At 66.6% G+C, this 55,288-nt stretch carries 42 protein-coding genes; 15 read left to right on the forward strand and 27 right to left on the reverse strand.

Going from position 1 to position 55,288, the window contains the following annotated elements:
* Positions 1 to 122: 122 nt before the first annotated feature.
* The 10 genes from ACCD07_RS26060 to ACCD07_RS26105 form a co-directional block, all read right to left on the reverse strand.
* Positions 123 to 329 (reverse strand): hypothetical protein, encoded by a 207-nt coding sequence (locus ACCD07_RS26060; RefSeq protein ID WP_176652961.1) that lies wholly within the window; start codon positions 327 to 329, stop codon positions 123 to 125.
* A 25-nt stretch (positions 330 to 354) separates the two neighbouring features.
* A complete protein-coding gene (hslU, locus tag ACCD07_RS26065; protein WP_353403919.1) occupies positions 355 to 1,704 on the reverse strand; it encodes an ATP-dependent protease ATPase subunit HslU in 1,350 nt (449 codons plus the stop codon).
* Complete coding sequence (hslV, locus tag ACCD07_RS26070) at positions 1,701 to 2,243, reverse strand: ATP-dependent protease subunit HslV (protein WP_413449009.1); 543 nt, start codon at positions 2,241 to 2,243, stop codon at positions 1,701 to 1,703. The genes hslU and hslV overlap by 4 nt, the downstream gene beginning before the upstream one ends.
* 70 nt (positions 2,244 to 2,313) lie before the next feature.
* A complete protein-coding gene (locus ACCD07_RS26075; protein ID WP_176652958.1) occupies positions 2,314 to 3,642 on the reverse strand; it encodes an STAS domain-containing protein in 1,329 nt (442 codons plus the stop codon).
* A gap of 68 nt (positions 3,643 to 3,710) precedes the next feature.
* Positions 3,711 to 4,157, reverse strand: coding sequence for an RNA polymerase-binding protein DksA (gene dksA, locus ACCD07_RS26080; RefSeq protein ID WP_008443997.1), 447 nt, complete (start codon positions 4,155 to 4,157; stop codon positions 3,711 to 3,713).
* Between the two features lie 90 nt (positions 4,158 to 4,247).
* A complete protein-coding gene (locus tag ACCD07_RS26085; protein ID WP_176652957.1) occupies positions 4,248 to 5,309 on the reverse strand; it encodes a CobW family GTP-binding protein in 1,062 nt (353 codons plus the stop codon).
* A gap of 126 nt (positions 5,310 to 5,435) precedes the next feature.
* Positions 5,436 to 6,371: a tyrosine recombinase XerC gene (xerC, locus tag ACCD07_RS26090; protein ID WP_176652956.1), complete on the reverse strand. Its 936-nt coding sequence runs from the start codon at positions 6,369 to 6,371 to the stop codon at positions 5,436 to 5,438.
* Positions 6,372 to 6,379: 8 nt separating this feature from the next.
* On the reverse strand, positions 6,380 to 7,048 hold the full coding sequence (locus tag ACCD07_RS26095; RefSeq protein WP_176652955.1) for a DUF484 family protein: 669 nt from the start codon (positions 7,046 to 7,048) through the stop codon (positions 6,380 to 6,382).
* A gap of 122 nt (positions 7,049 to 7,170) precedes the next feature.
* The gene (locus tag ACCD07_RS26100; protein WP_176652954.1) at positions 7,171 to 8,226 is read right to left on the reverse strand and encodes a porin; all 1,056 of its coding nucleotides are present in this window, start codon (positions 8,224 to 8,226) and stop codon (positions 7,171 to 7,173) included.
* A gap of 235 nt (positions 8,227 to 8,461) precedes the next feature.
* Positions 8,462 to 10,039, reverse strand: a complete 1,578-nt coding sequence (locus ACCD07_RS26105) for a hypothetical protein (protein ID WP_413449010.1) — start codon at positions 10,037 to 10,039, stop codon at positions 8,462 to 8,464.
* Between the two features lie 186 nt (positions 10,040 to 10,225).
* Between ACCD07_RS26105 and ACCD07_RS26110 the strand changes: the two genes are divergently transcribed.
* The 7 genes from ACCD07_RS26110 to ACCD07_RS26140 all read left to right on the forward strand — a co-directional run bounded on the left by ACCD07_RS26110 (position 10,226) and on the right by ACCD07_RS26140 (position 22,881).
* The gene (locus tag ACCD07_RS26110) at positions 10,226 to 10,579 is read left to right on the forward strand and encodes a hypothetical protein (RefSeq protein ID WP_176652708.1); all 354 of its coding nucleotides are present in this window, start codon (positions 10,226 to 10,228) and stop codon (positions 10,577 to 10,579) included.
* 72 nt (positions 10,580 to 10,651) lie between these two features.
* Positions 10,652 to 13,072, forward strand: coding sequence for a catalase (locus ACCD07_RS26115; protein WP_413449011.1), 2,421 nt, complete (start codon positions 10,652 to 10,654; stop codon positions 13,070 to 13,072).
* Positions 13,073 to 13,233: 161 nt separating this feature from the next.
* Entirely contained in the window at positions 13,234 to 14,850 is a 1,617-nt protein-coding gene (locus ACCD07_RS26120; protein WP_413449012.1) for an MFS transporter, read from the forward strand.
* 5 nt (positions 14,851 to 14,855) lie between these two features.
* On the forward strand, positions 14,856 to 16,070 hold the full coding sequence (locus tag ACCD07_RS26125; RefSeq protein ID WP_413449013.1) for an HlyD family secretion protein: 1,215 nt from the start codon (positions 14,856 to 14,858) through the stop codon (positions 16,068 to 16,070).
* Entirely contained in the window at positions 16,067 to 17,449 is a 1,383-nt protein-coding gene (locus ACCD07_RS26130) for an efflux transporter outer membrane subunit (protein WP_413449014.1), read from the forward strand. The genes ACCD07_RS26125 and ACCD07_RS26130 overlap by 4 nt, the downstream gene beginning before the upstream one ends.
* Positions 17,450 to 17,596: 147 nt before the next feature.
* A complete protein-coding gene (locus tag ACCD07_RS26135) occupies positions 17,597 to 22,537 on the forward strand; it encodes a response regulator (protein ID WP_413449015.1) in 4,941 nt (1,646 codons plus the stop codon).
* Positions 22,538 to 22,620: 83 nt separating this feature from the next.
* Entirely contained in the window at positions 22,621 to 22,881 is a 261-nt protein-coding gene (locus tag ACCD07_RS26140; protein ID WP_413449016.1) for an NHLP-related RiPP peptide, read from the forward strand.
* Positions 22,882 to 22,906: 25 nt separating this feature from the next.
* On the opposite strand, the gene ACCD07_RS26145 is transcribed toward ACCD07_RS26140, so the two are convergent.
* The 8 genes from ACCD07_RS26145 to ACCD07_RS26180 form a co-directional block, all read right to left on the reverse strand.
* Positions 22,907 to 24,070, reverse strand: a complete 1,164-nt coding sequence (locus ACCD07_RS26145; protein ID WP_413449017.1) for a putative peptide maturation dehydrogenase — start codon at positions 24,068 to 24,070, stop codon at positions 22,907 to 22,909.
* Positions 24,071 to 24,074: 4 nt separating this feature from the next.
* The gene (locus ACCD07_RS26150; RefSeq protein WP_413449018.1) at positions 24,075 to 24,461 is read right to left on the reverse strand and encodes a VOC family protein; all 387 of its coding nucleotides are present in this window, start codon (positions 24,459 to 24,461) and stop codon (positions 24,075 to 24,077) included.
* Between the two features lie 28 nt (positions 24,462 to 24,489).
* Positions 24,490 to 25,542 (reverse strand): glycosyltransferase family 9 protein, encoded by a 1,053-nt coding sequence (locus ACCD07_RS26155; RefSeq protein WP_413449019.1) that lies wholly within the window; start codon positions 25,540 to 25,542, stop codon positions 24,490 to 24,492.
* Between the two features lie 189 nt (positions 25,543 to 25,731).
* Positions 25,732 to 26,190, reverse strand: a complete 459-nt coding sequence (locus ACCD07_RS26160; RefSeq protein WP_353403378.1) for an AraC family transcriptional regulator — start codon at positions 26,188 to 26,190, stop codon at positions 25,732 to 25,734.
* 25 nt (positions 26,191 to 26,215) lie between these two features.
* Positions 26,216 to 29,353 (reverse strand): efflux RND transporter permease subunit, encoded by a 3,138-nt coding sequence (locus ACCD07_RS26165; RefSeq protein ID WP_353403376.1) that lies wholly within the window; start codon positions 29,351 to 29,353, stop codon positions 26,216 to 26,218.
* Positions 29,354 to 29,362: 9 nt separating this feature from the next.
* Positions 29,363 to 30,523: an efflux RND transporter periplasmic adaptor subunit gene (locus tag ACCD07_RS26170; RefSeq protein ID WP_353403374.1), complete on the reverse strand. Its 1,161-nt coding sequence runs from the start codon at positions 30,521 to 30,523 to the stop codon at positions 29,363 to 29,365.
* Positions 30,524 to 30,535: 12 nt separating this feature from the next.
* Entirely contained in the window at positions 30,536 to 31,960 is a 1,425-nt protein-coding gene (locus ACCD07_RS26175) for an efflux transporter outer membrane subunit (RefSeq protein WP_176652720.1), read from the reverse strand.
* Positions 31,957 to 32,655, reverse strand: a complete 699-nt coding sequence (locus ACCD07_RS26180; RefSeq protein WP_176652721.1) for a CerR family C-terminal domain-containing protein — start codon at positions 32,653 to 32,655, stop codon at positions 31,957 to 31,959. The genes ACCD07_RS26175 and ACCD07_RS26180 overlap by 4 nt, the downstream gene beginning before the upstream one ends.
* Before the next feature lie 164 nt (positions 32,656 to 32,819).
* On the opposite strand from ACCD07_RS26180, the gene ACCD07_RS26185 reads away from it, so the two are divergent.
* Positions 32,820 to 34,280, forward strand: coding sequence for a DUF1800 domain-containing protein (locus ACCD07_RS26185; protein WP_413449020.1), 1,461 nt, complete (start codon positions 32,820 to 32,822; stop codon positions 34,278 to 34,280).
* A gap of 17 nt (positions 34,281 to 34,297) precedes the next feature.
* Complete coding sequence (locus ACCD07_RS26190; RefSeq protein ID WP_413449021.1) at positions 34,298 to 35,581, forward strand: DUF1501 domain-containing protein; 1,284 nt, start codon at positions 34,298 to 34,300, stop codon at positions 35,579 to 35,581.
* Positions 35,582 to 35,761: 180 nt separating this feature from the next.
* On the opposite strand, the gene ACCD07_RS26195 is transcribed toward ACCD07_RS26190, so the two are convergent.
* The 3 genes from ACCD07_RS26195 to ACCD07_RS26205 are packed head-to-tail and all read right to left on the reverse strand — an operon-like array spanning position 35,762 to position 38,395.
* Positions 35,762 to 37,117, reverse strand: a complete 1,356-nt coding sequence (locus ACCD07_RS26195; protein ID WP_176652724.1) for a hybrid sensor histidine kinase/response regulator — start codon at positions 37,115 to 37,117, stop codon at positions 35,762 to 35,764.
* 58 nt (positions 37,118 to 37,175) lie between these two features.
* The gene (locus tag ACCD07_RS26200; RefSeq protein ID WP_176652725.1) at positions 37,176 to 37,922 is read right to left on the reverse strand and encodes a 2OG-Fe dioxygenase family protein; all 747 of its coding nucleotides are present in this window, start codon (positions 37,920 to 37,922) and stop codon (positions 37,176 to 37,178) included.
* A gap of 8 nt (positions 37,923 to 37,930) precedes the next feature.
* Positions 37,931 to 38,395, reverse strand: coding sequence for a MarR family winged helix-turn-helix transcriptional regulator (locus ACCD07_RS26205; protein ID WP_176652726.1), 465 nt, complete (start codon positions 38,393 to 38,395; stop codon positions 37,931 to 37,933).
* Positions 38,396 to 38,511: 116 nt separating this feature from the next.
* Here ACCD07_RS26205 and ACCD07_RS26210 point away from each other — a divergent pair, with 116 nt between their 5' ends.
* A complete protein-coding gene (locus ACCD07_RS26210) occupies positions 38,512 to 39,594 on the forward strand; it encodes an HD-GYP domain-containing protein (RefSeq protein ID WP_413449022.1) in 1,083 nt (360 codons plus the stop codon).
* A gap of 14 nt (positions 39,595 to 39,608) precedes the next feature.
* Positions 39,609 to 41,552, forward strand: a complete 1,944-nt coding sequence (locus ACCD07_RS26215; protein ID WP_176652728.1) for a CHASE domain-containing protein — start codon at positions 39,609 to 39,611, stop codon at positions 41,550 to 41,552.
* 802 nt (positions 41,553 to 42,354) lie between these two features.
* On the opposite strand, the gene ACCD07_RS26220 is transcribed toward ACCD07_RS26215, so the two are convergent.
* Positions 42,355 to 43,191, reverse strand: coding sequence for a phytanoyl-CoA dioxygenase family protein (locus ACCD07_RS26220; RefSeq protein ID WP_413449023.1), 837 nt, complete (start codon positions 43,189 to 43,191; stop codon positions 42,355 to 42,357).
* A gap of 109 nt (positions 43,192 to 43,300) precedes the next feature.
* On the opposite strand from ACCD07_RS26220, the gene ACCD07_RS26225 reads away from it, so the two are divergent.
* Entirely contained in the window at positions 43,301 to 44,245 is a 945-nt protein-coding gene (locus tag ACCD07_RS26225; RefSeq protein ID WP_413449024.1) for a LysR family transcriptional regulator, read from the forward strand.
* Here ACCD07_RS26225 and ACCD07_RS26230 read toward each other — a convergent pair.
* On the reverse strand, positions 44,242 to 45,294 hold the full coding sequence (locus ACCD07_RS26230) for a hypothetical protein (RefSeq protein WP_413449025.1): 1,053 nt from the start codon (positions 45,292 to 45,294) through the stop codon (positions 44,242 to 44,244). The two genes, ACCD07_RS26225 and ACCD07_RS26230, sit on opposite strands and share 4 nt — an antisense overlap.
* Before the next feature lie 164 nt (positions 45,295 to 45,458).
* On the opposite strand from ACCD07_RS26230, the gene ACCD07_RS26235 reads away from it, so the two are divergent.
* From ACCD07_RS26235 to ACCD07_RS26245, 3 genes are all read left to right on the forward strand, one after another.
* On the forward strand, positions 45,459 to 45,905 hold the full coding sequence (locus tag ACCD07_RS26235) for a hypothetical protein (RefSeq protein WP_176652731.1): 447 nt from the start codon (positions 45,459 to 45,461) through the stop codon (positions 45,903 to 45,905).
* A 53-nt stretch (positions 45,906 to 45,958) separates the two neighbouring features.
* The gene (locus ACCD07_RS26240) at positions 45,959 to 46,426 is read left to right on the forward strand and encodes a cache domain-containing protein (RefSeq protein WP_176652732.1); all 468 of its coding nucleotides are present in this window, start codon (positions 45,959 to 45,961) and stop codon (positions 46,424 to 46,426) included.
* Positions 46,427 to 46,497: 71 nt separating this feature from the next.
* The gene (locus ACCD07_RS26245; RefSeq protein ID WP_176652733.1) at positions 46,498 to 46,851 is read left to right on the forward strand and encodes an apolipophorin; all 354 of its coding nucleotides are present in this window, start codon (positions 46,498 to 46,500) and stop codon (positions 46,849 to 46,851) included.
* Between the two features lie 21 nt (positions 46,852 to 46,872).
* Here ACCD07_RS26245 and ACCD07_RS26250 read toward each other — a convergent pair whose 3' ends face one another.
* The 4 genes from ACCD07_RS26250 to ACCD07_RS26265 all read right to left on the reverse strand — a co-directional run.
* Positions 46,873 to 48,978 (reverse strand): diguanylate cyclase, encoded by a 2,106-nt coding sequence (locus ACCD07_RS26250; protein ID WP_413449026.1) that lies wholly within the window; start codon positions 48,976 to 48,978, stop codon positions 46,873 to 46,875.
* Positions 48,978 to 51,071 (reverse strand): GGDEF domain-containing protein, encoded by a 2,094-nt coding sequence (locus tag ACCD07_RS26255; RefSeq protein WP_353403361.1) that lies wholly within the window; start codon positions 51,069 to 51,071, stop codon positions 48,978 to 48,980. Before ACCD07_RS26255 ends, ACCD07_RS26250 begins: the two co-directional genes overlap by 1 nt.
* Before the next feature lie 65 nt (positions 51,072 to 51,136).
* The gene (locus tag ACCD07_RS26260; RefSeq protein WP_413449027.1) at positions 51,137 to 53,311 is read right to left on the reverse strand and encodes a diguanylate cyclase; all 2,175 of its coding nucleotides are present in this window, start codon (positions 53,309 to 53,311) and stop codon (positions 51,137 to 51,139) included.
* A gap of 186 nt (positions 53,312 to 53,497) precedes the next feature.
* A partial coding sequence (locus ACCD07_RS26265; protein WP_413449028.1) for an ABC transporter ATP-binding protein occupies positions 53,498 to 55,288 on the reverse strand: 1,791 nt, incomplete at its 5' end.

Here is a 55,288-nt window from a genome sequence, read left to right on the forward strand (position 1 = left end):
TTCGGGGCGGCTTTTTTTTTTTTTTAAACCCCCCCCCCTTCTTTTTGGTCTGGTGGGGGGTGTAAAAAATTTTCTCAATAAAACCCCCGCGGGGGCCCCCCCCCCCCGCCCCCCGCTGACGGTTACCGCTCTTCCGGATCCGGCTTCAGGTTGATCCTGGCCAGCAGGCGCTTGGCCGCCTGCCGGTCCGTCGATTGCGGCTTGGCGTGCGGGCCGGCGCCGCCGGCGCGCGCCTTGGCCGCCACCGCGACCGGATTGCGCGGCGGCTTCTGCGACGGTTCCACCCGTATCGTCATCTTCTGGCGGGTCGACAGTGCCTTGTTTGCCATCGCCAAACTCCTTTACAACACCGGGTTACAGCACATAGCGCGACAGGTCTTCGTTGACCGCCAGCGCATCGAGCCGCGCGTTCACATACGCCGCGTCGATGGCGATGACCTTGCCGCTGTCTTCGCTGGCCGTGAACGACAGTTCCTCCAGCAGCTTTTCCATCACCGTGTACAGGCGGCGCGCGCCGATGTTCTCGGTGCGCTCGTTGACCGAGTAGGCGATTTCCGCCAGCCGCGTGATGCCTTCCGGCGTGAACTCGATCTTGACGTTCTCGGTCGCCAGCAGCGCCTCGTACTGCTTGGTCAGGCAGGCGTCGGTGCTGGTCAGGATACGCTCGAAATCGGCGATCGACAGCGATTCCAGTTCAACGCGGATGGGGAAGCGGCCCTGCAGCTCCGGGATCAGGTCCGACGGCTTGGCCAGGTGGAAGGCGCCGGACGCGATGAACAGGATGTGGTCGGTCTTGATCATGCCGTACTTGGTGTTGACGGTGGTGCCTTCGACCAGCGGCAGCAGGTCGCGCTGCACGCCGGCGCGCGAGACGTCGGCCCCGCCCACTTCCGAGCGCGAGGCGATCTTGTCGATCTCGTCGAGGAACACGATGCCGTTCTGCTCGACGTTCTGGATCGCCTTCTGCTTCATCTCGTCGTCGTTGACCAGCTTGGCGGCCTCCTCGTCGAGCAGCACCTTCATCGCTTCCTTGATCTTGACCTTGCGCGCCTTCCTGCGGTTGCCGCCGATGCCGGAGAACATGGACTTGATCTGCTCGGTCATTTCCTCCATGCCGGGCGGCGCCATGATTTCCATCTGCGGGCCGCTCTCGGCCAGCTCGATCTCGATTTCCTTGTCGTCCAGCTCGCCCTGGCGCAGGCGCTTGCGGAAGGTCTGGCGCGTGCTGTCGCCATCCTTGCCTTCCTTCGGCGCGTCCGCCGCGGTGCCCTGGTGGAAGCCGAAGTCGCGCGCCGGCGGCAGCAGGATGTCGAGCACGCGGTCTTCGGCGGCGTCCTCGGCGCGCGCGCGCACCTTGGCCATCTCGGCCGAGCGGGTCTGCTTGACGCCGATGTCGATCAGGTCGCGGATGATGGTGTCGACGTCGCGGCCGACATAGCCGACCTCGGTGAACTTGGTGGCCTCGATCTTGATGAAGGGCGCGTCGGCCAGCTTGGCCAGGCGGCGCGCGATCTCGGTCTTGCCGACGCCGGTCGGGCCTATCATCAAGATGTTCTTCGGCGTGATTTCATGGCGCAGCGGCTCTTCCACTTGCTGACGCCGCCAGCGGTTGCGCAGCGCGATGGCGACCGCCTTCTTGGCCTTGCCCTGGCCGACCACGTGTTTGTCGAGCTCGCCGACGATTTCCTGCGGAGTCATGTTCATGCTGGATCCAGAGTTTCAATGATGTGATTCAGATTGGTGTAGATGCACAATTGGCCGGCGATGGTCAGTGATTTTTTGACGATTTCCGCCGGCGACAGTTCCGTGTTTTCCACCAGCGCCTTGGCCGCCGATTGCGCGTAGATGCCACCCGAGCCGATCGCGCCGATGCCGTCTTCCGGCTCCAGCACGTCGCCGTTGCCGGTGATCACCAGCGTCGATTCGGTGTCGGCCACCAGCAGCATCGCCTCCAGCCGGCGCAGCACGCGGTCGGTGCGCCAGTCCTTGGCCAGCTCGACCGAGGCGCGCAGCAGGTTGCCCTGGTGTTTTTCCAGCTTGCCTTCGAAACGGTCGAGCAGGGTGAAGGCGTCGGCGGTGCCGCCGGCGAAGCCGACCAGCACCTTGCCCTGGTACACCTTGCGCACCTTGCGGGCCGTGCCCTTCATGACGATGTTGCCCAGCGTGACCTGGCCGTCGCCGCCCAGCGCGACTTCCTTGCCGCGACGCACGCACAGGATGGTGGTGCCGTGAAATTGTTCCATAGTTACCTCAAAGTAATGACGCGGACTGCTTCAAGACTGAAAAGTGGGGCTGGAAACTAGGATTGCAAGTTCAGTACTTATGCGGATAAATCCGGGCGATGTCGGCGTAGCCCAGCAACCTCAGCAAAGCGGTGACCAGGTGGTTGACGTCGCGGAATTCGATTTTCTTGCCCTGCTGGTGCAGCGCCAGCAGGCAGGCGTGGGCCTGGTTGGCGCAGGCATAGTCGATGCGCGTCAGCCGCGAGCAGTCGAACACCAGCGTCTGGTACTGATCAGCATAGTGCTGTATCGCCGGGAGTAAAGGGCCGAGCTGGTGTTCCACCTGCGGCGGCAGCATGAAGCGGTCCGGCGAGGCGGAAACGTGCTGGACCGGGGCCGTCGCCACCTTGTGCGGCGCCACGAACGACGGCGGCGACACTTCGAAGGTGACGCAGTAGTCCATGCCGATCTGCTCGAATTCCTTTTCTCGGTTCAGCAGCTGCAGCAGCTCCAGCAACAGCAGCCACGGCGCCTCGGTGTCGTCGCGGCGGCCGACGGCGATGCTGGCGCGCAGCAGGCCGACCAGCGCCGGCGCCGCCACCAGGATCAGCTCGCGCTGCCTGGCCTGCAGCTGGCGTAAGGTGTCGAGCAGCAGCGCGCAGCCGCCCGGCTCGATCGCGGTGACGCGGCCGAATTCCAGCCGCAGCACCGGGTTGTCGGCGGACAGCTGGCGCAGCCGCTCCAGCTGCGGGTCGATGTGAGCGTCCAGCACGCCGGCAAACGATTCGGTCGGCGTCACGCCGGCCCATTCCGGCGAGGCGGCGGCCAGCACGGCCGGCGCGTTCCACGACGGCGGCGAGGTTTCGAAGGTGCTGGCGTAGTCGATCGACAGGTTGTCGAAGCGCTCCTGCTGGCCCTGCACCTGGTACAGGTCGAACAGCATCCACCAGACGGTGCGGTCGCCGCCGGCCTCGCTCACCGCCGCGCTCAGCAGCTGCTCGGCCACGGCGCCCTGGCCGTTGGCGTACAGGATGGCGATTTCCTCGACCACCGGCGCGGTCTCGGCGGCCACCGCCAGTTGCGGCAAGTCTTCGTCGCGCAGCAGCAGCGTGGTGGGGATGTCGGCCAGGGCCTGGGTGTCGGGGCCGCCGGCGGTGGCGGCGCGTTGTCTGGGCGGGCGGTTGCGCTGGCTGCCCCAGGCCGGTTCCGGTTCGTTGAAGATGTCGAAGGTCATCGCCGATTCAATGGCGTCGATCTTCATCGCGGTGGCGCGGGCGATCTCGCGCTGGCGCGCCTGCTGCAGCTGGCGCTCGGTTTCGCTGTTGGCGGCCAGGCGCGCGGCCTCGTCGTCGTCGGACGGCTGCACCGTCGCCGCGGCGCTTGCGGCGTCGGTCTTCTTGAAGATGGAGAACAGTCCCACGCTGATCCTCGTTAGCTGCCGTAAAAAAAAGCACGCGGCCGGCGTGCTTTTTTTAAAGTCGAGGCGAATTAATCGCCGTACAGTTTCTGCTTCAGTTCGCGGCGCTGCTGCGCTTCCAGCGACAGCGTCGCGGTAGGGCGGGCGATCAGGCGTGGAATGCCGATCGGTTCGCCGGTTTCCTCGCACCAGCCGTAGTCGCCGCCGTCGATGGCGACGATCGATTGCTGGACCTTCTTGAGCAGCTTGCGCTCGCGGTCGCGGGTGCGCAGTTCCAGCGCGTGTTCCTCTTCGATGGTTGCGCGGTCGGCCGGGTCCGGCACGAGCACGGTTTCGCGCAGGTGTTCGGTAGTTTCGCCTGCGTTTTTCAACAGCTCTTTCTCCAGCGCTTGCAGCTTCGCTTTGAAAAAGGCCATTTGCGCCGGATTCATATAATCCTTTTCATCCATCTTCAGAATTTCTTCTTCGGTCAGGATGCGGTCGGCGGCGGCGGGGGTCGATTTATTAGTTTTGGTCATAACTTCGCTTACCTTCGATACGACAGAGTTTTCACATTAATCAGCCCGGGTTTTGTAGCTTTTTAGCTATCCCCACAAAACCCGGATAGTTTATACCAGACATTGTTCCAAACCACTAATAAAGATATCTTTCGGCAGATTTTTGCCGATAAACACCATTTTGCTGCCACGAACGTCGTTTTCTCCCCATTTGGCACCCAGGTCGCTGCCCATAATCTGGTGCACGCCCTGGAACACCACCTTGCGGTCGGCGTCTTTCATCAACAATACGCCTTTGTAGCGCAGCATGCGAGGACCATAGACATTCACCAAGCCGCCGAGGAACTCGTCCAGCTTGGCGGTATCGAACGGGCGTGTGCTTTTGAACACAAAAGCCGCGATATCGTCGCTGTGGTGGGCATGGTGGTGGTTATGGCCGTGCGCATGATCGTGCCCATGGGCGTGATCGTGGCCGCAGTGCTCATCATGCACGTGATCGTCGTCATGGGCCTGTTCTGTTTCCAGGAAGTCCGGATCGAGCTCCAGTTTGTCGTTCAGGTTGAAGCCCTTCAGGTCCAGCACCTCGGACAGCGGCGCGCGGCCGAAATCGGCCTTGCTGATCGGCGCGCGCGGGTTGATGCGCTTGAGGCGGGCGGTCAGGGTCGCGACGTCTTCGGCGCTGACCAGGTCGGTCTTGGACAGCAGCATCTTGTCGGCGAAACCGACCTGGCGCTGGGCTTCCTCGTGCTGGTCCAGCTGGTCCATCGCATGGCGGGCGTCGACCACGGTGACCACGGCGTCCAGCATGTAGTGAGTGCCCACTTCTTCGTCGACGAAGAAGGTCTGCGCCACCGGGCCGGGATTGGCGAGGCCGGTGGTCTCGATGACGACGCGGTCGAACTGCAGTTCGCCGGCCGCGCGCTTCTGCGCCAGGCCGCTCAGGGCGACGATCAGGTCGCCGCGCACGGTGCAGCAGATGCAGCCGTTGTTCATTTCCACGATCTGTTCGCCGCTGTCCTGGACCAGGATTTCGTTGTCGATGTTTTCCTGCCCGAACTCGTTCTCGATGACGGCGATGCGCATGCCGTGCTGCTCCTGCAGGATGCGGTTCAGCAGCGTGGTCTTGCCGGCGCCGAGGAAGCCGGTGAGGATGGTGGTCGGTATCAGTGCCATGGTACGTGCCAGTCTGGTCTATGGGGATACCCTAGATGGGGATCAAATGCAAAAATGCAATCGGCCGATTATGCCGGAATTTGGCGGATGCTAGCAAATCGCCCGTTTGAGGCGTATCAGTACCGCCTATTTGATTTTGGCCCGGGGGTGCGCCTTGTCGTACACCTCGGCCAGGTGCTGGAAATCCAGCGCCGTATAGACCTGGGTCGAGCTGATGCTGGAATGGCCCAGCATTTCCTGCACCGCCCGCAAGTCGCCCGACGACTGCAGCACGTGCGAGGCGAACGAATGGCGCAGCATGTGCGGGTGCACGTGCACCGGGGCGCCGCTGGCCACGCCGTGGGCCTGCAGGCGCTGCTGTATCACCCGCGGCGAGACCCGGGTGCCGCGGCTGCTGAGGAATAGCGCGTTGCCGCCGTCGGCCGGCGCCGGCCGCACGGCGATCCAGGCCGCCAGCGCGTCCATCGCCGCCTGGCCGACCGGCACGATGCGCTGCTTGTTGCCCTTGCCGGTGACGACGACTTCGTGGTTTTCCAGCGCCACCCAGCCCAGCGCGCCCTTGCCGGCGGTCAAGTCCAGTCCGGCCAGCTCGGATACCCGCAGGCCGCTGGAATACAACAGTTCGAACATGGCGCGGTTGCACAGCCCGGCGGCCTCGGGGGCGGCGCCGGCGTGCGGCGTGGACGGCGCCACCAGCCGCACGGCGTCGTCGACCGACAGCGCGCGCGGCAGCGTCCTGGCCTGCTTGGGGGCGCGCACGCCCTGCACCGGGTTGGAGGATAGGGTGATCTGGGCGCTCAGCCATTCGAAAAAGCCGCGCCAGCTGGACAGCTTGCGGGCGATCGAACGGGGATCGAGCTGGCGCGAGTGCAGTTTGGCGGTCAGCCGGCGGATGGCGAAATGGTCGAGCTGCGGCCAATCCTGGCCGGCCGACAACTCGGCCAATTCCTGCAGATCGCGCGCATAGGCGGCCACGGTGTGCGGCGACAGCTGGCGCTGGTCGCGCAGCTGGGCCAGGTAAGCGTCGATCCAGGTCAGCTTGCTGTCTGGTTCGGCGCTCATGGTGTCGTTCAGGCCAGCAACCAGGCCAGCGCGGTGCTGGTGGTTTCGCCGATGTGGACCAGGAAGTCGGTGGCCATCAGCGAGGTGAAGCGGGCCGGATCGGCCGAGCCCAGGATCAGCAGGCCGAAGGCGCTCTTGTTGCCCGGTTTGCGCAGCGGAATGATGACGGTGGACGTGATGCCGGACGCGTCTTCCAGCCAGCGCACCGCTTCGAAATCCTTGTTGGTGCCGCAGTACGGCGCCATCAGGCTGTTGGCGAAGATGCGGGCGTCTTCCGACACGCCGTTGACGAACCATTCGCCGGCATAGTCGGGCGCGGTTTCCCAGATGCGCAGCGTGACCTGCGGCACGTCGAAGCTGGACTTCAGGCCGCTGACCACGGCGTGCGGCATGGAGCCGACATCTTCCGCTTCCAGCAGGATCTTGGTCCAGCGGTGAAATTTGTTGGCGATGGCTTCGTTCTCGGCCGCCAGGCGCATCAGGTTGCTCATGCGCAGTTCCAGCGCCTTGTACTTGTCGCGCATCACTTCCATCTGGCGCTCCTGCAGCGACACGGCGCGTCCCGTCAGCGGGCTGGCCAGTTTGATTTCGCCCAGCAAATCGGCATGCTCTTCGAAGAAATGCGGGTGATCGGTCAGGTATTGTGCGACGAGGGTGGAATCCAGGGGGGCAGTCATTGAGTTACTTTATCTACGTGTGTTGAGAGGCAAGGTCATTCTAAACGAAAAAAAACGGACATGGTTGCCCATGTCCGTCATTCCCCAACACTATCGCCGGCAGTTCTTGCCGACTGCGCGACTTAGAAGTTGTGGTGGATACCGACGCTGTAGAAATTCAGCGTGGTTGCTGCCTTCTTGTTCGAGGCATCAACATACAGATAGGTGCGGGCCGACAGGTTGTAGTCGTAGCCGATCGACGCCTGCTTGGTCTTGGCGATGGCTGGATTCGCCAGGACGTTGTCCGGGGTCTTCTGGCCGTAGCCGGCGCGGATCAGGCCAGCACCAACGGTGTAGTTGGCGCCGATCAGCCAGGCCTTGGTCTTAGGATTGATCAGCACGCTGTTGGACTGGTCTTGTGCCTGGTAGGAAGCCATCAGCTTCAGATCGTTGATAGGCTTCAGCGAAGCGCCGATCGACCACAGCTTGGTTTCCACCGCGTTCTTTTCATAGGCGATGTAGGCGGCGAACGGACCGTTGTTGGCGGTGGCGGTCAGCGAGTACGGCGCGGTGTTCAGCGTGGTGTTGGCCGGGTATTGCGGCGCGGCGGCGGTGCCCTTGCCGACGATCGCGGCGTTGCCCAGTGCATCCTTGGTGGCAACGGTGGCGTTGATCTGGAAGATGCCGGCGATGACCGGGGTGTTATAGAAGATGGCGTTCGAGAAGCGGTTGGCCGAGTTGCCGACCGGGCTCAGCGGATCGCTGGTGTAGCCGGCCACTTGCAGGTCGGTCTGGTAGCCGGCGACGGCTGGCATGCCGCTCCATGGTTCGAAGGCGGTGCTGGTTTCCTGGAAGGCGGTCAGGCCGCGGCCCAGGCGGACGGTACCGAAGTCGCCCTGCAGGCCGACGCGGCTCTGGCCCTGGAACAGCGGACGGCTGTTGGCGCCCGACGTGTTTTCAATGGTGCCGGTGTCCGGCTCGTAGCGGATCTCCAGTTGGAAGATGGCTTTCAGGCCGCTGCCCAGGTCTTCGACGCCGCGGAAACCCAGTTTGTTGTTGTCACGTTTGCCAACGGCGACGGTGGTGCCGGTGCGCTTGGACAGACCTGCATCTACAGTGCCATAGATGGTCACGGACGATTGCGCGTATGCGCCAGCAAATACGCCCATGAGTGCCAAAGCCACTAAAGATTTTTTCATTTGAGTTATTCCTTTATGAGTGAACGTGCAAATTTCTGAAGCTGTCAGGCCGCATGACGACCCTTGGTTGGTAAGAACCTTAATGTCTCGCCGGGTCAAAAGCGCTGGAATGGTTGATTATGACCGCTTGTTTTGGTCGAAAGCCAAAGAAATCCACCTTCTTGTTGTATTTTTGAAACGCTTAATTCGTAGGCCATTGGCCCCTGTTTGACCATTATTTCCTTTCATTCGGGCATCAAATTAGCTCTAGCCTACAGGCGGAAACGGGTGGCCGCCGTTGTGCCAAATCAAACCGATCCGCATATTGTCTAGGGTGTGGCGCGGATCGCACGCTACACTCATAGCTATAACCGGTCGTCACCAGCTTGCGCGGGGGGGGGGGGGCGGGGCCCCCCCCCCCCCCCCCCCCCGCGGCTTGTTGCGCGGCGGCTGCCGCAGCGGCGTTGGCTGCGGCCAGGCTGGCGGCGGTGGCCTGGGCCGCACCGGCTTGCTGGGCGGCGACGGCCGCCGCAGCGTTGGCGGCTTCCGGCGTCGTGGCGGCGGCTTGCGCCGCGCGCGCGTCCGCTACCGCGGCGGTGGCCGCGGCGTTCTGCGCGGCCAGCGCGTCGGCCGCACTTTGCGCGGCCTGCGCCTGGGCCGCCGCCGAGGCGGCGGCGGCATTGGCGGCAGCCACGTTCGCAGCGGCGTTTTGCGCAGCCGTGGCCTGTTGCGCCGGCGTGGCGTTGGCGGTGTTGAGCGCGGCAGCCGATGCCGCCGCGTTCTGCGCAAGCCCGGCCTGCGCCGCGGCCTGCGTGCCGGCCGCCGTCGCCGCGCCCAGGTCCGCCGTCGATTGCTGCCGCGCCGTCTGCGCCGCCGCGGCGGCGCGTGCCGCGTCCGCAGTGGCTTGCGCGGTGTTCGACGTGGTCTGCGTGGTATCCGTGCCGGCCGGTGCCGCCGCCGTATCCGCCGCAGCCTGGGTTGCCTGGGTTGTCTGCGGCGCCTGCGCATTTTGCGCGGCGATCACCTCGGCCGTCGATGCCTGCAGCGGATTGACGATCGGTGAAGGCGGCGCCAGCGATTGCGCGGCCGGCGGCTGCTCCTGCGCCGCCCGCTGCGCGGCCAGCCGGTCGGCGGCGGTTTCCTGGAACGGACTCCGTGCCAGCTGACCCAGGTCGGCACGGGCCAGGTCCAGCTGCGCGTTGGCCACCGCATCGGCCAGTGTCAACGGCGCCTGGCTGGCGAACGGCAGCGCCTGGGTTGCGCTGGTGCCGGCCGCGCTGAGCTGCTCGGCGAACCGCGTGGCCAGGTTGCTGAAGGTGTCCAGCGTGTTTTGCAAGGTCGACGTGGTGGCCTGGCTGTCCGTGTTGAACGCCGCGCGCAGCACCTCGTTGTCCAGCGACAGGCCGCCGGTCGCATCCGACAGCAGCGGCGGCTGCAAGGTCACGCCCACGCGCGCCAGCTGCTGCGCGGTATTCTGCTCGCTGATGCTCTGCACCAGATTGTTCAGCAGGGAATTGCCTTGTGACTGAGCTTGGTTGAAATCCACCGACGGCAACAAGTTGAACGCATTCACCACATTTTGCGTTGCGTCATTCAAGAGGCCGGCACGCAGGTCGGCGTCCCGTGTTTGCAGGCCAGTAAGTTGCTCCCGAGATTGCGATACGGCCAGCAGGAAATTCGCCACCGGCGACAGCTCGACGGAGACCGATGCCGCCCTGGGCGCATCGGTGGCGGACCCGACGGCGGTGACGCCTTCCTGGCCGACCTGCGTAACGGCGCTGCTTTCCACCACTGCCGGCACGAAGCCTGGCGCTGCGGATGAGATGGGAAACATGGCGCTCTCCTGGACTCGATCGTAACGCCCCAGCATCCTCCTTTTTGCCGGTCCCGTCCGTGTGCCAGTTCACATATAAGAACGCATTGGTGCGATGCACCCGTTTGTTAGTTTCCGCACGGTCAAGCATCGGCAAGGGGCCTATCGTGTCCCTTGCAGTCCAACATACAACGAGAGGAAAGCATCATGGAAAACAGTATTGAAAACAAACTCAACAGCACCCGCGACGGCGTCACCCAAATCGGCAAGGATTTGCGCGCCGACGCGCACGCCGCCATCGACAAGGTGGCCGATAAGGTGCCCGCAACCACCGACCGCCTGGCAGCCAGCGCCCATGGCGGCGTAGACAAGGTTGCCGACACGGTGGAAAGCACCTCGGACCGCCTGATCGCGCGCAGCAAGCAAGTGAAAGAGAGCTACAAGGCGCTGGCCGAATCGGGCCGCAGCCACGTACGCGCCAGCCCGGCGATTTCGGTGCTGATCGCCGCCGCCGCCGGCTACGGCATCTCCAAACTGCTGAGCTCGCGCAGCGCCAAATAACATCTGGCTGTCCGGCCGGTGCTGCCGGCATGACCGGCTGCCCGTCCGGGCGCCGTTCATCAAGGGACATCCATGAATCAAGGTAAAAAAGTACCGGCCGCCATCATGGGGGCCGGTTCCGTTTTGAGCACGGTGGCAGGGCCGTCGTCGGCGCCTCCGCCGGACAGCCTGGGGAACGATTCCCCGCAACAGCAAGCCTTGCTGGACAAGGCGGCAGGCGGCCAGCAACTGGCCGGCGAAATGCCTTACAACGCCAACAAGGAAGGCGAACATGGCGAGGCCGCGCGCACGCCGCAGGCGGGCCTGACCTGCCCGGTGCCGCATCCGGTCGCCACCGCCAGCACCGCCGGCGAGACCACCGAGTCGCCGAAGACCGGCGGCGGCGTGCCGCCGCACGGCGTCAATCCCGCCAACGCATCGTTGGACCGGGCCCGCGTCGATTCCGGCGGCCAGCGCCTGACCACCAACCAGGGCGTGCCGGTGGCGGACAACCAGAATTCGCTGAAGGTCGGCCTGCGCGGACCGACCGCGATGGAAGACTTCATCCTGCGCGAAAAAATCACCCACTTCGACCACGAGCGCATTCCCGAGCGCGTGGTGCATGCGCGCGGTTCGGCCGCACACGGCTACTTCGAAAGCTATGGCGACTTGAGCGACGTCACCCGCGCCGCGCCGTTCGCCAAGGCGGGCAAGCGCACGCCGGTGTTCGTGCGCTTCTCCACCGTGGCCGGCGAGCGCGGCTCGGCCGACACGGTGCGCGATGTGCGCGGCTTCGCCGTCAAGTTCTACACCGACGAAGGCAACTGGGATCTGGTCGGCAACAACATTCCGGTGTTCTTCATCCAGGACGCGATGAAGTTCCCGGACCTGGTGCACGCCGTCAAACCGGAGCCGCACAACGGCATGCCGCAGGCGGCGAGCGCGCACGACACCTTCTGGGACTTCGTCACGCTGATGCCGGAATCGACCCACATGCTGATGTGGCACCTGTCGGACCGCGCGATCCCGCGCAGCTACCGCACCATGCAGGGCTTCGGCGTGCACACCTTCCGTCTGGTGAACGCCGAGGGCAAGTCGGTGTTCTGCAAATTCCACTGGAATCCGCTGGCCGGCACGCATTCGCTGATGTGGGACGAGGCGGCCAAGATCTGCGGCGCCGATGCCGACTTCCACCGCCGCGACCTGTGGGAAGCGATCGAAGCGGGCGCCTATCCGGAATGGGAGCTGGGCCTGCAGATCTTCACCGAGGAGCAGGCCGCGCAATTCCCGTTCGACGTGCTGGACGCCACCAAGATCGTGCCGGAGGAACTGGTGCCGGTGCGGGTGGTCGGCAAGATGACGCTGAACCGCAATCCGGACAATTTCTTCGCCGAGACCGAGCAGGTGGCCTTCTGCACCGCGCACATCGTGCCGGGCATAGACTTCAGCAACGACCCGCTGCTGCAGGGGCGCATCCACTCCTACCTGGACACGCAGATCAGCCGCCTGGGCGGAGCCAATTTCCACGAGATCCCGGTCAATGCGCCGCTGGCGCAGGTGCACAACAACCAGCGCGACGGCATGCATCGCCAGGCCATCCCGCGCGGGCGGGTGGCGTACGAGCCCAATTCGCTGGGCGGCGGCTGTCCGTTCCAGGCCGGCATGGCCGGCTTCACGACCGCCTTCGGCATGCCGCAGCCGCCGGAAGACAAGGTGCGCGGCAAGCCCGAGCTGTTCGCCGACCACTATTCGCAGGCGCGCCTGTTCTGGATCAGCCAGAGTCCCGCCGAGCAGGCCCACATCGTCGATGCCTACCGCTTCGAGTTGAGCCGCGTGCAGACGCAAGCCATCCGCGTGCGCCTGCTGTCGATGCTGGCCAATGTCGACCCGATATTGGCCGACGGCGTGGCGCAGGGCCTGGGCCTGGAGGTGCCGCCGCCGATGCCGCTGGCGACCAGCCTGCCGCCGCCGCACTACGAGCCGTCACCCGCGCTTTCGCTGCTGGCGCGGCCGGGCGCCACCGGCATCGCCACCCGCCGGGTCGCCATCCTGGCCGGCCATGGCGTCGATGCGGACAGCGTGAAGGCGATCTACGCGGACCTGCTGGCGGCCGGCGCGGTGCCGCGCCTGGTCGCGCCGCAGCTTGGGCAGCTGATGGCGGCCGACGGCAGCAAGCTCGATATCGAGATCTCCATCGAAGCCGGCGCGCCGGTGCTGTACGACGCGCTGATCGTGCCGGACGGCGCGGCCAGCGCGGCGATGCTGATGCGCGACGCCGACGCGCTGGACTTCGTGCGCCAGCAGTACCGCCACTGCAAGCCTATCCTGGCGGCCGGCGCGGGCGCGGAACTGCTGCTGAAGGCGGGCCTGCCGGCCACGCTGGAGAACGGCGCGCCGGATCTGTCGCTGTGGTGCGTGAAGAAGGAGGAATTGGCGCCGGCGCTGGCGCAGTTCAAGCATGCGTTGGCGTCGCACCGCAACTTCCAGCGCCAGGTCGAGGCGGTGGTGCTGTAGCGTTTTGTCTATCCCTTTTGGATAGCGTGCAAAATATTCAACGATGGCGCGCATAGTGATATGCTCGTCATCGTGGTATTTTGCCTCCCAAAAGACAGATCAGGAAACGCTGACGCATGGATGTTTATGCCCCACAAGTTTGGCTTCCACACGAGCGGCCCTTGCTGCCCGGGTCGCCGTCCAGCCCCCTGCACACGGCGCCGCGCCGGCTGGCGTTTTTCGTGGTCGGCTTCATCGTCGCCATCACCGGCGGCCTGGGCAACGCGCTGGTGTCGGTCAACCTGCCTTACCTGCAAGGCTCGCTGGGCGTGTACTCGGCCGAGATCCAGTGGCTGCCGGCCGCCTATGTGATGGCCAACGTGTCGATGAACCTGCTGCTGGTCAAATTCCGCCAGCAGTATGGCCTGCGGCTGTTCACCGAACTTTTCCTCGTGATCTATGCGATAGCGACGGTGGCGCACTTGTTCGTGCACGGCCTCGGCTCGGCCATCGCGGTGCGCGTGGCGCACGGCATGAGCGGCGCCGCGCTGTCCACGCTGGGCCTGTACTACGTGCTGCAGGCCTTCCCGGCCCAGCACCGGCTCAAGGGCGTGGTGCTGGGCATAGGCTTCTCGCAACTGGCGCTGCCGATGGCGCGCCTGTTTTCGTCCGAGTTGATGGAGTACGGCGAGTGGCGCGGGCTGTACTTCTTCGAGCTGGGACTGGCGCTGCTGTCGCTGGCCTGCGTGCTGGTGCTCAAGCTGCCGCCGGGCGACCGCATCAAGGCGTTCGAGAAAATGGACTTCCTCACCTTCGGCCTGTTCGCGCCCGGCGTGGCGCTGCTGTCGGCGGTGCTGGCGCTGGGCCGCACCGTGTGGTGGCTGGAGTCGCGCTGGCTCGGCCTCAGCCTGGCCGGCGCCATCGTGCTGATCGCCGGCGCGCTGCTGGTCGAGCATAACCGCGCGCGGCCGCTGCTCAACACGCGCTGGCTCACCAACGCCAACATCGCGCGGCTGGCCTTGTCGGTGCTGCTGATCCGCGTGGTGCAGTCGGAGGCCAACGGCACCGTGGGCTTTCTGCAGACGCTGGGCCTGAACAACGACCAGATGCAGATGCTGTGGTGGGTGGTGATGGCCGGCACCGTGGCCGGCCTGGTGCTGAGCGCGCTGACCATCACGCCGGCGCGCATCCCCCTGCAGCTGATGTTTTCGCTGGCGGTGATGGCGGCCGGCGCCTACATGGATTCGGACGCGACCAACCTGACCCGGCCCGCCGACCTGTATGTCAGCCAGTTCCTGCTGGGCTTTGGCGGCGCCTTCTTCATCGGGCCGACGTTTGTCTCGGGCTTCGGCGCCGTGATCGCGGCGCCGAACAACCTGGTCAGCTTCTCGGTCATGTTCAGCATCACGCAAACCTTGGGCACCCTGCTCGGATCGGCGCTGGTCGGCACCTTCCAGTCGGTGCGCGAGAAATTCCATTCGAGCATACTGGTCGACCATCTGACCCTGCTCGATCCGCTGGTGGCTGCGCGCATCCAGAGCGGCGGCGCGGCGCTGGCCGATCCGTCCACCCGCGGCGCCACCGGCGTGGCGGCGCTGGGCGCGGCGGCCACGCGCGAGGCCAACATCCTGGCCTATAACGATGTGTTCCTGATGATCACACTGGTGGCGCTGCTGACGCTGGCCTGGATGCTGGCCCGCTACCTGTGGGACATCTGTGTTGTCTGCCAGGCCAAGCCCGCGCACAATGCGCAGACCGGCATGGCCAACGTTTCCCTCAACAATTCCGGAGCTCGCTGATCTACATGGCTACCAATACTCCCGACGATTCCTCTTCTTCCGAAAAGCGCGTGGCGGCGGTGGCTGCCGCCGCAGCGGCGGCCGCGGTGGCTGCGGCGGCGCCCACCGCGCCGGCGCCGGACCGGCGCGCGCAGATCATCTCGGCAATCGCCTTTTCGCTGGTGGCGCTGATCGGCGTGCTGGTGGTGCTGTATGCGTGGCGCCTGCCGCCGTTCAGCAGCGCCATCGTCTCGACCGAGAATGCGCTGGTGCGCGGCCAGGTGACCTTGATCGGCACACAGTTGTCCGGCTATGTCACCGACGTCAGGGTGCAGGACTTCCAGCAGGTGAAGCAGGGCGATCTGCTGGTGCAGATCGACGACCGCATCTACCAGCAGCGCTACGAACAGGCGGAGGCGCAACTGGCGGCGCAGAAGGCGGCGCTGGCCAACTGGGAACAGGCGCGCCGCACGGCGGAGGCGGGGGTGGTGCTGAACCAGGCCACGCTGGCCAACGCGGAGGCGCAGTCGGCCAAGTCGGTGGCTGACCTGAGCCGCGTGAACTCGCTGGCGGCCGACGGTTCGCTGTCGCTGCGCGAACAGGATTCGTCGAAGGCGGCGCGGGCGCAGGCCATGGCGGCGGTGTCGCAGGCGCGCGCCAGCCTGGATATCGCCAGGCAGCAGGTGCAGTCGGTGGTGGTCAACAAGCTGTCGCTGGAGGCGGCGGTGGCCAACGCGGCGGCCGCGCTGAAGGCGGCCAAGGTGGATCTGGACAACACCCGCATCACGGCGCCGGAGGATGGCCAGCTGGGGCAGGTCACGGTGCGCAAGGGCGCCTACGTCAACACCGGCGCGCAGTTGATGGGACTGGTGCCGCGCCAGCTGTGGGTGATCGCCAACCTGAAGGAGACGCAGATGAACGGCGTGCAGGTGGGGCAGAGCGCGACCTTCAAGGTCGATGCGCTCGACGGCGCGCTGCTGACCGGGCAGGTCGAGCGTATCTCGCCGGCCACCGGCTCGGAGTTCAGCGTGCTGCCGGCCGATAATGCGACCGGCAACTACGTCAAGATCGCGCAACGCATACCGGTGCGCATCCGCATCGATCCCGGCCAGGCCAAGGCGCGGCGGCTGGCGCCGGGGATGTCGGTGATCGTCAGCATCGACACATCGGCGGTGCTGAACGATGCGGACAGCGCGCCGGCCAAGCCGTCCGTCGCCGCCGCGGCCGGGGCCAAGCCATGAAATGCCGGGCAGTCCTGGCCGGGGCCGCGCTGGCGCTGGCCGGCTGCGCCGCGAAGGCGCCGCCGCCGCCCGCATCGTCGTTGCAGACGCCCGCCGCGTGGCGCAGCAGCGACTCGGGGGCGGGCGCGGCGCAAGTCGAACCGCAGTGGTGGCAAGCCTACGGCGATCCCGCGCTGACGGCGCTGGTCGCCGCCGCGCTGGAACACAACGGCGACCTGCGCATCGCCCGTTCCCGCGTGGCGCAGTACCGCGCGCTGGTCGGCGTCGCCGCCGCCGGGCAGAAGGCTAACGTCTTCGTCGACACCGCGCCCACCCGCACGCGCCAGCTGGCCTACAACGGCATCCCTTACGTCACCAATGTGTACCAGGCCGAATTCCAGGCCAGCTATGAGGTGGACGTGTGGGGCCGCCTCGCCGCGCTGACCGACGCCGCCACCGCCACCTACCAGGCCGAGCAGGCCAACGCCGACGCCGCCGCGTTGTCGATCGCCGCCACCGTCGCCTCGGGCTACCTCAACCTGCGCGGGCTGGACGCCCAACTGGCGCTGACCGAAGCCACGCTGAAGCTGCGCGAGGAATCGCGCGACCTGGCCAAGCGCCAGTTCGACGTCGGCTACAGCTCGCGGCTGGAGTGGCTGCAGGCGCAGGCCGAATACCAGGCCACCGCCGAACAGCTGCCGCAGCTGAGGCGCTCCATCTTCGAGCAGGAAAACGCGCTGGCGATCCTCGCCGGCGGCAATCCCGGCCCGATCGCGCGCGGCGCGGAACTGGAAAAGCTCGAAGCGCCGTCCGTGCCGGCCGGCCTGCCGTCCGAGCTGCTGCGGCGCCGGCCCGACATCGCCCGCGCCGAATACAATCTGATCGCCGTCAACGCCAACCTGCAGGCCACGCGCGACCAGCTGCTGCCGTCGTTCAAGCTGACGGCGGCGGGCGGCGTGCAGAACCTGAAGTGGCACGATTTCGTCAACGCCCCGACCGCGCTGTGGCGGCTGACCGGTGCGGTGGCCGCGCCGGTATTCGAAGGCGACCGGGTCCAGCATCAGACCGACGCCGCCGCCGCGCAGCGCGACCAGTCCGTCTTTGCCTACGAAAACGCCGTGCGCACCGCCTTCGCAGAAACCGACAACAGTCTCGGGGCGATCTACCGGCTCAAGGAGCAGGCGGTGCAAAACGACGCCCGCCGCGCCACGGCCGCCGAAACGCTGCGCATCGCCCACAACCGCTACCGCAACGGCTACGCCTCCTACCTGGAAGAACTGGACGCCCAGCGCACGTTGTACAACGCCGATGTGGGGCGTTTGCAACTGAAGACGCGCATCCTGGTCGCCTCGGTGGACCTGTATCGCGCCATGGGGGGAGGCTGGGTGGCAAAAAAATAGACAGATGGCCAACAATTCCGTATGCTTGCTGTGCAATTCCCATTGCTAGCTAGCATGGGAAAATTCATGGCAGGCTTTTACGGCTCTTCGTTTGTGAGCAATTTCAACGTCCCCTCATCTGTTGCCGGCACCCTTGCCGGTGCCTTTTTGCTGCGCCTCAGTGCCGTGCCGCTAATGGCTTGCCTGTGGTGCGCGCCGGCGGGCGCGGCGGATGCGCCCGACCGCTGGCAGGCGCTGGCGCCGGCCATGTTCGACCATCTGGTGCCGGCCGACCGGGGCTTCCCCAGCCCCATCGTGATGAAGGTGGTGCAGGACGGCGACGGTTTCATGTGGTTCGGCACCCAGGCCGGCCTTGGCCGCTGGGACGGCTACCACATGCGCAATTTCTTCTTCGATGCGGACGATTCCCATTCGCTTCCGGGCGACTTTGTCCAGGCCCTGCACGTGGATGGCCAGGGACGGCTGTGGATAGGCACGACCACCGACGGCCTGGCCATGTACGACAAGCAGCAGGAGCGCTTCATCCGCTACGCCGCCGGCAAGAACGGCTTGAGCAGCCCAGCCATCGGCGCCATCGCCAGCGACAGGCGCGGCGGCATCTGGGTCGGCACCGGCGCCGGTCTCGACTACATCGATAGCCAGAACGGCAACGCCATCAGCCACCTGCCGCGCGCGGCCGGCGTGGCAGGCGGGCCCCGCAGCAACCAGATCCGCGCCCTGCTGGTCGACCGCGGCGGCAACCTGTGGATAGGCTCGAACGGCGGCCTGGCCCGGCGCGACGCCGCCACCGGCCGCGTCGACGATATCGCCATCGCGGGCGGCGTCAGCGACGCCGTGTTGTCTCTGGGCGAAAATGCGCAGGGCGGGGTGGTGTTCGGCACGTTCAGGAGCGGCATCGGCCTGGCCGGCGCGGACGCGGCCACCGCCGGCGCGCGCATGCTGGTGCTGGATCAGGTCCAGGACAGCAACAACGCCATGGTGCTGTCGCTGGCGGAAACCAGGCCCGGGCAGTGGTGGGCGGCCACCTACGGCGGTGGCATCATCGAGTTCGATGCCGACGGCCATGGCCGGCGCATCGTGCACCGACCGGCGATCCCGATCAGCCTGGCCAACGACCGCGTGGCGGCGCTGTGGCGCGACCGCAGCGGCCTGATGTGGGTCGCCAACGAGCGCGGCGTCGACGTGCACAATCCGCGCAATAGCATCTTCAGTACGATCCTCGACGGCGTCGGCCTTCCGGAAGTTTCCGCCTCGTCGTTCATGACCGATTCCGCCGGCCGGCTCTGGGTCGCTCTGGCCGACCAGGGCATAGACCTGATCGCCGCCGATGGCAGCCGTGCGACGGGCCTGCGTCCCGATCCGCTGCATCCGGAAACGGCGCTGCCCAACCGGATGATCACGGCCATGGCCGAGGCCGAGCCGCAGGAGGCGTGGATCGGCACATTGCTGGGCCTGTACCACACCAGCGGCAAAGGCAGCCGCGTCGTCCGCGTGCCGATGCCGCAGGGGGAACCCTTGCCCCGCATCGGCAGCATAGTGCCCCGGGATGGCGTGCTGTGGCTGGGGACGGCCACCGGCCTGCTGCGTTACGATCCACGCGCCGGCACGGCGCGGACCTACCCCCAGGGTTCGGCTGCCGAAGGCGGGCTGACGGACAACCGCATCAGCACGGTACTGGCCGGCCCGGACGGCGCGCTGTGGATCGGTACCCGCAATGGCTTGAACCGTTTCGATCCCGCCAGCGGCAAGGCCGAGCAGATAATGCCGGCGCCGGAAATCGACACCGGGCTGCCGCAAGGTTTCATTAATTCGATGGCTTTCGACGCCCGGGGGCGATTGTGGGTGGCCACCAACAGCGGTGGCGTGGCGGTGCTGGATGGCCGCGCCGCGGACGGCACGCGCCGCTTCCGCCGCGTGGGGCTGGAATCCGGTTTGCCCAGCAAGTTCGTCAACGGCGTGCGTGCCGACGCCGCAGGTCGTATCTGGGCCTCGACCAGCGAGGGTATTGCCGTCATCGATACCGGCACGCTGCGGGCGCAAGCGCTGGGCCGCGCCGACGGCCTGGTGTACCAGGCCTATTACGGCGGCTCGGTCGGACAGACCGCCCATGGCGAGATCGTCTTCGGCACCTCCGGCGGCTATGTCGTGGTGCAGCCGGAGCCGCCCGTGCGCTGGGCGTTCCAGCCGCCGCTGGTGGTCAGCTCGGTGCGCCTGGACCTGCAAAGCGTGGCGGTGGCGCCCTTGCTGGCGCCGGACGGCGCCAGCCTGAGCATCCCGGCCGGCACCCGCAATGTCGAAATCGAAGTGGCTGCGCTGGATTTTTCCGCCAGCCAGCGCAACCGCTACGCCTTCCGTCTCGAAGGCTATGACAAGGACTGGGTGGAAAAGGATGCCAACCACCGCATCGCCACCTATGCCAACGTGGCGCCCGGACGCTACCGGCTGCGCATGCGCGGCAGCAACCGCGAAGGCGTCTGGAGCCCGCAGGAATTGAGCATGACGCTGGAGTTCCTGCCGGCCTGGTACCAGACCTGGTGGGCACGCTCGGGCGGCGTGCTGGCGATCCTGGCGCTGGGCTGGGGCCTGTACCGCTGGCGCGTGCGCCAGCTGCAGCGCGCGCAGATCGAACTCCAGCTGCAGGTGTATTCGCGCACGCGCCACCTGGAGCGGGTGCACGCCATCGTCAAGTCGATCAACGAGCAGCTGGACTTCGACGCCCTGCTGAACACCATCCTGCGCGAATCGAGCGCGATCGGCGCGGTGCGCATGGCGTATGCGCTGATCGGCGAAGCCGGCGAGGCCGGCGAGGCCGCGCTGGCGCTGCGCGCCGGCTGGCCGGACGGCGTGCCGCTGGCGCGTGCCGGCATGACATTGGCCGAGGCCCATGCGCAGCTGGTCGACGCGGCCGACAGCATCGCGCCGGACATGTTCCTGAGCCGGGCCGGCGCCGTGCTGGCCGTGCGCATCTGCGTCGAGCAGCAGTTGCAGGGCTACCTGGTGTTCGAGCAGGACGCGCCGTTCGCCGGCGGCGACCTCGACATGTTCAAGGCGCTGAAGGAGCCTTTCGTCTCGGCCTTCCAGAAGGCCCACGCGATCCGCGCGATCCAGCAGGCGCGCGCCGACGCCGAGGCATCGACCCGCGCCAAGAGCGACTTCCTGGCCAACATCAGCCACGAGATCCGCACGCCGATGAACGCCATCCTCGGCTTCGCCGGCCTGGGCACCTACCTGGACCTGCCGGCCAAGCCGCGCGACTACTTCAACAAGATCGGCCGGGCGGGGCAGAACCTGCTCGGCATCATCGACGACGTGCTGGACTTTTCCAAGATCGAATCGGGCAAGCTGGAACTGGAAAACGTGCCCTTTGAGCTGTCCGACACGCTGAGCCAGGTCGCCGACCTGTTCTCCTGGCGCGCGGCGGAAAAAGGCCTGGAACTGGTGGCCTGGGCCGATCCCGCCGTGCCGACCCGGCTGTCCGGCGATCCGCTGCGCCTGAGCCAGGTGCTGGTCAACCTGGTGGGCAACGCGCTCAAATTCACCGCGCGCGGCCACATCGTGCTGCGCGTCGAACTGGACGGCCCGGCCGGTGCCATGGATGGCCAGGTGCGGCTGCGCTTCTCGGTGGCGGATACCGGCGTCGGCATCAGCCCCGACCAGCAGGCGCGCCTGTTCCGCGCCTTCAGCCAGGCCGACACCAGCACCACGCGGCTGTATGGCGGCACGGGCCTGGGGCTGGCCATTTCGCAGCAGCTGGTGCAGGCCATGGGCGGCGTCATCGGCATCGACAGCCTGCCCGACAGCGGCAGCTGTTTCCATTTCAGCGTGGCGCTGCATTGCCTGGCGGACGAGCCGGACGGCTTGCCGGCGCTGCCCGAAGGCGCCGCCGGCAAGCGCGTGCTGATCGTCGACGACTGCGCGCCGGCGCGCGAGATGCTGGAGCGGCAACTGCGCAGCGCCGGCTTCGCGACCGATTCCGCCGCATCGGCCGCGGCCGCCATGCAGGTGCTGCGGGAGCAGCCGGCCGACCTGGTGCTGATGGACAGCCACCTGTCCGAAGTGGACGGCATCGAGGCGTCGCGCCGCATCCGCGCCGAGCCGGCGTGGCGCGCCTTGCCGGTGGTGCTGATGGTCACCGACTTCGCGCGCGAGCCCATCGTGCAGGCGGCAGCGGAGGCGGGCATCCACGCCTGCCTGGCCAAGCCGGTGCATCCGCCCCAGTTGATCAACAGCGTGCTGCTGGCGCTGGGCTTCGAGGCCGCCGAGCCGGCGCTGCCGGAGCCGGAGCCGGTGGCCTTGTCCGAGGCGGCATTGCGCATCGCCGGCGCCCGCGTGCTGGTGGTCGACGACAACGTCATCAATCAGCAGGTGGCGCGCGAAGTGCTGATGCGCGCCGGCGTGCAGGTCGAACTGGCCGGCAACGGCGTCGACGCGGTGCACATGGTCGACAGCGGCCGCTACGATGCGGTGCTGATGGATATCCAGATGCCGGAGATGGATGGCTACGAGGCGACCGCCCGCATCCGCGCCAAGCTGCAGCAGGCGAGCCTGCCGGTGATCGCGATGACCGCCCATGCGGTGGCCGGCTTCCGCGAGAACAGCCTGGCCATGGGCATGAACGATTACGTGACCAAGCCGATCGACCCGGAACGGCTGTTCGGCGTGCTGGCCAGCTGGATACGGCTGGATCCGGACCGGGTGGTGGTGGCCGCGCCAACGGCGGCGCAGGATGCGGCGCCGAATGTCCCCGGCGTCGACATGCAGGACGCGATGGCCCGGCTGGGCGGCAATGGTCAATTGGTGATGATCTTGCTGAACAAATTTGCCCGGGAATTCGAGGCCACTCCGCAACAGCTGCTGGAAGCCATCGACAGCGGCGACTTCGAGGAGGCCTCGGTGCTGGTGCACAAGATTCGTGGCGCGGCCGGCAATTTGTCGATGGCCGAACTGCACCGCGCCGCCGGCGGACTGGAGAATTTGCTGCTGCCGCCGCGGCTAACCCAGCTCGACGAGGCGCTGGCGGCCTTTGGCGCGGCGCTGGAAACGGTGATCGACGGGGTGCACGCGCTGGACGGTGTGGCGCAACATTAAGTTGCTTGGCAAGGAGCATGGTTTACCGTAGCATGGATCGGCAGCAACGCTTCATTCCATCCATAAACTAGGGACAACTATAAATGACCAAGCATACTTCAGACGAACTCAGCACGGTACTCGACAAACTGGCCAAGGACGATGCTTTCCGCGATCACATGCTGCGCGATCCGGTGGGCGCACTTGGCGGCCTGGGCATCTCGCTCGACCCGGCGCAGGTGCCTGCCGTGCGCAGCCTGCCGTCCAAGGACAGCATCGTAGCCGACCAGACCGCGATGCACAGCAGCATCGTCGGTGAGGACACCATGGTGATCTTCCTGCTGTCAGGCGGCTCCGCCGCCTGAGTTGGCGTTATAAGCCGGCTTGGCGTCAGCCCAGGCCGGTTTCTCCGTAGCGCAGTTCGACCATATTGCGCGGGCCGGTGGATGCCGGCCCGCAGCCGCAGACCGCGATGACGGCATGGCGCAGATGGTCCAGATCCAGCATCCGTTCGATATCGACGTCGTTGATGGCGGCCGTGATAAACGCGGGCAAGCCCGCTTCCGCCGCCAGCAGGTAGAACGTCTGCGACAGGTGGCCGGCATCGAGCGCGAGCGCGCGGTAGGCCTTCTGGTGATTGCGGTACTTCCAGAAACTGCGTTCTATCCTTCCCACCATCACCACCTGCATGGGCGCGTCGGCCAGCCATTGCTGCTCGGCGACCATTTGCAGCGCCACGGCTGCCGCTTCGTCGCTTTCCATGGTGCGCAGCGGACGCAGCTCGTGCTCGGTCGGATGATAGTAGTACAGTCCCGGCGTCACGCCGGCGATGCGCTGCACCAGCACGAAGGCCTCGACCGGATGCAGGCCGCCGCCCGACGGGCTGGTTTTTTTCAGCACGTCGGCGTGCGGCCCCACCTGGCGCTGTTCCTGCGCGCCGAAGGTGCGTTGCAGCAGGCGCGCCGCCACGGCCAGCGGCAGGCTGGCACCGGTGTCGAAATTGCGGCCGGTGTAGCGCTTCATCAGCGTTTCATCGAGGATGCCGCTGGCGGCCTTGGGCAGCTTGAAGGCGCTGGCGGGCGTGCCCAGGTCCATCGTCGGCGCCGGCGGCGTGCCGTGGCGGTCCAGCAGCTGCTGGAAGCTGGGCGCTTCCATGCCGGTTTCGGTGCGCACGTCGTGCCAGCGCGAGAAGGTGTGGGCCAGCGCCGCCAGCGGCCGCCAGTGCTGGGCGCGCAGGGTTTCGTCGCGTTCGCGCAGGGCCTCGTGTTCGGGCGCGTCGCCGATCAGCAGGCCCAGCTCCAGCAGGCGCGCGACGCAGGCGGCGCCGTGGCACTGCTCGCATGCCTCCAGTTCGGACCAGACCGTCTGGCTGACGGCGGCCATGGCGGCCAGGTCGGCGGCATCGACTTCGATTTCGCGGTCCAGGTGCGGCGCCAGCGCCAGCCAGCGCGTGCTGGCGGCCAGCGTGGTGGAACCGGCAAACAGGGAGGACCAATCGATGGCGAGTTCTTCGCGTGGTTCGATGTACAGTACAGCGCAACGTCGTATTTTCATGAACTCACTGGCCTTGCGGTGGTTGCCACAACTCGACCTTGTTGCCGTCCGGGTCCACTACCCATCCGAACTTGCCGTATTCCGATTCGTCGACCTTGTCCAGCACCTGGCATCCTTCGGCGCGCAGCGCGGCCAGCAGGGCGTGCAGGTCGTCGACGCGGTAGTTGATCATGAAGGCGGAGGAGCTCGGAGCGAAGTAATCGGTGTCCGCCTTGAACGGATTCCACACTGTGGTTCCCGTGCCGCCTGGGTTGTCCGGATTGGACCACTGGAAAGAGGCGCCGCCCCATGCCTCGACATTCAATCCAAGATGGACCCGGTACCATTCGGCCAGCCGCTTCGGGTCTGGGGATTTGAAGAACACACCGCCAATACCGGTGACACGTTTCATATGGGGCTCCTGAAGTAATCAGGCTACTTTACTCTGATGTAAGAGCGCGATCAAGATGCGGGGGCATGAACCAGCCCATCACGTGCGAGGCCACCGTCTCGGGCTGGATCGCCGTCATGCAGGGGCAGGGCACGGCCTGGTTGCTGGCGGCCTCCGATACCCTGCGCTCGCCGCGGCAGCGCACGCCGCTGTGGATCACGCTGGCCGATTCGCCCAGCGGCCGCCAGCGGTGGATGTCCACCTTGCGCGACTGGAACAGGCCCAGCGTGTTGATGCCCAGCGCCGCCGCCAGGTGCAGCGGGCCGGTGCTGCCGGCCACCAGGCCGTCGCAATGGCTCATGAAGCCCATGAACTCGGTCAGCGACATCTTGCCGACCAGGTTGGTCACATTGCCGGCCTCGGAATGGCGCAGCAGCAGCGGCTGCAAGGCTTCGCGGTCTTCGTTGGTGCCGCAGATGAACCAGTGCACCAGCTGCGGATCGATGCTGCGTATCAGCTTGGTGTAATAGGCCAGCGGCCATTGGTGCGACTTGGCCGTCACCAGCGCGGGGCTGAGGATGACGGTCTTGCGTCCCTGCGCGAAATGGCCGGGATGCAGCTCGGCCACCGCCTCGGCGATCCGTTGCGGCGGCGTCAGGCGGCACAGCGCGGGCAAGGTCTGCTGGTCGTCGATGACGATGCCGAGCGGCCGCAGGTACTGCAGGTCCAGCAGCCGCTTGTTCAGGCCCGAGGTGGGCGCGGAGATCGCCACCAGGTGGGTGCAGCGGCGCCAGTTGTAGACCCGGAACAGCGAGCCTATGCGCACCGGCACGGCGGCGTCGCAGGCGCCCCGCGCCAGCCTGCGGCAGGTGTTCACCTGGACGAAGATATCCAGCTTCAGCGACACCAGCAGGGCGGTCAGTTCTTCGTCGGATTCGGGAGCGGCGTAGACCTCGTCCACGTCCGGGCAGCGGCGGGCGATTTCCACCGTGCGGCGGTTGGTCAGCAGGATCACGGTGCAATGCGGGTCGCGCTGCTTCAGGGCGGCGGCCATCGGCAGGCTGATGACGAGGTCGCCAAGCTGCGTGGTCTTGGCCAGCATGACCCGCCCGTAAGGCGCGGAGATCGCCCTCGGCGATCGAAGCAATTTCTGAAAAAACGTCATTGTCCCTGGCACTCCCGTTGTACCCGGCGAGTATCGCATATTCGCCGATTTTGCTGGCAATAATATGCTGCGGTGCCGCATGGTGAAACGGAAGGTGCCGGGATACGGGACGTGGAGGAAGGCGCCTTACTTGACGGGGATGCAGAACTCCGCTTCGAACACGCCGGTGGCCGGATCCATCGCGAAGTCGGCCGGGTAGCGTTCGAAGCAGGGGCCGGCGTCGGCCTTGCCTTCGGCGTGCAGCTGGCCGAAGAACGCGCCCCAGGCGCCCGGCACGTCGGCGCCGCTGCCCTTGAACCTGGCCACGGCGTAGCGGCCGGCGGGGATATGGGCTTCCCTGGCCGGCTCCCTGATCGGATAGTCGGCCGAGACCTCGACGCAGGCGTCGTAGCGGCATTCGGACGGCGGCGTGGTGGCCGGGTCGTCCTGCGCCACGCCGTACGTCACCTTGTTCACCAGGCCGCAGGCCTTTTGCCATGGCGCAAACACTTCCTTCCAGAACTCGCCGATCGGCGCGCCGAACGGGCCCTTGTAGCGCAGGTAGGCTACCCGCACTTCCGGTAGATCTTGTATCGTGTATTCCATGTCGGTCTCCTCGCAGATGCTGTGCTTAATGACCGCCGCCGGCGATCTTGCGCAGCGACGGCACGGTTTCCTGCTCGGGCGAGGCCGCCGGCTGGCGGCGCAGCTTGCCCATCACGCGTTTCAGGAAGTGCTCGAGGTCGTCGATGTAGGTGAACACGGCCGGCACCACCAGCAGGCTCAACAGCGTCGATGTGATCAGGCCGCCGATCACCGTGATCGCCATCGGCGAACGGAAGCTCGGATCGGCGCCCCAGCCCAGCGCCAGCGGCATCATGCCGGCGCCCATCGCGATGGTCGTCATCAGAATCGGACGGCTGCGCTTGTGGCAGGCGTCGACCAGCGCATCGAAACGGCTCATGCCTTCCTGACGTGCCAGAATAGCATAATCAACCAACAAGATTGAGTTCTTTGTAACGATCCCCATCAGCATGATCAGGCCGATCATCGACGGCATCGACAGCGCGCGGCCGGTGATCAGCAGCGCCACGAAGGCGCCGCCGATCGACAGCGGCAGCGCGGCCAGGATGGTCATCGGCTGCATGAAGTCCTTGAACAGCAGCACCAGCACGCAGTAGATGCACAGCACGCCGATCAGCATGGCGATGCCGAAGCTGGCGAACAGCGCGGCCATCTCCTGGGTGTCGCCCAGTTCGGCGATCTTCACCGACGGCGGCAGGCTCTTCATCGACGGCAGCGCGCGCGCCTCGGCGTTGACCTCGCCCAGCGAACGCTTGCCCAGCTCCACTTCCAGCGTGACGTTGCGGCTGCGGTTCAGGCGGTTGATCTGCGCCGGGCCGCTCTCCATCGTGATGGTGGCGACGGTGGCCAGCAGCACCGGACCGTTCTTGCCCGGCACCGTCAGGCGGCCGATGGCGTCGAGGTCGGCGCGCACGGCGTCCGGCAGCTTGACGCGGATCGGCACCTGGCGCTCCGGCAGGTTCATCTTGGTCAGGTCGGTGTCGTAGTCGCCGGCGGTGGCCACGCGCACCGTCTGGCCGATGGACGAGGCGGTCACGCCCAGGTCGGCGGCCTTGGCGAAGTCCGGCGTGACGATGATCTCGGGACGCACCAGCGAGGCGCTGGAGCGCACGTTGCCGACGCCCTTGAGCGTGCGCATTTCGCGTTCGACCTTTTGCGCGGTTTCCTTCAGCGCCACCGGGTCTTCGCTGCGCAGCACCAGCTGCATCTTGACGCCGTTGTCCGGCGGGCCCACCTTGAAGCGGGCGCCGGGAATCGCGTCGAGCTTGTGGCGGATTTCCGCTTCCAGGTCTGCCATCGATTCCTTGCGCTTGTTGCGGTGGACGGTGGTCAGCGTCAGCACGGCGCTGCGCGCCTCGGCCGCCGCGCCGGGCGCGAAGGCGTCGCCGGACGAGCCGCCGCCGATGGAGCTGAACACGGCCTTGATGCCCTTGACCTGCATCGCGGCCTGGCGCGCGCGCTCGGCCACCACGCCGGTTTCGGCCAGCGTGGAGCCGGGCGGCAGTTCCAGGTTGATCTGCGTCTGAGCGCGGTCGGCCGCCGGCACGAAGCCGGTCGGCAGCAGGCCCACCAGCATGATCGAGCCGGCGAAGAACAGCGCCGAGGCGATCGCCGTCACCAGCCGGTGCGTCAGGCACCAGCGCATCACGCGGATGTAGCGCGTCATCAGCCAGCCGTCTTTTTCCTCGCCGTGGATGGCGGGCTTGAGGATGTAGGCCGCCATCATTGGCGTCAGCAGGCGGGCCACCACCAGCGATGCCAGCACCGCCACCACGGCGGTCCAGCCGAACTGCTTGAAGAACAGGCCGGGCACGCCGCCCATGAAGGCGGTCGGCAGGAACACGGCGACCAGCGCGAAGGTGGTGGCGATGACGGCCATGCCGATTTCGTCGGCCGCTTCCATCGCCGCTTCCATCGGCGTCTTGCCCATGCGCAGGTGGCGCGCGATGTTTTCGATTTCCACGATGGCGTCGTCGACCAGCACGCCGACCACCAGCGCCATCGACAGCAGGGTCACGGTGTTGAGCGTGTAGCCGAACAGGTACAGGCCGAGGAAGGCCGGCATCACCGACAGCGGCAGCGCGGCGGCGGCCACCAGCGTGGCGCGCCAGTCGCGCAGGAACCACCACACCACCAGCACCGCCAGGATGGCGCCTTCGTACAGCAGCTCCATCGAGCCGGTGAAGTTTTCCTCGACCGGGAAGGCGTTGTCGATCACCTGTGCCAGCGCCACTTTCGGATTGTTCTTCTGCAGTTCCTCGATGGCGGCGCGGGCGCCCTTGGCGACGGCCACTTCGCTGGCGCCCTTGGTGCGGAAGATTTCAAAGCCGATCACCGGCACGCCGTCCTGCAGCGCGACGGCGCGCGGTTCGGCGACGGTGTCGGTGACGGTGGCCACCTGGTCGAGGCGGATGCGGCGGCCGTCCGGCAGCGGCAGGTCCATCGCCGCCAGTTCGGCCGCGCTCTTGACGGTGCCGATGGTGCGCACCGATTGCTCGGCGCCGCTGATGTCGCCGCGTCCACCCGGGGCTTCCTTCTGCACCAGGCGCAGCTGGCGCGACACGTCCAGCGCGGACACGCGCAGCGCCGCCATGCGGGCGTCGTCGAGCTCCACGCGGATCTCGCGGTACACGCCGCCGACGCGCTTGACCGCGCCGATGCCGGGCACCGCCAGCAGGCGCTTGGCGACGGTGTTGTCGACGAACCAGCTCAGTTCCTGGTTGTCGAGCTGTTCGCCGGTGGTCTTGGCGGCCGATGCGGTGAAGGTCAGGATCACGCGGCCGGCGGTGGACGCCTTGGTCACCGTCGGGTCGCGCAGCTCGGCCGGCATGTCGGCCTTGACGCGGGCCACCGCGTCGCGCACCTCGTTGACGGCGTCGGAGATCTGCTTCTCCAGGATGAATTCAACGGTGGTGGTCGAGACGCCGTCGAGCACCGTGGTGTAGATGTTCTTCACGCCTTGCAGCGTGGCCACCGAGTCTTCGATCTTGCGCGCGACTTCGGTTTCCAGCTGGGCCGGCGCGCTGCCGTCCAAGGTGGCGACAATGGTGACGATGGGCAGTTCGATGTCCGGGAAGTCCTGCACCGGATTGGCCTTGTAGGCCAGCATGCCCGCCAGCGTCAGCAAGGCGAACAGCATGATCGCCGGGATCGGGTTCTTGATCGATAAGGAAGAGAAGTTCATGGCGCGTCCTTACTTGGCAGCCAGCTTGGCGGCGGCCGGCGACGATTCGGCGACGTTGTTCACCAGGTCGCCGTCGTTGAGGAAGCCGGCGCCGCGCACCACCACCTGCGAGTCGGCGGTCAGGCCGCCCAGCACTTCGATGCGGTCGCCCAGGCGGCGGCCCGGCTGCACCTTGATCTGGCTGACATGCTGGTCGGCGTTCAGGCGGAACACGAAGCTGAAGCCGTCGCGCACGACGATGGCCTGCTGCGGCAAGGTCATCGCATCCGAGGTGCCCAGTTCGAACTGGCCGCTGGCGAACATGCCGGCCTTGAACGGCGCGTCCTTGGCTCCGGCGCTGGCGGGCAGGTCGACGTAGACCAATGCCGAACGGGTTTGCGTGTCGACGGTCGGCGCGATCATGCGCACCTTGCCGGTCACTTCGCTGCCGTTGGCGGCCTTGACGACGGCGCTGGTGCCGGTCTTCAGGTTGCGCAGGTCGGCGGCCACCACTTCGGCGCGCCATTCAAGGCGGCCCTGGCGGATCATGCGGAACAGTTCCGTGCCGGGGCCGGACACGGCGCCGACGGTGGCGCTGCGCGCGGAAATCACGCCGCTGTCCGGCGCCACCACCTTGGTGTACTTGAGGCGCAGCTGCTGGCTCGCCAGCGCGGCCTTGGCCGAGGCGATGCGGGCGTTGGCGGTTTGTTCGGCGGTGGTGTACTGGCTGATCTGCTGCGCGCTCAGGGCACCGGTGTTTTGCAGCGTGCGGGCGCGGGCCGCGTTGGCGACGGCGTCGGCGGCGTTGGCTTCCGCTTCCTGCACGGCGGCTTTCGCCTGCGCCAGGTCGGCGTTGACGGTATCGGCCGAGAACACGGCCAGCACGTCGCCGGCCTTGACCACGTCGCCGACATTGACGCGCACTTCAGTCAGGCGCAAGCCGTTCGATTCGCTGCTGACGCTCGCTTCCTGCCAGGCGGCGACGTTGCCGTTGGCCGCCAGCTTGATCGGCAGGCGCGCGGCCACCGGCTTGGTGGTGGTGACGGTCAGCGCCGGCTTGGCGGTGGCGGCTTTCTTGTCGTCGGCCGCCTGCGTGGCGGGCGAGTACAAAGCGATGCCGGTGCCGCCGATGGCGAACACGGCCAGCAGGGCGACAGCGACGGGTTGCAGCTTGGTTTTCAGATTTTTCATGATGTCGTTCTTTTAGTTGACGCTGATGTCGGCGACAGCGGGGGCGCCGTCGGTCGGGGCGGTCCAGCCGCCGCCGGCGGCGCGGTACAGCGCTACCCAGGCGGCGCTGCGTTCGCGCTGCAGGTTGATGACGGTTTGTTCGGCGGACAGGCGGGTGCGGCGCGCGTCCTCCAGTTCGAACAGGCTGGCCAGTCCGTTCTTGTAGCGGTCTTCCACGGCGGTGAAGTTGACGCGGTAGCCTTCGAGCGCGGTTTGCGCGTCGGTGGCGCGTTCGCCGGTGGCGTCCAGGTTGACCAGCGCCTGTTCGACTTCGCTGACGGCCTGGCGCACGGTGGCGCGGTAGGCCGAGACGGCGGCGTCGTAGCGGGCGCTGGCCGCGTCGACGTTGGCGCGGCGCGTGCCGGCGTCGAAGATCGGCAGCGACAGCGAGACCGGGCCGATGTTCCAGGTGTCGGTCTTGGTGTTCTCGCCGCCGGTGCGGAAGTTGGCCACGCCGACCGCGCCCGACAAGGTCAGGCGAGGGTAGCGCTGCGCCTGCGCGGAACCGACATCGGCGCTGGCCGCCGTCACTTCGCGTTCGGCGGTGAACACGTCGGGCCGCTGGCTCAGCGTGCGTGCCGGCAGTTCCGCGATCGCGATCGACGGCGCCACCGCGGCGGATGCCGCGCCCGCGGCCAGCTTCTGCCGCAGCTCAGGCTCCGGCATCGCCGTCAGCGCCACCAGCGCCTTGACGTCGACATCGCAAACGGCGCGCTGGGCGATGTAACGGCTGTTGCCGTCGGCCGCGCTGGCGCGGGCCAGCGCCATGCTGGCGGGGGACTGGAAGCCGGCCTTGGCGCTCAGCTCCGTCAGGCGGGCCGTATCGGCGCGGGACGACGCATCCTGCTTCGCCACCGCCAGCAGCTGCTCGCAGGCGCGCAAGCCGTAGTACTGGTTCGCCACCTCGGCAGCCACCGACACCCGCGCATCGTGCCAGCCGGCGTGCGCGCTGTCGAGCCGCGCCTGCGCCGCATCGCGCGCCGCCCGCTTGCCGCCGAACAGGTCGATCTCCCACGAAGCCTGCAGGGCCGCCTGCGAGGTGGTCCCGGTCGGCAGTGCCGATTGCTGGTTCGAGCGGCTGACGCTGGCCGCCGCATCGAGCGACGGCGCCAGCGCCGCACCGGCCGCCACGCGCTCGGAGCGCGACTGCGCGATGCGCGAGCCGGCCGAGGCCACGGTCGGGCTGACCGCCTGCGCCGATTCGATCAGCTGCACCAGCAGCGTATCGGACTGCTGCTTCCACCAGCTGGCCAGGTCGGCCTGGCTGCCATTGTGCGGCAGCGGCGCCTGCCACTGCTGCGGCGCCTGCGCGGCCACGTGCGGCGCGGGCGCCTGCGTGGCGCAGCCGGCCAGCGCCGCGGCGACGGCCAGTGCCGCCGCGCGTAAGAATATCTTCATGCTTTCCCTTTTTGGATTTTGAGTTTTTCGGCGTTGACCAAGGCTTCGGCATAGCCGACCAGATGGTCCACCCAATGTGCGATCGTGTCCGTGGACTCCAGCATGTGCGGCGTGATGGCGTTGACGACATCGCGCCCGATCATGATCTGCAGCGCCATGCCGACGATGGCGTACGCCAGCCGGTGCGCAGCGTCGGTGGGCTGCTCCAGCCCCAGATGGCGGCTCAACACTCCGACCATCGCCAGATGCTCCGGCTTGATATTGTTTTGAATTTCCTGCTCCCACAGCCCGGTGGGTTCCAGCATCTCCCGATAAAACAAACGCAGCAGCAGTTGCGCATCCTCGCCGGCCATCAGCGGCGCCATCATCTGCCGGTAGAAGCCCTCCAGCGATTGCCGCAGCGTGAAGTGCGGCTGGTCGAACATGGCGATGTTCTCCGGCGACGGCGAACACATGGAGCCGAAACAGGCCTGGTACAGGCCGGCCTTGTCGCCGAAGTAGTAGCTGATGGCCGCGACGTTGGCGCCGGCCGCCTGCGAGATTTCCCGCGTCGAGGTCTTGGAAAAGCCCTGGCTGGCAAACAGCCGCATGGCCGCCAGCAGCAGGCGCTCGCGCGACTGCTCGCCGTCCGAGCGTGGCTTGCGGCCTTCTTCGGCTGGCTGGCTGGTATCGATGGAAGTAGGTTTAGGATTCATTGCGGCATTACAACACATAATTTAAACAATTGATATAAGTAAATCGATTGTTTAATTTATTGCTGAAGTTACCGTAACAGGCCGTTACAATCGATACATGGGAGTCGTTTGAGCGGCGAGGATATTGCGTTATAAAGGAAATATTTCCTGAATGGAGTGCCGCCATGACCATGACACGCTGGATTGCCGCCGCCGCACTGATGGCGTCCGCCACCGCCGCCGTCGCCGCCACCCCGACGCCGCTGGCGCCCGAACAGGCCGCGGCCCATGTGCTGAACCGCATCGCCTACGGTCCCAAGCCGGGCGACATCGAGCGCGTGACGCAGATGGGCGTGCAGCGCTACATCGACGAGCAGCTCAATGCCGCCGCGCCGCTGCCGCCGGCGCTGACCGGACGCCTGGCCAGCCTCGACGCGGCGCAGCAGCCTGCCGGCGAAGTGCTGCGCCGCTTCCTGGCCGTGCGCGGCATGGCGAAGAACGAGTCCGACGAGGACAAGGCCAGGCGGCGCGAGGTGGTCACCGCGATCACGCAGCAGACGGCGGAGGCGCGCATCGCCCGCGCGGTCGACAGCCCGAACCAGTTGCAGGAGGTGATGGTCGATTTCTGGTTCAACCACTTCAACGTCTTTTCCGGCAAGGGCGTCGACCGGGCGCTGGTCGCCAGCTACGAGCGCGATGCGATCCGTCCTTACGCGATGGGGAATTTCCGCGATCTGCTGGGCGCCACCGCGCATCATCCGGCGATGCTGTACTACCTGGACAACTGGGTCTCGACCGCCAACGGCTATGTCCCGCGCGGCAAAAAGCAGGGCGGCCAGAAGGCCAAGAGCAGCGGCCTGAATGAAAACTATGCGCGCGAGCTGATGGAGCTGCACACCATGGGCGTCGACAGCGGCTACACGCAGAAGGACGTCACCGAACTGGCGCGCATGCTGACCGGCTGGACCTACGACCAGCGCGAGCTGGCCGCGCGCAACCGCACCTTCGCCTTCGATCCGGCGCGCCACGACCGCGACGACAAGGTCTGGCTGGGCCGCCGCATCAAGGCCGGCGGCCAGGAGGAGGGCGAGTATGCGCTGGACGTGCTGGCGATGCTGCCGGCCACCGCGCATCACCTGAGCTTCCAGCTGGCGCAGTACTTCGTGCAGGACCAGCCGCCTCCCGCTCTGGTCGACCGCATGGCCAAAAGTTACCTTGACAGCAAAGGCGATATCCGCACCGTGCTGCGCACGATGCTCACCAGCGCCGAGTTCATGGCGCCGGAAGCGGTGGGCGCGAAATTCAAGACGCCTTATCAGTACGTGATTTCCGCCGCCCGCGCCAGCGCCGCGCCCGTCACCGACATCAAGCAGACGATGGGCGTACTGAACCGCCTCGGCATGCCGCTGTATGGCTGCCAGACGCCGGACGGCTACAAGAACACGCAGGACGCATGGCTCAATCCCGACGCGCTGAGCCGCCGCATCGGCTTCGCCACGATGCTGGCGCCGGCACTGGATGCGCAGGCGCTGCAGGCCACGCTGGGCGGTTCGATCTCGCCCAAGACGCAGCTCGCCATCGCCGGCAGTCCCGAACCGCTGCGCGCGGCCATGCTGCTGGGCAGTCCCGATTTCATGCAGCGCTAATCACCTCGGAGTTCACCATGCAACGCAGAGACTTCCTCAATACGCTGGCCGCCAGCGCCGGCCTGATGATACCGCTGGGCCGCGGCGCCTGGGCGGCGACGTCCGCCACCGCGGGCGACAAGGCCACCGGCCGCAAGCTGATCGTCATCATGCTGCGAGGCGCCGTCGACGGCCTCAACGTGGTGGCGCCGGTGGCCGATGCCAATTACGCGCGGCTGCGGCCGACCATCGCGCTGGCCAGGCCGGGCGAGGACGGCGGCGCGCTGAACCTGGACGGCTACTTCGGCCTGCATCCGGCGCTGGCGCCGCTGCTGCCGCTGTGGGAGCAGAAGAAGCTGGCCTTTGTCCACGCCAGCGGCTCGCCGGACGCCACGCGCTCGCACTTCGATGCGCAGGACTACATGGAATCTGCCACGCCCGGTGTCAAGAGCACGCAGGACGGCTGGATGAACCGGCTGGTGGCGGCGCTGCCCGGCGCCACCACGCCGACGCGCGCGCTGAGCATCGGCCCGACCATGCCGCGCATCCTGTCGGGCCGCGCGGTGGCGGTCAACCTGGCCAACGGCGCGGCCGGCACCAAGGCCAATGTGCTGGACCGGCCGGCGGTGAGCAAGGCCTTTGATCAGCTGTATGCGGGCAACGAGCGCTTCGGCGCGGCCTACCAGCAGGGCCAGGACGCGCACAGGGAAGTGATGGATGCGGCGGCCGGCAAGATGGTCGGCGGCGGCATGGGCGGGGGCGGGATGTCGACCGAGATGCAGGCCGCGAACGGCGGCGCGCCGCTGCCGAACGGCTTCCCCGACGACGCGGCGCGGCTGGCGGCGCTGATGCGCAACGATCCGAATATCCAGCTGGCCTTCGTGGCGCTGGGCGGCTGGGACACGCACGCCAGCCAGGGCGCGGCGCGCGGCCAGCTGGCCAATCGCCTGCAGCCGCTGGGGCAGGGGCTGGCGGTGCTGGCGCAGCGGCTGGGGCCCCTGTTCGACGACACCACCATCGTCGTGATGTCGGAGTTCGGCCGCACCGCGCGCGAGAACGGCAACGGCGGCACCGATCATGGCCATGGCAACGTGATGTGGGTGCTGGGCGGCGGCGTGGCCGGCGGCAAGGTGCTGGGCGACTGGCGCGGCGTCGGCGACGCCGACCTGAACGAGGGGCGCGACCTGCCGGTCACCACCGACTTCCGCAACGTGCTGGCGGCCGTCGCCGAGCGTCATTTGCGGCTGAGCGACAAGCAGCTGGTGCAGGTGTTCCCGTCGCTGCCGCGCATGAGCGGCAAGCTGGATTTGCTGCGAAGCTGAAGGACAAAAAAAATGCCCGCTACCTTGACGGTGCGGGCTGAATTCCAATGTTCAGCGAACGGTTGGAGGAGACAGTTCCCACTATATCCTCATTTATGTTGCGGTGCAATACCGTAGAACTACGGTGTCTAAGCTTCTACAGTATAAAAATGCCAAAGTTTTTATGCTGCGCCGCACAGGTCAGCGTTTCGGCAGCGCCAGCGTGAACGTGCTGCCGTGGCCGAAATCGCTCTTGAAGAACAGCGAGCCGCCGATCAGGTTGGCCAGGTTCTGGCACAGGTACAAGCCCAGGCCGGCGCCTTCGGCGTGGCGGGTCGAGGTCGAATCGAGTTGCGAAAACGCCTGGAACAGCTTGGCCTGGTCTTCCTCGCGGATGCCGGCGCCGCTGTCGGCCACCGAGAATTCGATGATGTCCTGTCCCAGGCTTTCCCCCTGACGCTGCGTCAGCGTCACGCTGACCTTGCCGGTCTCGGTGAACTTGATCGCGTTGTTGGCCAGGTTGAGCAGGATCTGCGTCAGCGCGCGGCGGTCGGTATCGAGCACGATGGGTTCGTCGGTCAGCGCCACTTCCAGCTCCAGGCCTTTTTGCGCGGCCAACGGCCGCAGCGTGTCGACCACGTCCTGCACCAGGTCCTGGCAGCGCACCGTCTCCAGTTCCAGCGTGACCTTGCCGGCCTCGATCTTGGCCACGTCGAGGATGTCGTTGATCAGCGAGAGCAGGTGGCGCGCGCTGGTGCGGATGGTGTTGAGCTGCTTGTCCTGCTCGACCGTCAGCGGGCCGGGCAGCTTCATCAGCAGCGCGCCGGTGAAGCCGATGATGGCGTTCAGCGGCGTGCGCAGCTCGTGCGACATGTTGGCGATGAACGCCGATTTCATGCGGCTCGCCTCGGCCAGCTCCAGGTTCTTCAGCGCGATTTCGCGGTTGATGGTTTCCAGCTCGCCGGCGTGGTGCGCCAGCCGCATGTTCAATTCGATCACCTGGCGTTCGCGCGCCTGCAGCTCGCTGTTGACCTGCACCGCCTGTTCGTAGGTGGAGATCAGCAGGTCGAGGATCTGCTGGCGTTCGGCGTTGATGAAGTGTTTTTGATCGCCCAGGTACAGGGCGATGCCGATCTCCATATTCTGGTTCTTGCGCAGCTTCTGGTTCATCAGCATGTGGCCGATGCGGTTCAGCAGATAGTCTTCCGCGTACGGCTTGCGGATGAAGTTGTCGGCGCCGCATTCGATGCCGCGGATGATGTCCTTCGGATCCATCAGCGAGGTCACCAGGATGACCGGGATGGTGCGCAGTTCGGGGTCGTTCTTGATCGCGCGGCACAGCGCGTAGCCGTCCATTTCAGGCATCACGATATCGGACAGCACCAGGTCCGGCTTGCGCACGCGGATCGCTTCCAGCGCCAGCTGACCGTTGCCGGCCACCCGCGCGCCGTAGCGCATGGACTGGATCAGGCGGCGCAGGCGCTCGGCCTGGGTCGGGCTGTCTTCGACGATGAGGATCTCTATCTCATCGGGCTGTATTTCGTAGCTGGTGTCCACAGGCCACCCCTCCTGGATGCTTAGTATAGGCTGTTGTGACTATATCGGATTTAGTCCGTCAGGGGTGAGTTTCCTGTCCCTGGAAACCGCCCGCGCGCCAGGTCAGCACCAGGGTGTCGCGATAGCCGTGCGCACCCAGCGGCTGGATCGGCGTGGATTCATGGATGACAGTCGCATCGTCCAGCAACAGCAGGGTCCACGGCTCGGTCATCGTGAAGCGTTTGCCGTTGGGACCGTCGGCTTCGAAGATGCGCGTCTCGCCGCCCTTGATCTGCTCGCGGCCGATCAGGATCACGGCGACGAAGTCGACGCCGTCGCGGTGCGCGCCTTCCGGCGTCGGGCGGCCGATGCCGTCCGTGGTGTCGATGCGGAACTGGTGCGCCTCGACGAACCACGGCGTGGAGGTGCGGCGGGCCGCGCTGCATACCCGGCCCAGCGCGCCGACCAGCGCCTGCCATGCCGGCTGCGCCACCGTGGCCGGCAGCATGGGTTCGAACAGGCGGTTCATGCCGCCGTGCAGCGCGTTGTATTCCAGCGGCTGCCAGTGGGCTCGGTGCGCCGTCTGCGTCAGGCTGTCGCCGTCCTGGACAAAGCAAGAGTGGCGGCGGCGCCGGTAGCGGCCGCCGTCCTTCAGGTAGTTGTCCAGTTCCAGCGTGTTCCAGCTGGGCGCCAGCGCGTCCAGCGCGTCCGGCGTGACGCCGGCCAGCGCCGCCACGTCCTGGGGCGGCAGCACGGCATAGCCGTCCTTGCGCAATGCGTCGGCCACCTGGGCCGGATGGGTGAAGATCGGGGCGGAAGTACTCATCGGCGCGCTCAGGCCTCCGACATCAGGCCGGCGCGCAGGGCGTCGATCTGCTGCTTCATGTTGACCACTTCCTCCAGCGTGCACTTGGTCGCCTGCAGGATGGACGGCGGCAGCTTGGCCGCCTCGTGGCGCAGCGCGTCGCCGTGCGGCGTGAGCGAGATGATGACCTGGCGCTCGTCGCTGGCGGCGCGCGTGCGGGTCAGCAGGTCGGCCTGCTCCATGCGCTTGAGCAGCGGCGTCAGCGTGGCCGAATCGAGGAACAGGCGCTCGCCGACCTCGGACACGGTCAGTTCGTTTTTCTCCCACAGCACCATCATGACCAGGTATTGCGAATAGGTCAGGCCGAGGGGGCGCAGCAGTTTGCGGTAGATTTTGCTCATCGCCAGCGAAGTCGAATACAGCGAGAAGCAAAGCTGGCCGTCCAGCTGGGGAACGGCGGCGGATGGCGTGTGTGGGGCGGTTTTGGTATCCATGACCACAGTATAGGTAGTGCACTATACAATTGCAAGCTAACAGAGAAAAAATGTTTTGAGAGTAAATCCGCTCGGTTATGATGTGGAAGTAACTAATCAATCGGGAGTTGGGGCGGATGAACATTAAAAAGGCCATCGTGCTCATCGTCGACGAGGCGCCGGACAACCTGATCCTGATGAACGGCCTGCTACAGGAGCAGTACCAGGTCATGCTGGCCAACAGCGGCCGCGCCGCGCTGGACGTCATGCAGCAGGTGCCGCGCCCGCACCTGGTGGTGCTCGACGTGGCGCTGCCGGACATGAGCGGCTACAGCGTGTGCCATCAGCTCAAGTCCAGCCCGGACACGGCGGGCATTCCTGTCATTTTCCTGCAACAGCAGCCGGACGAGGCGCGCGCCTTCCAGGAGGGCGGCGCCGACGTCGTCGCCAAGCCGGTCGCCGGCGACGTGTTGCGCGCCCGCGTCGACACCCATCTGCGGCTGAGCCACTCGACCGAGCTGCTCAAGCAGCAGCGCAACCTGCTCGAGCACGTGGTCGAGGAAGTGACGCTGGAACTGAGCCAGATGCTCGACGCGATGATCTGGGCGCTGGCCTCGCTGGCCGAAACGCGCGAATACGAAACGCCGAATCACCTGAGCCGCGTGCAGCACTATGTGGCCGCGCTGGGCCGCCAGCTGCAGTCGCACAAGCGCTTCTCGGAGGAGCTGAGCGACGCCAGCATCAAGGCGCTGTTCAAGGCCGCGCCGCTGCACGACATCGGCAAGGTGTCGATACCGGACGCCATCCTGCTCAAGCCCGACCGGCTCACCGACGAGGAGTTCAGCGTGATGAAGATGCATACGGTGTATGGGCGCGACGCCATCGTCGACGTCGAAAACCGCCTGGGCTACACCAACACCTTCCTGCGCTACGCGCGCGAGATCGCCTATTCGCACCAGGAGAAGTACGACGGCTCGGGCTATCCGGAAGGACTGGCCGGCGACGCGATTCCGATGTCGGCGCGGCTGATGGCGGTGGCCGATGTGTATGACGCGCTGATCTCCAAGCGCGTCTACAAGCCGGCCTTCACGCACGAGACGGCGATGGAGATGATACGCCAGGGCAGCGGCGAGCATTTCGATCCGGACGTGGTGGACGCGATGCTGACCGTCGAGGAGGAATTCATGGCGATCGCGGAGCGCTACAGCGATCCCGCCTAGCGATGCTTCCGCATATGCTACGCTCGCGCGGCTACCTGGCCTTCATCGTCGGCATCTGCCTGACGGTGGGAACCTGTTACCTGGTGACGACGGCGCAGCATCAGCAAGCCAAGGCCAATTTCCAGCGCGACGCCGACAAGGTCCGGCGCGACGCCGAAGTCCGGCTGCAAACCTATTTCGACATGCTGCTCGGGATCAAGGGCATGTATGCGCTGGAAGACCGCATCGACCGCGCGCGCTTCGACCGCTTCCTGAGCGAGCTGCAGCTGGACCGGCGCTATCCCGGCTTCCAGGCGATCCAGTTCGTGCGCACGGTGCCGGAGGCGCAACTGGCCGCCTTCAGCGAGGCGGTGCGCGGCGACACCACGCTCGATGCACAGGGTTATCCGGACTTCCACATCCATCCCGCCAGCCGCCGTCCGCTGCACTACATCATTGAAATCACCAAGCCGCTGAAAGGCAACGAGAATGCCTTCGGCCTCGACCTGGCCGCGCTGCCACCGCACCTGAAGGCGCTGGAGCTGGGCCGCGACACCGGCGAGATCGTCGCCACCGAGCGCATCACGCTGGTGCAGGATGCCAGCGGCGAACCGGGATTCGTGGCGCGCGCGCCGGTGTACCGCAACGGCGCGCCGCTGCAGTCGGTCGGACAGCGGCGCGCGGCGCTGGTCGGTTTCGTCGCCATCGTCTTCCGCGTCAACACGCTGATGCGCGAAGTGATCGATCAGTCGCTGCTGGAGCACCTGCACGTGCGCATCGAAGACAGCGGCTATCTGTCCGACGTTCTCGCCACGCCGCATGGCGCCGACTCGCTGATGTACGACAGCGACGGCAAGGCCGAGACCCATCAGCCGCGCGGCGCGCGGCTGGACGGGCTGGTGGCGGAAAAGATGCTGCCGGTCGGCCAGCGGCGCTGGGTGATGCGCTTCGAAGGCTACGACGGCGCGCGCTACGGCCGCAATCCGCTGCCGGTGCTGCTGATCGGCGTGGCCGGTTTCATCATCAGCGCGCTGATCGGCGCGTTGCTGGTGTCGACGCGGCGCGTGGTCGACGCCAAGCACGGCCTGGAATACAGCCTGGCCGAGCTGGAACGGCAGAAGGGCAATGTGGAGCAGGCGCGCAGCGACCTGTCGGTGGTGGCGGAGACGCTGAAGCAGGCGCAGACCAATCTGCTGACGTCGGAAAAAATGGCGTCGCTGGGCGCGCTGGTGGCGGGCGTGGCGCACGAGCTGAATACGCCGATCGGCAACAGCCTGTTGACGGCCAGCGCCCTGAGCGACATGGTGCGCGATTTCGAGCGGCGGCTGGCGGATGAGGGCGGGTTGAAACGCTCGGCGCTGGAGGCGCACCTGGCCGACGCGCGCAAGGCTTGCGACATCATGAACAGTTCGCTGACGCGGGCGGCGGACCTGATCACGTCGTTCAAGCAGGTGGCGGTGGACCAGGCCAGCGGCCAGCGGCGCCGCTTTCATCTCGACGAGGTGGTGCACGACACGCTGGCCACCTATGCGGCGCAGCTGCGGCGCAATGTGTGCCTGGTCAGCGCCGACGTGCCGGAGGGGCTGGAATTCGATTCCTATCCGGGCAGCTTGAGCCAGGTGCTGACCAACCTGATCGGCAACGCGCTGCTGCACGGCTTTGACGGCCGCGATTGCGGCACCATCGCCATCGAGGCGCGACGCGAGGCCGGCGACATGGTGCGGCTGACCTTCAAGGACGACGGCGTCGGCATGTCGCCCGGTACGCTGCACAAGATCTTCGATCCCTTCTTCACCACCAAGCTGGGACAGGGCGGCTCGGGACTGGGGATGAATATCGTTTATAACATTGTCACCGGCGTGCTGCGCGGGACCATCAAGGTCGAATCCGTGCAGGGCGTCGGCACCACCGTCACGCTGGTGCTGCCGATGCGGGCACCGGACGGCGCGGCCGTCCAGGCTTCAGGTTCGGTTTTGTAGCGGCGGCGCAGCAGGTCCAGCATCGCCAGGTTCAGCTCCCAGGCGTTCGATACTTCCTTTTGCGTGTAGGGCAGCGTTTGCGTGTACGGCACGGGCCCGAATTCCGGCGTCAGCGTCATGCGTTCGGCGCCGGCGGCGCGGCGCAGGCGTATCACCTCATCCCACCACGACAGGTGCGCCTGCAGCGCGGCCTGCGCTTCCGGCGCGCGGAAGTCGGCCACCTGCGGACCTTGCTGGTGGCCGACGCGCGCATGAATGTGGCGCACGTGCGGCAGCGTGGCGGCCAGCGTTTGCGGTTGGTCTTCCAGCAGCGATTCGCAGGCGCAGCACCAGTGCGACAGGTCGGCCGTCAGCTCCAGCCCGGGCATCTGTTGCAGGTAGGGCAGCAGCATCGGATGGCCGCTGAAGCGGCTGCGGTGGATCTCGTGGACGATGGGCACGCCGTGCTCGCGCGAGATGGCGGCCGCCAGTTCCAGCAGTTCGCGGTTTTGCCCGGGCGTGAAGTAGTCCTTGCCGGTGTGCGAGTTCACGTGCAGCGGCCTGGCGGCGCAGGCATTGTGCAGCAGTTCGGCCAGCGCCGCCTTGTGCGGCTCGAAGGTCGGATGGAATACCGTTTCCCACTGCGCTGCAATCAGTCCGAGGCCTGCCGCGGCGATGCGGCCGGTCCAGTCCTCGCGCGCGGCGGCGTCCAGCGGCAGCGACATTTCGATGCCGTCGAAGCCGGCCTGCTTGACGCGGTCGATGAATATCTGCGGCGCCAGTTCGTTGTTGCCCCAGTGGGCGGCAAAAATCTCGATGCGCATTACAGGAAGCCTCGGACCGGGAAGGCGGCGTCGCGCTGTATCCAGTTCTGCGGCGAATATTCGGTGGCGCCGTCGGTCACGTGCAGCGTGTAGGCATGGCGCGAGACGGCCGAGCGGTTGGGCGCGCTGTAGTGCGGCAGCAGGCCGTGGAAGCACACCAGGCTGCCGGCCTTGCATTCGAGCGGCACGGCGGTGCTGTTGTCCGGCCATGGCATGTCGCTGAGTTTTTCCATGCGCACGTCGTCGCCGTTGCGCAGGAAGCGTTCGCGCATCGGGCCGCGGTGGCCGCCCGGTTCGGCCCACATGCAGCCGTTGTCCAGGGTCGCGTCTTCCAGCGCGAACCAGAAGGTGGTGACGCTGACGGGCGTGGTGTCGAAGTAGGTGGCGTCCTGGTGCCAGCGCACTTCGCCGCCGATGCCGGGCTGCTTGAAGATGTACATCGATTGCCAGACCTGGGCGTCGGACAGGCCGAGGTCGCGCGCCACGGCGGCCAGCCGCACGTCGGTGGAGAAGGCGCGGAACACCGGGTCGAGGTCGTGCATCGCGTGGCCGATCTTGTTGATCGACAGCGACTTGTCCTGTTTCAGCTCACCGTCCGGGCCGAAGGCTTCTTCCTCGAAGAAGCAGCGCACCGTGTTGTCCGAGCCGAGGAAATAGTCGTCGGTGGTCTTTTCCTGTTCGATGGTGCTGAAGATGCCGGCGCCTTTCGGGTCGAATTCGTTGACAATCTCCGCGGCCCGCGCGCGCAGCGCGGCGATCTCCTGCGGCGTCTTGAAGTTTGGCAGGATGATGTAGCCGTCGGCCTGGAATTGTTGTTTTTGCGCGTCTGTCAGCATGGCGGGCTCCGGATGGGAAGTATCGATGATGCCATTGTAAGTCCGGGTTCCGGGCCTAACAATCCGCAAAAGGTTGACACATTGTCGCCAATGTGGAGACAATCGGGCCATGGACCAGTTACGGGCAATGGAGATTTTCGTCGAGGTGGCAAGGCTGCGCAGCTTCAGCGAGGCCGGCCGCCGCCTGGGGCTGACGCGCGCCATGGTCAGCAAGGCCATCCTGCAGCTGGAAGACAAGCTGCAGGCGCGCCTGCTGCACCGTTCGACGCGCGAGGTGAGCCTGACCGATGCCGGGCTGGCCTACCTGGCGCCGTGCATGGCGACGGTGTCGCAGGCGCAGGAGGCGGCGCGGGCCGTCAACCAGGCCGCGCAGGGTGGCGCCGAACTGGCCGGCCCGCTGCGGATACAGGCGCCGTCCAGTTTCGGCAGCGAGTGGCTGGCCGACGCCGTGGCGCGATTCAGCCTGCCGCACCCGCAACTGGCGCCGATGCTGACCGTGGACGACGCGCTGCTCGATCCGATCGAGCATGGTTTCGATTTGACGATACGGGTCGGCGGCATACCGGACGTGCATGCGCTGGCGATGCGGCCTCTGGCGCCGTGCCGCGGGGTGCTGTGCGCGTCGCCGGCCTACCTGGCGCGGCACGGCGTGCCGCAGGCACCGCAGGACCTGGCGCAGCACCGCTGCCTGCATTTCAGCCATCTGACCGGCGGCACGGCGTGGCATTTCACGCGGGGCGACGAGCAGCAGACGGTGCGGGTGCAGGCGGCCTTCACCGCCAACAATGGACTGGTATTGCAGCAGGCCGCGCAGCGCGGGCTGGGCATCGTCTACAACACCACCTTCCTGGCCTGGCGCAGCCTGATGGAAGGCACGCTGGTGCCGGTGCTGGCGGACTGGGAGCTGCCGCTGAACCACCTGAGCGCGCTGTATCCGGCCAGCCGCCAGCCGTCGCCCAAGGTGCGGGCGCTGATCGATTTCCTGGTGGCGGAATACCAGCCGGTGCCGCCGTGGGACCGCGAGCTGGCTGCGGCCGGACACCTTCGGACTTAGACTTGCCAGGCGCCGTCGCGGTAGACCGGTTCGTCGTCGAGGTAGACGGCCTCCGTGACCGCGAACACGTCGACATGGTAGCGCGCGTCCTTGCGCTTGAACTGCGGCTTGGCGTACACGCCGTGCTTGGCGCCCAGCGACAGATGGATGCCGCACATGCGCTCGAACGTGCCGATGTCGTTGACCATGCACTCGCGCGAGAACGCGCGGTTCATGCCGAAGCCCAGTTCGCGCAGCCATACCTCGCCCTCATGCGCGCGGATGATGGCCAGCATGTTGTCGAATTCCGGCGTGGCGTTTTCGGCGCCGGTCACGCGGCCCTTTTCGACGATCAGCGTGACCGGCGTGGCCGGCTTGTTGACCATGAACGAGGTGTCGCCGAACACGAAGATCCGCACCCGGCCGTTCACCGCTTCCAGGTCGCGCGCCTCGGTGAACACTTCGCCCAGCGGGAACTGGCCGCCGACGTTGTTCATTTCGCTGTAGTCGCCGATATTCAGCTTGGCCGATTCGAACGGCGAACCGAAGACCAGCCGCTCGCCGTTGCCGCTGTCGACCATGCCGTGTCGGGCGCTGTCGATGCGGACCTTGAGCGCGTGGCCGACGCCGCGGTAGTAGGCCGGGTCGTAGGCCAGCGAAGCGATGTAGTGCAGGCCCTGTTCGCCGGGCATGCGCGACAGGTGCACGTGCTCGATCACCTTCAGGCCGCGCTTGAACAGTTCGATGCGGATGCGGAAGGCTTCAAGCCGGAAGCTGGTCGACTGGACCAGCACCACCAGGTCGCCGCTGTGCATGCCGGCGAAGGCGGACAGCACATCTTCCGGCGCGACGGTGTCGAAGTCGACGAAGCGCGCGTCCGGCACCACGCGGCGGTAGGCCTCGGTCAGCGCGCGGTTGAGGTCGGTGCGGGTGTCGTAGACGATCAGCGCGGCCTGCGGCGCGGCGTGCTCGATGGCCAGCGCCAGCGTGTCGCGCACGTTGCGCTCCGCCGTGTCGACCGCGTGCTCTGGAATGTCGCCGAAACGGCTGGCGGAGGGGGAAAACGTCATGGTGGTGTCGGACTGAAGGATCAGCCGACATTATAAAGTAAGCATCGAGCCCGATTACCCGGCGCGCCACGGTGGCGCTGTTTCTCCTTGTATTGCCCGGACCCGCGATATAGAATCACAAATATAGCCTAGCAGCAACTCCGGCGTAGAGAACAGGAAGCGTGATGAGCGTATTAATGGGACAGGATTTGCCGCTGGAGCGACCGGATTCCACCGGGCGCGCAGCGTTGTTTGTGCCGACGGCAACGATCAAGGACGATGTGCTGGAAACGGTGCGCATGGGGGCGGCGATAGTCGGCTTCGGCAATCACGACCGCACGCTGACCATCTACTACGAGAGCAACCGCTTCAACGAACCCAACCTGGTGAAGTGGGAGCAAAAGGCGCGCAAGGCCTTCGAGCGCCTGGCGGACAACCTGCCGACGGTGTCGAAGATGGTCAGCAAGCCGGAAAACTTCGAGCAGGTCGGCTACATCAGCAGCAAGGGCATCCTGATCCGCCGCATGGAAAAGCTGATGAACTGGCTGGAAAAATCCGAAGCGCTGGACACCGCGCCGGCCGGCGAAAACATCGTCTTCACGCCACCGCCCCCACCCAAGAAAATCGCCTGATCCGGCGCCCGCATCGGCGCCTGCCCTGGCGCCTTCAACCAAGGAGACCCGCCATGAAAAACCTGTTCCAGTTCCTGCTGGCCGCAGCGCTGACGCTGACCCTGACCGGCGCCGCCACGGCGCAGGACGCGCCCCGGCGCGGCACCGCCGACGAGGCGGTGGCGATGGTCAAGCGCGCCAGCGAATACCTGCAAAAGAACGGCAAGGACAAGGCGATCGCCGCGTTCAACGACCAGAAGGGCGAGTTCGTACAGGGCGACTTGTACGTGTTCATGTTCGACAAGACCGGCACCGCGCTGGCGCACGGCAACAACGCCAAGATGATCAACAAGCCGCTGATGGAACTGAACGCGGGCGGGGTCTATCCGGTCAAGGAGTTCCTCAAGATCGGCGCCAGTCCGGCCGGCAAGGGCTGGGTCAAATACATGTGGCCCAACTCCATCACCAAGAACCTCGAAGAGAAAAACACCTACGTTGAAAAGTCCGGCGACTATGTCATCGGCGTCGGCATCTACAAATAGCCTGCCGTGCGCTGCGTCGCGCCGCGTCGTTGTATGCTGTTGGAAATATTTCATTCCTCTTGGAGACGATGATGACAAGCAAAACAACGATGGGCGGCGCAGCCGCCGTACTGATGATGCTGGCGCTGCTGGGCGGCTGCCAGAAGAAGGACGACACCGGCGCCGGCCCCGCTGAAACGGCGGGCCGCAGGCTGGACCAGGCCACCGACAAGGCCGGCCGCCAGCTGACCGAGGCGGCGCAGCAGGCCAACCAGCAGATCACCGATGCCGCCAAGGAAACCAGCCAGCAGATCGACAAGGCCACCGACGCGGCCGGCGACAAGCTGAACAAGGCGACCGAGGCCGCCGGCAAGAAGCTGGAGCAGGCCGGCGAGAAGATGCAGGAAAAGGCGCGCGAACGCGAAGCGAGCGCGCCGGCGAAGTAGGCCCTGCGGCCCCCTGGCGCCCTACAGGCCGGCGTTGACCGGCTTGGCCGGTAATCCGGGCGCCTCGCCCAGCACCAAACTCAAATCGACGAGGCCGGCGTGCCAGGCGGCTTCCAGGTTCTGTTCGATCGCCTCGATGGAGGCGGCCCCGATGTTGTCGAAGCCGCGCACGCCATAGGCGCGATTGCGGCCGCCGGTCTTGGCCAGGTACAGCGCCATGTCGGCCAGGTTGACCACGCGCTCCCACGCCAGCGGCACGCCGGCCGGCGCCAGCGGGAACGGCGCGAAGCCGACCGAGACCCGGACCGAGATGTCGTGCCCCTGGTAGCTGACGGTCTGCGACGAAACGCCGGCCAGGATGCGGTGCGCCACCTCGTCGATGCGCCCGCGCCGGATCGCGGGCAGGAAGGCCAGGAATTCCTCGCCGCCCCAGCGCACGATCATGTCGGTCTCGCGCAGCGCCACGCGCAGGCTGTTGGCCACCATCTTCAGCACGATGTCGCCGGCGGCGTGGCCGTAGTGGTCGTTGACCTGCTTGAAGTGGTCGACATCGAGCAGGAACAGCGCACCGATGAGGTCGTCGTCGCGCGGCGCGCGCCGTTCGGCGGCGTTGCCCTCGGCCGCCAGGCGCTGCATGTGGTCGCGGAAGTGGCGGCGGTTGTACAGCGCGGTCAGGGGATCGAGCATGGACAGCGCCTTGAGCTCCAGGTTCTTGGTCTCCAGCCGCCCGTGTGCCTGGCGCACCTTGCGATACAGCAGGGCGCCCGCCACCGAAGCCAGCCCAAACACCAATGCCAGCAGCCACCACAGGCGCTGCTGAAGGCGGCGGTTGTCGATCTCGACATCCTTGATCCGGTTCTCGCGGCTGAGCAGCGCGATCTGGCGCTGCTTCTCGTCCGCCGCGTAGCTTTCCTGCAGTTCCAGCACGGCCTGCCGCCGTTTGGACTCGAACAGTTCGTTCGAGATGAGGCGTTCGCGGTGATAGGCCTGGATCGCCCCGGCCATGTCGCCGGCGTCTTCCAGCGCCTGCCCGTATTCCAGCAAGTTGGACTGTATGTCGGGCTTGCTTTGTACGTGTTCGAACCAGGCCAGGCTGGCCTCGAAGCTTTTTTTGCCTTCGGCGATGCGTCCCATGCCCAGGTAGGCCTGGCCCAGATTCGAGTGCGCCGCCGCGTCGCTGCCGGTGAGGTTGAGCCCCTTCGCCTCCCGCAGCGCTTCGGACGCGTACTGCGCGGCCCGCGCGTAGTCGCGCGCCTTCAGATAGTTATCGGCCAGGTTGTTGAGCGTGGGAGGCAGCATGTACCTGGCGCCCAGCTTGCGTTCCAGGGCCACGCAGTCCAGCAACGCGCGCAGCGCGCGTTCGCGCTGGCCGAAGTTGATCGTCACGATGTATTCGCTGGTTTTCAGCTGCACCATTTGTATCGGCCGGCGCTGTTTTTCCGTCATCGCCGTCAGTTCGTCCAGCGTGGCGTAGGCCTTCGCGCGATCCTTGGTCTGGACATACAGCCGGGTCAGCGCCCTGAGCGCGTAAAACAGCAGCATCTGGTCGTCGTCCACCCCACGCGCGGCGCCGACCGCCGATTGCAACGTGGCCAGCGCGGCGGGAAAGTCGCCCAGCTCGGCGCGGGCCACACCGGCCTCCACCTCGACCTGGGCCAGCAGGGATTTGTCGCCGGCGCGCTGCGCCAGCTGTTCCGCCTCGAAGATATGCCGATGCGCCGCCTTGCTGTCGTCCCGCGCGTAGGCCACCGTTTCCTGTGCCAGCAAGCCCTTGGCCACGATGACGTCGTCGCGCTGGGATCGCCCGTAGGCGACGATTTGATCGGCCGTATCCGCTGCCGCGGCGAGCTGGTTCAGGCGCGTGCGCACGGCGCTGATCTGGGTCAGCAATTCAGCCTGCGTACGCGGCGCTTCGACGCCGATCCGGGGCTGCAGCTCGAGCAGTTGCGCCAGCGCCTTGTCCGGGAACATGCGGATCTGGTCGCGCAGCTCGATGATGCGTTGGTCCATCTCGGACAGCGGCCGCGCCGATGCCGGCGCCAGCACCAGCGCGGCGGCCATGACGGCGAGGGCGGGCCGCACCGTCGGGCGCCAAGGCCAAGCGAGGCGGCCGGTTTGCACAGACATCAGGGCGCCGCCTTCGCCGCCGGTTTGAGCGCCCGCACGTTGCCGTGTTCCGAAGGCGGCTGCGGCTGCGGCGCATCGCCCAGCACCACGCTCAGGTCGACGAAGCCGTCACGCCAGGCCCGTTCCAGGTCCTGCTCGATCGCTTCCATCGAGGTGTGCTGGAATTTGTTGAAGCCGCGTACGCCATAGGCGCGGTTGCGGCCGTGGGCCTTGGCCAGGTACAGCGCCATGTCGACCAGGTTGACCGCGCGCTCCCACGGCAGCGGCGCGTCGGCCGGCACCAGCGGATAGGGCGCGAAGCCGACCGACACATTGACCGAGATATCGTGCTCCTGGTAGCGGATGGTCTGCGACGAAATGCCGACCAGGATGCGGCGGGCGATTTCATCGATGCCGTGGCGCGGTATCGCCGGCAGGAAGGCGAGGAATTCCTCGCCGCCCCAGCGCACGATCATGTCGGTCTCGCGCAGCGCCACGCGCAGGTTCTCGGCGATCATCTTGAGCACCACGTCGCCGGCGGCGTGGCCGTAGGTGTCGTTGATATGCTTGAAGTGGTCGACGTCGAGCAGGAACAATGCGCCGACGATGTCGTCGCCGTGCTGGCCGCTCTGCCTGTCGGCCAGGTTCATGGTGCGCATGAAGTCCTGGAAGTGGCGGCGGTTGTACAGGGCGGTCAGCGGGTCCAGCGTGGACTGCGCCTTCAGTTCCATGTTCTTCACTTCCAGCCGCGCGTTGGCATGACGCACCTTGCGGTACAGCAGGCCGACCACCATCGACGCCAGCGCGAACGCCGCGGCCAGCAGCCACCACACGCGCTGCTGCAGCCGGCGGTTGTCGATCTCCGCGCCCTTGACCTGGTTCTCGCGGCTCAGCAGCTCGATCTGGCGCTGCTTCTTCTCGGTCTCGTACTTCTGCTGCAGTTCCAGCATGGATTTGCGGCGCTGCGCCTCCGACATCTCGTCCGACAGCGCGCGCTCGCGGTGATACGCCTGCACCGCGCCGGCCATGTCGCCGGCGGTTTCCAGCGCCTGGCCATATTCCATCAAGGCTTCCTGCAGATGGGGCTTGAGGTCGTTCTTGTCGAGCCATGCCATGCCGGTCTCGTAGTATTTCTTGCCCTCGGCGACGCGCCCCAGGCCCAGGTAGGCATGCCCCAGGTTCATGCGCGCCTTCGACTCGCCCAGCGGGGACTTGTTGGCCACCGCCTGCCGCAGCGCTTCGGACGCGTGGTGCGCCGCCGATGCGTAGTCGTGGTTCTTCAGATAGAGATTGGACAGGTTGACCTGGGTCGAGACGAGCAGGCGCCGCGCGCCCAGTTTGCGTTCAAGATCGAGATTGTCGAGCAGCGCCTGCAGCGCGCGCTTGGGTTGGCCGAAGCGGTTCGCCACCTCGTATTCCATAAACTTGGCTTCGATCGACAGCGCCGTGGAGCGCAGCCTGGCCGTCTCCTTCTCGAGTTCGTCCAGCGAGGCGAAAGCCTTGTCGCGCTCGCTGGTCTGGACATGGAGATACGTCAGCTGCAGCAGCGCGTTGACCAGCAATACCGGATCTTCGCCGGCCTGGCGCGCAAGCCGGACCGCCGCTTGCAGGTGGTCCAGCGCGGTCAGGAAATTTCCCTGGCGCGCGCTGATCTCGCCGGCGGTGGTGGCGGCCTGCGCCTGCAGCGCCTTGTCGTTGGTGGTGTAAGCCAGCTTTTCCGCGTCGAGGGCCAACTGGTGGGCGGCCTTCGCGTCGCCGCGCGCCCCGACCGCGATCGCCTTGACGCGCATGCCGTGGGCGATGACGACATCGTCGTGCAGGGATTGGCCGTAGGCGATGATCTGCTCGGCCGTCGCCAGGGCCGCGTCGTTCTGGCGCATGAGCCGCTGTGCAAGGCCGATCTGCACCAGCCGCTCTGTCCGGGTGAGCGGAGGCGCGTCGTCCATCCGCGGCTGCAGCGCGAGCAGTTGCGCCAGCGCCTGGTCGGGATCGATGCGACCTTGTTCGCGCAGGTCCAGGATGCGCTGATCCAGCTCGGAATGGGCCAGTGCCGGTCCTGCCGCCAGCGCGGCCAGGACGGCCGCGCCCAACGCCAGCGACCGTGCTCCGGACAACCACCCTCGATGCTTGCTAACCTCCAACTGACGCCCCCGATCTATATTTTGACAAAGATGCGCTGTCAGTGCCCGGGTTCCTGGAGCACGCGCTTGAGCGGCACGACATTGCTGTGCTCCGATGGCGGTTCGACCCGTTCGCCGCCGAACACCACGCTCAGGTCGACGAAGCCGGCGCGCCAGGCGCCCTCCAGATCCTGCTCGATCGCTTCCATCGAGGTGTGCTGGAAGTTGTTGAAACCGCGTACGCCGTAGGCGCGGTTGCGGCCGTGGGCCTTGGCCAGGTACAGCGCCATGTCGACCAGGTTGACCGCGCGCTCCCACGGCAGCGGCGCGTCGGCCGGCACCAGCGGGTAGGGGGCGAAGCCGACCGACACATTGACCGAGATATCGTGCTCCTGGTAGCGGATGCTCTGCGACGAAATGCCGACCAGGATGCGGCGGGCGATTTCGTCGATGCCGTGGCGCGGTATCGCGGGCAGGAAGGCGAGGAATTCCTCGCCGCCCCAGCGCACGATCATGTCGGTCTCGCGCAGCGCCACGCGCAGGTTCTCGGCGATCATCTTGAGCACCACGTCGCCGGCGGCGTGGCCGTAGGTGTCGTTGATGTGCTTGAAGTGGTCGACGTCGAGCAGGAACAATGCGCCGACGATGTCGTCGCCGTGCTGCGCGCGTCGTTTTTCGTGCTGGTCCCGTTGGTCGCTCTGCAGGTTCATGCTGCGCATGAAGTCCTGGAAGTGGCGGCGGTTGTACAGCGCGGTCAACGGGTCCAGCGTGGACTGCGCCTTCAGTTCCATGTTCTTCACTTCCAGCTGCGCGTTGGCATGGCGTACCTTGCGGTACAGCAGGCCGACCACGATCGACGCCAGCGCGAACACCAGTGCCAGCAGCCACCACACGCGCTGCTGCAGCCGGCGGTTGTCGATCTCCGCGCCCTTGACCTGGTTCTCGCGGCTCAGCAGCTCGATCTGGCGCTGCTTCTTCTCGGTTTCGTATTTCTCCTGCAGCTCCAGCACGGATTTCTGCCGCTGCGCTTCAAACAGCTCGTTCGACAGCGCGCGTTCGCGGTGATAGGCCGACACGGCGCCCGCCAGGTCGCCCGCCCGTTCCAGCGATTCGCCGTATTCGCGCAGGGCCGACTGCAGGTCAGGCTTGTTGTTCTCCTGCTCGTAGCGGGCCATGCCGGCTTCGTAGCTCTTCTTGCCTTCGGCGATGCGGCCCAGGCCCAGGTAGGCCTGGCCCAGGTTGACGCGCGCCGTGCCCTCGGTGGACTTGTCGCCGGTCAGCAGCGTCGAGCGCAGCGATTCTGCCGCGTACTGCGCGGCGCGCGCGTAGTCGTGCTCTTTCAGGTAGCTGTCGGCCAGGTTCACCAGTGTCACGCCGATCATGCGCTCGGCGCCCAGCTTGCGCTCCAGGTCCAGGCTTTGCAGCAGCGCGCGCAAGGCGCGCTTGGGCTGGCCGGAATCGATGGCCAGGCCGTACTCGGTATTCTTGGCGATCGCCATGCGGCCGGGCGACTTGAGCTTTTCGCTTTCCGTCAGCAGCTCGTCGAGCGTGGCGGAGGCCTTGTCGTATTCCTTCATCTGCGTGTACAGCGTGGTCAGCGCGTTGAGCGCGGCCGGCAGCATCGCCGGATCGTCGTTGACCTGGCGCGACATGTCGACCGCCGCCTGCAGCTTGACCAGCGCATCGGGGAAGTTGCCCTGCTCGGCGTAGGTCTGGCCGGCGGTGACGGTGGCCTGCGTGCGCAAGGCCAGGTTGCTGGTGGCGAGCGCCAGCTTCTCGGATTCGAAGGCCAGCCGGTGCGCGGCCTTGACGTCGGCCTGGGCGAACAGCACGTAGACCTTGGCCAGCATGCCCTTGGCGATGATGACGTTGTCGCGCAGCGTCTTGCCGTAGCTGATGACCTGCTCGGCCGCAGCCAGCGCCTCCTCGTTCTGGCCCAGGCGCATGCGCGCGGCGCTGATCTGGGTCAGCAGTTCGGCTTGCGTGTAGGGGGCTTCGGTGCCCACTTCGGGCGCCAGCTTGAGCAGCTGGGCCAGCGCCTTGTCCGGCACGAAGCGGCTTTGTTCGCGGATGTCGAGGATGCGGTGGAACAGTTCGTTTTTAGCCGTGTCGGCCGCGGAGATGGGCGCCGCCGATTGCGCCAGCGCCGGCGGCAGTGCCAGCGACAGCGCCAGCAAAGTCCCCGCCGCGACGGCGCGCGGCCTTGCCTGCTTCAGCAACCAGCCATTTTTCATCCCTGCCAACACACGCCCCCGATTGTCGTTTGCACTTGTAAAGTGTCTAGACAATTATATTCTTGTTGCAGTCGAGAAAGCCCGCGCGGCGATGATTTTTTCCATCAAAATGCACAGTATTTGTGGTGAAAAAATTAACAATGTGGCCGACCGTGCCATTTATTTCTACTGTTTTGACAATGTTGTTCAAGCTGCCAGTTGCTGCAGCAGGTACAGCCGCTGGTACAGGCCGCCGTCGATCTGCATCAGGTGCTCGTGCGGTCCGGTCTCGGCGATGCGGCCGTGATTGAGCACGATGATGCGGTCGGCGTCGCGGATGGTCGACAGGCGGTGGGCGATGGCGATCACCGTCACCTTGCCGCGCAACTCGTCCAGCGCGGTCTGCACGATCTGCTCGGTTTGCGAATCGATGTGCGAGGTCGCCTCGTCGAGCAGCAGGATGCGCGGCCGGCCGGCCAGCGCGCGGGCGATCGCGACCAGCTGCTTCTGCCCGACCGACAGGCGCGAGCCGCCTTCGCCCAGCGCGGTGTCGTAGCCCCGGTCGAGCGCCATGATGAAGTCGTGCGCGTGGGCGGCGCGGGCGGCCGCTTCGATCTGCGCCTGCGTCAGGCCGCGGCCCATGTCGATGTTCTCGCGGGCCGAGGCGGCCAGCAGGAAGGGGTCCTGCGGCACCAGGCCCACTTCGGCGCGGAAGCGCTCGTTGGCGATGGCGTCGAGCGGCATGCCGTGGATGGCGATGCTGCCATGCCTGGCCGGATAAAAGCGCAGCAGCAGCGACAGCAGCGTGGACTTGCCGCTGCCGGTGTGGCCGACGATGCCGAAGAAGGCGCCTTGCGGTATCTCCAGCGACAGGTCGTGCAGCACGGTGTTGCCTTCGTTGTAGGCGAAGTTGAGGTGGCGGATGGCGACGGCCGGCACGTGGCTGTCGTTGGCGGCGGCGCGCGCGGTGGCCAGGCCGGCGTCCTTGCCGGCGTCGCTGGCGGCGTCGTGCTCGTAGGCGGTCGCCTCGTCCAGCAGCGTGGCCACGCGCGCGGTGGCCACCACCGATTGCTGCAGCTGGCTGAATTGCATGGTGATCTGGATCAGCGGTTCGATCACGCGCGCCAGGTAGCTGATGAAGGCGTACAGCACGCCGACTTCGGTGGCGGTCATCTCGCGCTTGCCGAACATGAAGATCACGGCCGCCAGCAGGATGATGTTGAACATGTCCAGCGCGGGACGCAGCAGCCAGGCGTTGGCGCGCAGCTCGGCCAGGCGCGCCGTGTAGTGCTGCTGGTTGGTGTCGGCGAAGCGGGCGCCGAAGCGCGCCTCGGCGTTGTTCGCCTGCAGCACGCTCATGCCGCCTATCGATTCGGCCATCTGGCCGTTGATGTCGCTGCGCAGCGCGCGGGCGCGGGTGACGGCCGGCGCGCTCCAGCGCTGGTACAGCCAGACGATCAGCAGCACCGCCGGCAGCAGGGCCAGCACGATGAGCATCAGGTGCCAGTCCAGCCAGGCCATCGCGGCGACGGTGCCGACCAGCACGATGGTCGAATCGAGCATGACGAACAGCACCTGGATGTACAGCGTCTTGACGGCTTCGGTATCGTTGGTCACGCGCGACACCAGCTGGCCGGTGATGGCGCGGTCGAAGAAGGCCATCGGCAGCAGCAGCACGTGGCCGTAGACCATCTCGCGCAGCCGCATCACCGAGCGCATCGCCAGGCCGGACAGGCGCACCAGCTGCAGGTAGCGCAGGCCGCTGGCGATCCAGCCGGTGAACAGCACGCCGGCCAGCAGGGCGGCCATGCGCGGCCAGTCCAGGTGGTGCGGCAGCAGGTGTTCGTCGATCAGCGCCTTGCCCATGATGGGGCCCAGCACTTCGAGCAGCGCGGCCAGCACCAGCCACATGACGGCCCAGCCGAGATGGTGCTGGTCGGGCAGCGCGGCCCGGCGCAGCAGGGAGACCGCCTGCCAGGTCTGGCGGCGGGCGGAGAC

Origin of the sequence: Duganella sp. Dugasp56, assembly GCF_047304105.1 — a bacterium.
GTDB lineage: Bacteria > Pseudomonadota > Gammaproteobacteria > Burkholderiales > Burkholderiaceae_D > Rugamonas > Rugamonas hordei.

Coding starts and splice junctions, on each gene's coding strand:
- ACCD07_RS26225 (WP_413449024.1), top strand. CDS start 43,301: ATGGACCAGTTACGGGCAATGGAGATTTTCGTCGAGGTGGCAAGGCTG.
- ACCD07_RS26085 (WP_176652957.1), bottom strand. CDS start 5,309: ATGGCACTGATACCGACCACCATCCTCACCGGCTTCCTCGGCGCCGGC.
- ACCD07_RS26125 (WP_413449013.1), top strand. CDS start 14,856: ATGGCTACCAATACTCCCGACGATTCCTCTTCTTCCGAAAAGCGCGTG.
- ACCD07_RS26215 (WP_176652728.1), top strand. CDS start 39,609: ATGCTACGCTCGCGCGGCTACCTGGCCTTCATCGTCGGCATCTGCCTG.
- ACCD07_RS26200 (WP_176652725.1), bottom strand. CDS start 37,922: ATGAGTACTTCCGCCCCGATCTTCACCCATCCGGCCCAGGTGGCCGAC.
- ACCD07_RS26165 (WP_353403376.1), bottom strand. CDS start 29,353: ATGAACTTCTCTTCCTTATCGATCAAGAACCCGATCCCGGCGATCATG.
- ACCD07_RS26245 (WP_176652733.1), top strand. CDS start 46,498: ATGACAAGCAAAACAACGATGGGCGGCGCAGCCGCCGTACTGATGATG.
- ACCD07_RS26130 (WP_413449014.1), top strand. CDS start 16,067: ATGAAATGCCGGGCAGTCCTGGCCGGGGCCGCGCTGGCGCTGGCCGGC.
- ACCD07_RS26170 (WP_353403374.1), bottom strand. CDS start 30,523: ATGAAAAATCTGAAAACCAAGCTGCAACCCGTCGCTGTCGCCCTGCTG.
- ACCD07_RS26230 (WP_413449025.1), bottom strand. CDS start 45,294: ATGACGTTTTCCCCCTCCGCCAGCCGTTTCGGCGACATTCCAGAGCAC.
- ACCD07_RS26235 (WP_176652731.1), top strand. CDS start 45,459: ATGAGCGTATTAATGGGACAGGATTTGCCGCTGGAGCGACCGGATTCC.
- ACCD07_RS26100 (WP_176652954.1), bottom strand. CDS start 8,226: ATGAAAAAATCTTTAGTGGCTTTGGCACTCATGGGCGTATTTGCTGGC.
- hslV (WP_413449009.1), bottom strand. CDS start 2,243: ATGGAACAATTTCACGGCACCACCATCCTGTGCGTGCGTCGCGGCAAG.
- ACCD07_RS26260 (WP_413449027.1), bottom strand. CDS start 53,311: ATGAAAAATGGCTGGTTGCTGAAGCAGGCAAGGCCGCGCGCCGTCGCG.
- ACCD07_RS26155 (WP_413449019.1), bottom strand. CDS start 25,542: ATGCTGGCCAAGACCACGCAGCTTGGCGACCTCGTCATCAGCCTGCCG.
- ACCD07_RS26145 (WP_413449017.1), bottom strand. CDS start 24,070: ATGAAAATACGACGTTGCGCTGTACTGTACATCGAACCACGCGAAGAA.
- ACCD07_RS26220 (WP_413449023.1), bottom strand. CDS start 43,191: ATGCTGACAGACGCGCAAAAACAACAATTCCAGGCCGACGGCTACATC.
- ACCD07_RS26210 (WP_413449022.1), top strand. CDS start 38,512: ATGAACATTAAAAAGGCCATCGTGCTCATCGTCGACGAGGCGCCGGAC.
- ACCD07_RS26175 (WP_176652720.1), bottom strand. CDS start 31,960: ATGAAGATATTCTTACGCGCGGCGGCACTGGCCGTCGCCGCGGCGCTG.
- hslU (WP_353403919.1), bottom strand. CDS start 1,704: ATGAACATGACTCCGCAGGAAATCGTCGGCGAGCTCGACAAACACGTG.
- dksA (WP_008443997.1), bottom strand. CDS start 4,157: ATGACCAAAACTAATAAATCGACCCCCGCCGCCGCCGACCGCATCCTG.
- ACCD07_RS26150 (WP_413449018.1), bottom strand. CDS start 24,461: ATGAAACGTGTCACCGGTATTGGCGGTGTGTTCTTCAAATCCCCAGAC.
- ACCD07_RS26110 (WP_176652708.1), top strand. CDS start 10,226: ATGGAAAACAGTATTGAAAACAAACTCAACAGCACCCGCGACGGCGTC.
- ACCD07_RS26185 (WP_413449020.1), top strand. CDS start 32,820: ATGACCATGACACGCTGGATTGCCGCCGCCGCACTGATGGCGTCCGCC.
- ACCD07_RS26205 (WP_176652726.1), bottom strand. CDS start 38,395: ATGGATACCAAAACCGCCCCACACACGCCATCCGCCGCCGTTCCCCAG.
- ACCD07_RS26060 (WP_176652961.1), bottom strand. CDS start 329: ATGGCAAACAAGGCACTGTCGACCCGCCAGAAGATGACGATACGGGTG.
- ACCD07_RS26190 (WP_413449021.1), top strand. CDS start 34,298: ATGCAACGCAGAGACTTCCTCAATACGCTGGCCGCCAGCGCCGGCCTG.
- ACCD07_RS26160 (WP_353403378.1), bottom strand. CDS start 26,190: ATGGAATACACGATACAAGATCTACCGGAAGTGCGGGTAGCCTACCTG.
- ACCD07_RS26105 (WP_413449010.1), bottom strand. CDS start 10,039: ATGTTTCCCATCTCATCCGCAGCGCCAGGCTTCGTGCCGGCAGTGGTG.
- ACCD07_RS26115 (WP_413449011.1), top strand. CDS start 10,652: ATGAATCAAGGTAAAAAAGTACCGGCCGCCATCATGGGGGCCGGTTCC.
- xerC (WP_176652956.1), bottom strand. CDS start 6,371: ATGAGCGCCGAACCAGACAGCAAGCTGACCTGGATCGACGCTTACCTG.
- ACCD07_RS26140 (WP_413449016.1), top strand. CDS start 22,621: ATGACCAAGCATACTTCAGACGAACTCAGCACGGTACTCGACAAACTG.
- ACCD07_RS26240 (WP_176652732.1), top strand. CDS start 45,959: ATGAAAAACCTGTTCCAGTTCCTGCTGGCCGCAGCGCTGACGCTGACC.
- ACCD07_RS26250 (WP_413449026.1), bottom strand. CDS start 48,978: ATGTCTGTGCAAACCGGCCGCCTCGCTTGGCCTTGGCGCCCGACGGTG.
- ACCD07_RS26095 (WP_176652955.1), bottom strand. CDS start 7,048: ATGACTGCCCCCCTGGATTCCACCCTCGTCGCACAATACCTGACCGAT.
- ACCD07_RS26180 (WP_176652721.1), bottom strand. CDS start 32,655: ATGAATCCTAAACCTACTTCCATCGATACCAGCCAGCCAGCCGAAGAA.